Origin of the sequence: Virgibacillus oceani (genome assembly GCF_014638995.1) — a bacterium.
Classification (GTDB): domain Bacteria; phylum Bacillota; class Bacilli; order Bacillales; family Amphibacillaceae; genus Virgibacillus_E; species Virgibacillus_E oceani.
Window position 1 is genome coordinate 44,203 of record NZ_BMFR01000002.1, and the last position, 57,671, is coordinate 101,873.

Annotated in this window: 63 protein-coding genes, 1 pseudogene and 3 riboswitches (1 of these 67 running past the window's edge); of the genes and pseudogenes, 15 read left to right on the plus strand and 49 right to left on the minus strand. The window is 37.1% G+C overall.

The genetic code is table 11. The features are described 5' to 3' along the window. Positions 1–207: 207 nt before the first annotated feature. From spsC to IEV74_RS03725, 3 genes are all read right to left on the minus strand, one after another. On the minus strand, positions 208–915 hold the full coding sequence (gene spsC / locus IEV74_RS03715) for a stationary phase survival protein SpsC (RefSeq protein WP_308418973.1): 708 nt from the start codon (positions 913–915) through the stop codon (positions 208–210). A gap of 73 nt (positions 916–988) precedes the next feature. Next, entirely contained in the window at positions 989–1,300 is a 312-nt protein-coding gene (locus IEV74_RS03720; RefSeq protein WP_188454007.1) for a YuiB family protein, read from the minus strand. 99 nt (positions 1,301–1,399) lie between these two features. Continuing rightward, complete coding sequence (locus tag IEV74_RS03725) at positions 1,400–2,617, minus strand: NAD(P)/FAD-dependent oxidoreductase (RefSeq protein WP_188454008.1); 1,218 nt, start codon at positions 2,615–2,617, stop codon at positions 1,400–1,402. Positions 2,618–2,917: 300 nt separating this feature from the next. Between IEV74_RS03725 and IEV74_RS03730 the strand changes: the two genes are divergently transcribed. After that, entirely contained in the window at positions 2,918–3,907 is a 990-nt protein-coding gene (locus IEV74_RS03730; protein WP_188454009.1) for an NAD(P)/FAD-dependent oxidoreductase, read from the plus strand. A gap of 119 nt (positions 3,908–4,026) precedes the next feature. Here the strand turns inward: IEV74_RS03730 and IEV74_RS03735 are convergent, their stop codons facing one another. The 3 genes from IEV74_RS03735 to IEV74_RS03745 all read right to left on the minus strand — a co-directional run bounded on the left by IEV74_RS03735 (position 4,027) and on the right by IEV74_RS03745 (position 5,644). Next, positions 4,027–4,383 carry a HesB/IscA family protein gene (locus IEV74_RS03735; protein ID WP_188454010.1) on the minus strand — a complete coding sequence of 119 codons (357 nt, stop codon included), beginning with the start codon at positions 4,381–4,383 and terminating at the stop codon, positions 4,027–4,029. Between the two features lie 69 nt (positions 4,384–4,452). After that, positions 4,453–5,304 carry a diaminopimelate epimerase gene (gene dapF / locus IEV74_RS03740; RefSeq protein WP_188454011.1) on the minus strand — a complete coding sequence of 284 codons (852 nt, stop codon included), beginning with the start codon at positions 5,302–5,304 and terminating at the stop codon, positions 4,453–4,455. A 16-nt stretch (positions 5,305–5,320) separates the two neighbouring features. Next, positions 5,321–5,644, minus strand: a complete 324-nt coding sequence (locus IEV74_RS03745; RefSeq protein WP_188454012.1) for a YuzD family protein — start codon at positions 5,642–5,644, stop codon at positions 5,321–5,323. 158 nt (positions 5,645–5,802) lie between these two features. Here IEV74_RS03745 and IEV74_RS03750 point away from each other — a divergent pair, with 158 nt between their 5' ends. Next, positions 5,803–6,027, plus strand: a complete 225-nt coding sequence (locus IEV74_RS03750) for a NifU family protein (RefSeq protein ID WP_099160010.1) — start codon at positions 5,803–5,805, stop codon at positions 6,025–6,027. A gap of 77 nt (positions 6,028–6,104) precedes the next feature. Here IEV74_RS03750 and IEV74_RS03755 read toward each other — a convergent pair whose 3' ends face one another. Together IEV74_RS03755 and IEV74_RS03760 are read right to left on the minus strand one after the other, a co-directional pair. Next, entirely contained in the window at positions 6,105–7,067 is a 963-nt protein-coding gene (locus tag IEV74_RS03755; protein ID WP_188454013.1) for a 2-hydroxyacid dehydrogenase, read from the minus strand. A 12-nt stretch (positions 7,068–7,079) separates the two neighbouring features. Beyond that, positions 7,080–8,054, minus strand: coding sequence for a YutH/CotS family kinase-like spore coat protein (locus tag IEV74_RS03760; RefSeq protein WP_229683050.1), 975 nt, complete (start codon positions 8,052–8,054; stop codon positions 7,080–7,082). 96 nt (positions 8,055–8,150) lie between these two features. Here IEV74_RS03760 and IEV74_RS03765 point away from each other — a divergent pair, with 96 nt between their 5' ends. Continuing rightward, positions 8,151–8,663 carry a phosphatidylglycerophosphatase A family protein gene (locus tag IEV74_RS03765; protein ID WP_188454014.1) on the plus strand — a complete coding sequence of 171 codons (513 nt, stop codon included), beginning with the start codon at positions 8,151–8,153 and terminating at the stop codon, positions 8,661–8,663. A gap of 119 nt (positions 8,664–8,782) precedes the next feature. Here the strand turns inward: IEV74_RS03765 and nucF are convergent, their stop codons facing one another. Both nucF and IEV74_RS03775 read right to left on the minus strand, forming a co-directional pair. Further along, on the minus strand, positions 8,783–9,556 hold the full coding sequence (gene nucF, locus IEV74_RS03770) for a 5' nucleotidase NucF (RefSeq protein ID WP_188454015.1): 774 nt from the start codon (positions 9,554–9,556) through the stop codon (positions 8,783–8,785). A gap of 23 nt (positions 9,557–9,579) precedes the next feature. Beyond that, positions 9,580–10,017: a DUF86 domain-containing protein gene (locus IEV74_RS03775; RefSeq protein WP_188454016.1), complete on the minus strand. Its 438-nt coding sequence runs from the start codon at positions 10,015–10,017 to the stop codon at positions 9,580–9,582. 105 nt (positions 10,018–10,122) lie between these two features. Between IEV74_RS03775 and IEV74_RS03780 the strand changes: the two genes are divergently transcribed. Continuing rightward, positions 10,123–10,377: an SAV0927 family protein gene (locus IEV74_RS03780; RefSeq protein WP_188454017.1), complete on the plus strand. Its 255-nt coding sequence runs from the start codon at positions 10,123–10,125 to the stop codon at positions 10,375–10,377. 94 nt (positions 10,378–10,471) lie between these two features. Then, positions 10,472–10,756 (plus strand): hypothetical protein, encoded by a 285-nt coding sequence (locus tag IEV74_RS03785; RefSeq protein ID WP_188454018.1) that lies wholly within the window; start codon positions 10,472–10,474, stop codon positions 10,754–10,756. Positions 10,757–10,805: 49 nt separating this feature from the next. On the opposite strand, the gene IEV74_RS03790 is transcribed toward IEV74_RS03785, so the two are convergent. Next, on the minus strand, positions 10,806–11,081 hold the full coding sequence (locus tag IEV74_RS03790) for a YutD family protein (protein ID WP_188454290.1): 276 nt from the start codon (positions 11,079–11,081) through the stop codon (positions 10,806–10,808). A gap of 155 nt (positions 11,082–11,236) precedes the next feature. Between IEV74_RS03790 and IEV74_RS03795 the strand changes: the two genes are divergently transcribed. Further along, positions 11,237–11,803, plus strand: coding sequence for a YhcN/YlaJ family sporulation lipoprotein (locus IEV74_RS03795; protein ID WP_229683051.1), 567 nt, complete (start codon positions 11,237–11,239; stop codon positions 11,801–11,803). Between the two features lie 260 nt (positions 11,804–12,063). Next, positions 12,064–12,981 (plus strand): M23 family metallopeptidase, encoded by a 918-nt coding sequence (locus IEV74_RS03800; protein ID WP_188454292.1) that lies wholly within the window; start codon positions 12,064–12,066, stop codon positions 12,979–12,981. Between the two features lie 42 nt (positions 12,982–13,023). Here the strand turns inward: IEV74_RS03800 and IEV74_RS03805 are convergent, their stop codons facing one another. The 23 genes from IEV74_RS03805 to IEV74_RS03920 form a co-directional block, all read right to left on the minus strand. Continuing rightward, positions 13,024–13,137, minus strand: a complete 114-nt coding sequence (locus IEV74_RS03805) for a methionine/alanine import family NSS transporter small subunit (RefSeq protein WP_188454019.1) — start codon at positions 13,135–13,137, stop codon at positions 13,024–13,026. Beyond that, positions 13,137–14,669 carry a sodium-dependent transporter gene (locus tag IEV74_RS03810; RefSeq protein WP_188454020.1) on the minus strand — a complete coding sequence of 511 codons (1,533 nt, stop codon included), beginning with the start codon at positions 14,667–14,669 and terminating at the stop codon, positions 13,137–13,139. The genes IEV74_RS03805 and IEV74_RS03810 overlap by 1 nt, the downstream gene beginning before the upstream one ends. A gap of 213 nt (positions 14,670–14,882) precedes the next feature. Next, entirely contained in the window at positions 14,883–16,433 is a 1,551-nt protein-coding gene (locus IEV74_RS03815) for a Na+/H+ antiporter NhaC family protein (RefSeq protein ID WP_188454021.1), read from the minus strand. 168 nt (positions 16,434–16,601) lie between these two features. Then, a riboswitch (Lysine riboswitch) is annotated at positions 16,602–16,779 on the minus strand. A 45-nt stretch (positions 16,780–16,824) separates the two neighbouring features. Continuing rightward, a complete protein-coding gene (gene yunB / locus IEV74_RS03825; RefSeq protein ID WP_229683053.1) occupies positions 16,825–17,565 on the minus strand; it encodes a sporulation protein YunB in 741 nt (246 codons plus the stop codon). 101 nt (positions 17,566–17,666) lie between these two features. After that, positions 17,667–18,752, minus strand: a complete 1,086-nt coding sequence (locus tag IEV74_RS03830) for an HD-GYP domain-containing protein (RefSeq protein WP_188454024.1) — start codon at positions 18,750–18,752, stop codon at positions 17,667–17,669. Positions 18,753–18,917: 165 nt separating this feature from the next. Then, positions 18,918–19,220, minus strand: coding sequence for a YunC family protein (locus IEV74_RS03835; RefSeq protein ID WP_188454025.1), 303 nt, complete (start codon positions 19,218–19,220; stop codon positions 18,918–18,920). Positions 19,221–19,295: 75 nt separating this feature from the next. Then, positions 19,296–20,705, minus strand: a complete 1,410-nt coding sequence (locus IEV74_RS03840; RefSeq protein WP_308418969.1) for a bifunctional metallophosphatase/5'-nucleotidase — start codon at positions 20,703–20,705, stop codon at positions 19,296–19,298. 10 nt (positions 20,706–20,715) lie between these two features. Next, a complete protein-coding gene (locus tag IEV74_RS03845) occupies positions 20,716–21,537 on the minus strand; it encodes a sulfite exporter TauE/SafE family protein (RefSeq protein WP_188454027.1) in 822 nt (273 codons plus the stop codon). 297 nt (positions 21,538–21,834) lie between these two features. Continuing rightward, on the minus strand, positions 21,835–23,232 hold the full coding sequence (gene sufB / locus IEV74_RS03850) for a Fe-S cluster assembly protein SufB (protein ID WP_099159994.1): 1,398 nt from the start codon (positions 23,230–23,232) through the stop codon (positions 21,835–21,837). A gap of 41 nt (positions 23,233–23,273) precedes the next feature. Then, positions 23,274–23,708, minus strand: coding sequence for a Fe-S cluster assembly sulfur transfer protein SufU (sufU, locus tag IEV74_RS03855; RefSeq protein WP_188454028.1), 435 nt, complete (start codon positions 23,706–23,708; stop codon positions 23,274–23,276). After that, on the minus strand, positions 23,698–24,918 hold the full coding sequence (locus IEV74_RS03860; RefSeq protein ID WP_188454029.1) for a cysteine desulfurase: 1,221 nt from the start codon (positions 24,916–24,918) through the stop codon (positions 23,698–23,700). The genes sufU and IEV74_RS03860 overlap by 11 nt, the downstream gene beginning before the upstream one ends. After that, positions 24,918–26,225, minus strand: coding sequence for a Fe-S cluster assembly protein SufD (gene sufD / locus IEV74_RS03865; protein WP_188454030.1), 1,308 nt, complete (start codon positions 26,223–26,225; stop codon positions 24,918–24,920). Before sufD ends, IEV74_RS03860 begins: the two co-directional genes overlap by 1 nt. Positions 26,226–26,241: 16 nt before the next feature. Further along, positions 26,242–27,027, minus strand: coding sequence for a Fe-S cluster assembly ATPase SufC (sufC, locus tag IEV74_RS03870; RefSeq protein WP_188454031.1), 786 nt, complete (start codon positions 27,025–27,027; stop codon positions 26,242–26,244). A 263-nt stretch (positions 27,028–27,290) separates the two neighbouring features. Beyond that, positions 27,291–27,461, minus strand: coding sequence for a YuzK family famiily protein (locus IEV74_RS03875; RefSeq protein ID WP_188454032.1), 171 nt, complete (start codon positions 27,459–27,461; stop codon positions 27,291–27,293). A 212-nt stretch (positions 27,462–27,673) separates the two neighbouring features. Continuing rightward, complete coding sequence (locus tag IEV74_RS03880; protein ID WP_188454033.1) at positions 27,674–28,507, minus strand: MetQ/NlpA family ABC transporter substrate-binding protein; 834 nt, start codon at positions 28,505–28,507, stop codon at positions 27,674–27,676. Between the two features lie 21 nt (positions 28,508–28,528). Then, positions 28,529–29,197, minus strand: coding sequence for a methionine ABC transporter permease (locus IEV74_RS03885; protein ID WP_188454034.1), 669 nt, complete (start codon positions 29,195–29,197; stop codon positions 28,529–28,531). Then, positions 29,187–30,215: a methionine ABC transporter ATP-binding protein gene (locus IEV74_RS03890; protein ID WP_188454035.1), complete on the minus strand. Its 1,029-nt coding sequence runs from the start codon at positions 30,213–30,215 to the stop codon at positions 29,187–29,189. The genes IEV74_RS03885 and IEV74_RS03890 overlap by 11 nt, the downstream gene beginning before the upstream one ends. Positions 30,216–30,328: 113 nt before the next feature. After that, a riboswitch (SAM riboswitch) is annotated at positions 30,329–30,441 on the minus strand. Positions 30,442–30,537: 96 nt separating this feature from the next. Then, positions 30,538–30,849, minus strand: coding sequence for a thioredoxin family protein (locus tag IEV74_RS03895; RefSeq protein ID WP_188454036.1), 312 nt, complete (start codon positions 30,847–30,849; stop codon positions 30,538–30,540). A 10-nt stretch (positions 30,850–30,859) separates the two neighbouring features. Next, the gene (locus tag IEV74_RS03900) at positions 30,860–31,216 is read right to left on the minus strand and encodes a toprim domain-containing protein (RefSeq protein ID WP_188454037.1); all 357 of its coding nucleotides are present in this window, start codon (positions 31,214–31,216) and stop codon (positions 30,860–30,862) included. A gap of 257 nt (positions 31,217–31,473) precedes the next feature. Continuing rightward, positions 31,474–31,857 carry a glycine cleavage system protein GcvH gene (gene gcvH / locus IEV74_RS03905; RefSeq protein ID WP_188454038.1) on the minus strand — a complete coding sequence of 128 codons (384 nt, stop codon included), beginning with the start codon at positions 31,855–31,857 and terminating at the stop codon, positions 31,474–31,476. 70 nt (positions 31,858–31,927) lie between these two features. After that, positions 31,928–32,290 carry an arsenate reductase family protein gene (locus IEV74_RS03910; RefSeq protein WP_188454039.1) on the minus strand — a complete coding sequence of 121 codons (363 nt, stop codon included), beginning with the start codon at positions 32,288–32,290 and terminating at the stop codon, positions 31,928–31,930. Between the two features lie 87 nt (positions 32,291–32,377). After that, entirely contained in the window at positions 32,378–33,082 is a 705-nt protein-coding gene (locus tag IEV74_RS03915; protein ID WP_188454040.1) for an ABC transporter ATP-binding protein, read from the minus strand. Positions 33,083–33,086: 4 nt separating this feature from the next. Next, on the minus strand, positions 33,087–35,888 hold the full coding sequence (locus IEV74_RS03920; protein WP_188454041.1) for an ABC transporter permease: 2,802 nt from the start codon (positions 35,886–35,888) through the stop codon (positions 33,087–33,089). A gap of 331 nt (positions 35,889–36,219) precedes the next feature. Here IEV74_RS03920 and IEV74_RS03925 point away from each other — a divergent pair, with 331 nt between their 5' ends. Beyond that, entirely contained in the window at positions 36,220–36,804 is a 585-nt protein-coding gene (locus IEV74_RS03925) for a Uma2 family endonuclease (protein ID WP_188454042.1), read from the plus strand. Between the two features lie 35 nt (positions 36,805–36,839). Here the strand turns inward: IEV74_RS03925 and IEV74_RS03930 are convergent, their stop codons facing one another. The 3 genes from IEV74_RS03930 to IEV74_RS03940 are packed head-to-tail and all read right to left on the minus strand — an operon-like array spanning position 36,840 to position 42,263. Further along, positions 36,840–38,624 carry an acyl-CoA dehydrogenase FadE gene (locus tag IEV74_RS03930; protein WP_188454043.1) on the minus strand — a complete coding sequence of 595 codons (1,785 nt, stop codon included), beginning with the start codon at positions 38,622–38,624 and terminating at the stop codon, positions 36,840–36,842. Between the two features lie 44 nt (positions 38,625–38,668). Beyond that, positions 38,669–39,844, minus strand: coding sequence for an acetyl-CoA C-acetyltransferase (locus IEV74_RS03935; RefSeq protein ID WP_188454044.1), 1,176 nt, complete (start codon positions 39,842–39,844; stop codon positions 38,669–38,671). Positions 39,845–39,863: 19 nt separating this feature from the next. Next, positions 39,864–42,263, minus strand: coding sequence for a 3-hydroxyacyl-CoA dehydrogenase/enoyl-CoA hydratase family protein (locus tag IEV74_RS03940; RefSeq protein ID WP_188454045.1), 2,400 nt, complete (start codon positions 42,261–42,263; stop codon positions 39,864–39,866). 367 nt (positions 42,264–42,630) lie between these two features. Here IEV74_RS03940 and IEV74_RS03945 point away from each other — a divergent pair, with 367 nt between their 5' ends. The 6 genes from IEV74_RS03945 to crcB are packed head-to-tail and all read left to right on the plus strand — an operon-like array spanning position 42,631 to position 46,351. After that, positions 42,631–43,560 (plus strand): metal ABC transporter solute-binding protein, Zn/Mn family, encoded by a 930-nt coding sequence (locus IEV74_RS03945; RefSeq protein WP_188454046.1) that lies wholly within the window; start codon positions 42,631–42,633, stop codon positions 43,558–43,560. A 17-nt stretch (positions 43,561–43,577) separates the two neighbouring features. Beyond that, positions 43,578–44,333, plus strand: a complete 756-nt coding sequence (locus IEV74_RS03950; RefSeq protein ID WP_188454047.1) for a metal ABC transporter ATP-binding protein — start codon at positions 43,578–43,580, stop codon at positions 44,331–44,333. A gap of 17 nt (positions 44,334–44,350) precedes the next feature. Then, positions 44,351–45,205: a metal ABC transporter permease gene (locus IEV74_RS03955; protein ID WP_188454048.1), complete on the plus strand. Its 855-nt coding sequence runs from the start codon at positions 44,351–44,353 to the stop codon at positions 45,203–45,205. Continuing rightward, on the plus strand, positions 45,202–45,615 hold the full coding sequence (locus IEV74_RS03960) for a Fur family transcriptional regulator (RefSeq protein WP_188454049.1): 414 nt from the start codon (positions 45,202–45,204) through the stop codon (positions 45,613–45,615). Before IEV74_RS03955 ends, IEV74_RS03960 begins: the two co-directional genes overlap by 4 nt. Then, complete coding sequence (locus IEV74_RS03965; RefSeq protein ID WP_229683054.1) at positions 45,600–46,007, plus strand: fluoride efflux transporter FluC; 408 nt, start codon at positions 45,600–45,602, stop codon at positions 46,005–46,007. Before IEV74_RS03960 ends, IEV74_RS03965 begins: the two co-directional genes overlap by 16 nt. Beyond that, complete coding sequence (gene crcB / locus IEV74_RS03970) at positions 46,004–46,351, plus strand: fluoride efflux transporter CrcB (RefSeq protein WP_188454050.1); 348 nt, start codon at positions 46,004–46,006, stop codon at positions 46,349–46,351. The genes IEV74_RS03965 and crcB overlap by 4 nt, the downstream gene beginning before the upstream one ends. 40 nt (positions 46,352–46,391) lie before the next feature. Here crcB and IEV74_RS03975 read toward each other — a convergent pair whose 3' ends face one another. From IEV74_RS03975 to IEV74_RS04005, 7 genes are all read right to left on the minus strand, one after another. Then, on the minus strand, positions 46,392–47,192 hold the full coding sequence (locus IEV74_RS03975) for a VLRF1 family aeRF1-type release factor (RefSeq protein ID WP_188454051.1): 801 nt from the start codon (positions 47,190–47,192) through the stop codon (positions 46,392–46,394). 68 nt (positions 47,193–47,260) lie between these two features. Beyond that, on the minus strand, positions 47,261–47,575 hold the full coding sequence (locus IEV74_RS03980) for a DMT family transporter (RefSeq protein WP_188454052.1): 315 nt from the start codon (positions 47,573–47,575) through the stop codon (positions 47,261–47,263). Further along, entirely contained in the window at positions 47,575–47,916 is a 342-nt protein-coding gene (locus IEV74_RS03985) for a DMT family transporter (RefSeq protein ID WP_188454053.1), read from the minus strand. The genes IEV74_RS03980 and IEV74_RS03985 overlap by 1 nt, the downstream gene beginning before the upstream one ends. Positions 47,917–47,973: 57 nt before the next feature. Further along, a riboswitch (guanidine-I (ykkC/yxkD leader) is annotated at positions 47,974–48,066 on the minus strand. 40 nt (positions 48,067–48,106) lie between these two features. Beyond that, positions 48,107–49,294 carry a hypothetical protein gene (locus IEV74_RS03990; protein ID WP_188454054.1) on the minus strand — a complete coding sequence of 396 codons (1,188 nt, stop codon included), beginning with the start codon at positions 49,292–49,294 and terminating at the stop codon, positions 48,107–48,109. After that, complete coding sequence (locus IEV74_RS03995; RefSeq protein WP_188454055.1) at positions 49,284–50,495, minus strand: DUF58 domain-containing protein; 1,212 nt, start codon at positions 50,493–50,495, stop codon at positions 49,284–49,286. The genes IEV74_RS03990 and IEV74_RS03995 overlap by 11 nt, the downstream gene beginning before the upstream one ends. After that, positions 50,492–51,436, minus strand: a complete 945-nt coding sequence (locus IEV74_RS04000) for an AAA family ATPase (RefSeq protein WP_188454056.1) — start codon at positions 51,434–51,436, stop codon at positions 50,492–50,494. Before IEV74_RS04000 ends, IEV74_RS03995 begins: the two co-directional genes overlap by 4 nt. A 141-nt stretch (positions 51,437–51,577) precedes the next feature. After that, positions 51,578–52,864 (minus strand): hemolysin family protein, encoded by a 1,287-nt coding sequence (locus tag IEV74_RS04005; RefSeq protein ID WP_188454057.1) that lies wholly within the window; start codon positions 52,862–52,864, stop codon positions 51,578–51,580. A gap of 364 nt (positions 52,865–53,228) precedes the next feature. Here IEV74_RS04005 and IEV74_RS04010 point away from each other — a divergent pair, with 364 nt between their 5' ends. Then, positions 53,229–53,813, plus strand: coding sequence for a YitT family protein (locus IEV74_RS04010; protein ID WP_188454058.1), 585 nt, complete (start codon positions 53,229–53,231; stop codon positions 53,811–53,813). 86 nt (positions 53,814–53,899) lie between these two features. On the opposite strand, the pseudogene IEV74_RS04015 reads toward IEV74_RS04010, so the two are convergent. The 5 genes and pseudogenes from IEV74_RS04015 to IEV74_RS04035 all read right to left on the minus strand — a co-directional run. Then, positions 53,900–54,081 (minus strand): annotated as a pseudogene (locus tag IEV74_RS04015) (BCCT family transporter); the annotation flags it as partial. A gap of 320 nt (positions 54,082–54,401) precedes the next feature. Continuing rightward, entirely contained in the window at positions 54,402–54,989 is a 588-nt protein-coding gene (locus IEV74_RS04020; protein WP_188454060.1) for a nitroreductase family protein, read from the minus strand. A gap of 371 nt (positions 54,990–55,360) precedes the next feature. Continuing rightward, entirely contained in the window at positions 55,361–56,536 is a 1,176-nt protein-coding gene (locus IEV74_RS04025; RefSeq protein WP_188454061.1) for a C40 family peptidase, read from the minus strand. Between the two features lie 324 nt (positions 56,537–56,860). Beyond that, on the minus strand, positions 56,861–57,493 hold the full coding sequence (locus tag IEV74_RS04030) for a response regulator transcription factor (RefSeq protein WP_188454062.1): 633 nt from the start codon (positions 57,491–57,493) through the stop codon (positions 56,861–56,863). Next, positions 57,486–57,671, minus strand: partial view of a sensor histidine kinase gene (locus IEV74_RS04035; RefSeq protein WP_188454063.1) — the 3' portion only. 858 nt of this gene lie beyond the right edge of the window; only the last 186 of its 1,044 coding nucleotides appear in the window; its start codon lies beyond the right edge, outside the window; the stop codon is at positions 57,486–57,488. Before IEV74_RS04035 ends, IEV74_RS04030 begins: the two co-directional genes overlap by 8 nt.

The window sequence follows — 57,671 nt, forward strand, 5'->3', positions numbered from 1 at the left end:
GTATGAGGGTAAATGATTTTTCTATTTCGTTCTACTCATCATTGCAATGAGATTATAATGCACTACATATGATATTGTCGGTTATTTTATAATATTCCCAAGCTAGTTTTAATTTATCGGAATATGAATTATTCCTTACGTCGCAGTTTACGTCTTATTTGTAAAAAAACCTTTCATTAAAAAAGACAGACTATAAAGTCCGTCTTTTTAACTCTTCGTTATCTGTTCTCTAAATACTTGCAATGCCTCATTCTCATTTAACTCTTTCAGTCGATCCTCTGTTAATTTTCCATTGCCTATTTCGATAATGTGCACTTCGACTTTTCTTTTGCCCCATTCAGAATAAACGTCTTCTACTGTTTCATAATACAAATCAATCTTGTTTCCATTAATAGCTGCACCCTTGTCCGCTACAACACCAAAACCATAATCAGGGATCCATAGAATTGTTCCAATTGGATAAACATTTAAATCAGCTGCAATAGTAGAGTATAAGTCTCTTGTTACCTTGACACCAGAATAGGTAATTCCATATTGTGGATGGTTTGGTGTTTTACCAGTGGATTCCACCCCCGCTGTATACCCTGTAGCCAGTACTGTATCCACTTTCGCACTTGGATACTGCATGGTTACTGCCTCTGCTAGCGATTGGGGTCCATCTATTTGCTCACTTGAAATATATCTTTTCGGCTTTTCTTTGAAGTTAAGTGTCTTTTCTTTCAGGGTAATGGTTTTTCCCATAAATGAACCCTGGGATACTTCCGCTACTGCCTTGTTTGACCCTTGTTCGATCCATACCTTCATATCCGCTATCGTAACATTGGAAATAGCGGTCACAGTAGTGTAAAATGCACCTAAAAACAACAGTAACATTCCAGTTCTTCTCAAAAATTTAATTTTTTTCAATGATAACACCTCTCTGGATGTCATCATTTCCAATCTATTAACTTTTTATTCATATAAAATCTAGAATCTATTGAAATCGCAATTAGAACATTTGATAGCCACTCTTACGCAGAAGCTTGATAACGTAGCCAGATACAATTGTTCCAACAAGACCTGAACCTAAAATTACGATGTCCGCTATTCCTAAATTAACAAATTTATTGATCATAATTGATATCGATTCAGCTGGATCCTTAAAATAGCGCGTTGTCGACATATCATCCACAATCATTATTACTACAATTGGATATATGTACGACATTAACCACGTTTTTCTTAGCAGCATATTCAATATAAATGCAAGTCCAAAAAATATAACAAAAAACAATAATATTTCAACAACAAATTGAATCAACGCTGTGTCCCCCTTAAACTAATCATACAGAGTACATTTTATCTTAAAACATAAAAAAAGCAAAGGCGTTAGAGTTGCCTTTGCTTTTTTTGTCAAATATTAATAGAAAATATTAAATTTACCTTTTTTCAATAGAAGTCCTAATCCACCGAGTTTAAGTAAATAACGATTATCAATTACTTTCTTCATTACAGTAGCTTTCCAGCCGAACAACTTACGATCATTTAAAACAACACCTATTGCATCAGTATGTCCAAGGGATGCTACAGTACCAAGAATTTTTGCCTCAAAGCCTTCTAATTCATGTCCTTCTGCTAACGCTTTAACATTATGCGCAACTGTATACGATTCCTGAATAGCAATCTGTGCAGTCGGCGGGTATGGTCTGCCATTTTCAGGATTCATGATTAATGCACAATCACCAATTACAAAAATGTCATCATAACCAGGTGCACGCATATCATTTCTTACTTCTACTTTTCCTCTATTTGTTTCAATTCCTGACTTTTCAACAATAGAATTAGCGCGTACTCCAGCAGCCCAGACAGTTGTAAGCGTTGGAACTTCAACTTGTTTACCGTCTTTCTCATAAACAATACTGTCCGGTTTACAATCTTTTAACATTGCACCAGTAACAAATTCTACCCCACGCGATTCTAATGAATTCATTGCATATTCAACAAGCTGTGGATCAAAACCTGGTAATACAGTTGGAGCACCTTCTACATTGATAATGCGAACAAGGCTCTTATCTATATCGTATTCCTTACAAAGTTCCGGAATACGGTTTGCCAATTCTCCAACAAATTCAATACCTGTGAATCCGCCTCCGCCAACAACAATGTTTAGGCGTGCTTGATTCTTCTCTTTCTCATTATGATACATTGCAAAATTATACTCTATGTGTTCTCTGATTAATCGTGAACTATTTATATCACCTATTGTAAATGCGTTTTCAATTAATCCCGGAATACCAAAGGTTGCTGCCTCAAATCCAAGGCCAATAACTAAAATATCATATGAAAGCTCACTATTTTCAAGCTTAACTTTTTTTTCATCTGGTTTAATCGCAGTTACTGTATCTTGAACAAAATTTATTTTGCTCATATTTACTACGTCTTTAATAGGTATACGTGTACGATCATGATGTAATGTACCTGCTGCATTCTCATGTAACCATGTTGTCTGGTAATGGTAATCGTTCTTATTAACGAGAGTAATGTTCGCGTCATTCACTCCCATTGACTTCTGTAGCTTTACAGTTGTCATTATTCCCCCGTAACCTGCACCAAGAATTACAATGTTCGGCTTTTTCATCTCTCATCACTTCCATCTTTATAATTTACCTTTGTGACATTTTTCACGTAATTAAGCATAAAAAAAAGACATAAAGACGATATAATTTTGTCACAAAAATGTAATATAATTTCTAAAGATTATCTTAGACCTTTTTACGACAATTTTCAACCCTTTATTACACATTTATAATATTGAAAATTGTCGTTATAATAGCTGCATTTTAGATTACATAATGTTCAATAGTACACATAGCATATTTCTTTATGATAAACTCATTTTGTCGTACTATGGGACTTAGACGGAATGGAGGAAATCTTAATGACTGAAAATATATATGATGTAACTATTATTGGTGCGGGTCCGGTTGGCCTGTTTACTGCATTTTACGGTGGGATGCGTCAAGCAAGTGTAAAAATAATTGAAAGTTTGCCACATACGGGGGGGCAATTAACAGCCCTATACCCTGAAAAAGATATATATGATATTGCCGGTTTTCCTAAAGTTCGCGCACAGGAACTGGTAGATAATTTGGTGGAACAGGCAAATTTATTTGACCCCGCAATTGTATTGGGGCAAGCAATAGAAACAGTTGAGAGATTAGATGACGGCACATTTAAACTTACCTCTGACAAAGAAGTTCATTATACAAAGACAATCATTATTACTGCTGGAAATGGAGCGTTTCAGCCACGCCGTTTAAATGTGGGTGATAGTGAACAATATGAAGGTGTAAATTTACATTACCATGTTAAGGATATGAATCAATATAAGGATCAAAATGTTATGCTGCTGGGTGGGGGCGATTCCGCTGTTGATTGGGCACTAATGCTTGAACCAATTGCCAAGAAAGTTACCTTGGTCCACCGGCGGGATAAATTTAGAGCACACGAGCACAGTGTTGAGAAACTTATGGCATCTAACATTGATGTGTTAACACCATTTGTTCCTGTTAATATTGAAGGTACAAATAAAATTGACAAAGTAGTATTGGAAGAGGTTAAAGGTGACCGAAAAATAGAATTAGAAGTAGATTCTGTTTTGTGTAATTATGGCTTTATTTCTTCTCTCGGTCCAATTAAGGATTGGGGATTGGAAATTGAAAAAAATAGCATTGTAGTTAATTCCAAAATGGAAACGAACATCAAAGGCATTTATGCAGCCGGAGATATTTGTACATATCCGGGAAAAGTTAAACTTATTGCAACTGGATTTGGCGAAGGACCAACTGCCATCAATAATGCTAAACAATACATTGATCCAAAAGCAAGAATACAACCGAAGCATTCGACTAGTATGGAACTACTCTAGTGCAAACAAAAGCAGGCCTTAAGCCTGCTTTTTTGCTGGTCAATTTTTTATGTAACAAATCAAGCCATACAAATATAACTTAAAAAGCCAGGACACCTACCAGCGCCCTAGCCATAAATTTAACAATTCTCAGGGGTTCCTTCACGTTCCTTCGCTTTAAACGAAGACCCGCATCCACATGAAACGATTGCATTTGGATTTTCAATTGCAAATCCGCCACCCATCATGTTCTGTTTAAAATCAATTGTTGTTCCCTCGATAATAGGAATGTCTTGTTTAAAGATCACAACTGGAATACCATTTATAGTGTCTACCATATCTAATTCAGCATTTACATCATAGTCAAATCCAAGTGAATACGATAATCCACTGCATCCACCGCCTTTTATCCCAAAACGCAAGCGAGCATTTTCAGATTCTTCCTTCATCATATCCTTTATCTGATCAACAGCATTATCTGTTAAAGTTAAAACCATACATATTCCTCCTTATTTATGATGGATTATATATCTAGTATACAAACACAAAAATTATAGTTCAAATGATTAATTTAAATAATAGAATCCGGAAGCAATAATTTCTGCTTTCCCCTTCATCCATACTGATCCATTCGAATCCCATGTAATCATTAAATCTCCGCCGCTTAAATGAACACAAATTTTACTATCTCTCATCATATATCCATTTAAAATCGCTGCCACAACTGCAGCACATGCACCAGTTCCACAGGCCTCTGTTACGCCGGATCCGCGCTCCCACACCCGGAAATTCATCTCTGTTTCCGAAACAATTTCAACAAATTCGACATTTACACCTTCTGGAAATCGTTCATCCTTTGCAATAACTGGACCAAGTTCATATAATGGTGCTTCCTCTATCGATTCAACAAAAAATATCGCATGTGGATTCCCCATTGATACAGCAGTTATGAATAATTCTGTGTCATTGACTAAAAATGATTCGGCAACAACTTTACCTGCATCACCTCGCATTGGTATATCGGAACGCATTAACCAGGGCATGCCCATATTAATCGTTATATCCTTTACTTCACCTTCAATAACATGAACTTCTGCGTCAACAATAGTTGCTTTTGTTTCGATGCGAAAAGTATCACGTTGGACAATCCCTTGCTCATACACGTACTTTGCAACACACCGTAATCCATTGCCGCAATTTTTCCCTTCCGATCCATCTTTATTAAAAATGCGCATTCCAACATCCACTTGCTTGCTCGGATGAATTACTATCAAGCCATCAGCCCCGATTCCAGTATGTACATCCGATACTTTTCTCGCTAATCTTGGCAGCATTTCTTCTGTAATTTCATATTGGAATAAATCAAGATAAATATAATTATTGCCTAATCCGTGCATTTTCGTAAAAGGTATCTTCATCCTAATTCCTCATTTCCTATGACCTTAGTGCAATTCCATTTTTATCTAGTGCTTGGTAAATTGTTTTTAATCTTGGAATCCCTTCTGCAACCATTTCTTCATTAACAATAACGATTGGATAAAACAGATCCTCTTCAAAAATACGATTAACAAACTGTCTATGTTTCCTCATTTCCTGTGTCTGATTTATATCAATATATTCATATTCGATTCCATCGTCTTCATACTTCCTGCCTATCGCTGCTTGCAGCCATTCAAAAGTATCTTTAGAACCCGGTGCCCCCACACAGCTAGCACAAATTTGTTCTGCCCCATAAATAGTAATTATAACTTTCTTCATCCCCAAGTTACCTCCAAAATTGTAGTTACTTTTATTTTACAAAATCTTTATTTAAAGATAAAATAAAAGTAATCATTGAATTTCAAAACTGTAATTTTCGAATAGATTTTTTTTGATATTCATCTTATAATGTTAAATAGGAAAGGAGAAGATGGATAATGCAAGAACAAGTTCAGGAAGTGTTAAACAAATTACGCCCATTTTTACTTCGTGATGGTGGAGATGTGGAGTTAATAGATGTTGATGAAAATGGCATTGTACTTCTTCGTCTCATGGGTGCTTGCGGAAACTGCCCAAGCTCAACAATTACTTTAAAAGCTGGTATCGAACGTGCGTTAATGGCTGAAGTGCCGGGAGTTAAAGAAATCGAACAAGTATTTTAATAAAATATATGACCGGCAGACATTACTTCAATAATGTCTGCCTTTTTCTTTACTTCAGTAATTATCTCTTGTTCAATTTACACAGGTGTCTTCGGTTCTTCACCATTGAACAAAAGCAAAATGTTCTCTAGGCATAATTCAAGCATTCTTACCCTTGTTTCAATACTCGCAGAACCAATATGCGGTAAACATACTACATTATCTAATTCAAGCAATGGATGATCTGCACGGATTGGTTCCTTCTCAAAAACGTCTAAGCCCGCTGCCGCTATTTCATTCGACTCCAATGCATGATATAAGGCGGTCTCATCCACCACTTGACCTCTGGACACATTTATAAATATAGCTCGGGACTTCATTTTTTGAAATGAAGTCCTATCAAACATATGTTTCGTTTCATTAGTTAACGGCACTAGCGAAACGATGAAATCTGACCTTTCCAGCAACTTATCAAAATCAGTATAAATAGCCTGCAGTTCTTGTTCCGCTTCCAAATTTCTCGAACGATTATGGTATAAAACTTCCATATCAAAACCTTTTGCACGTTTTGCTACTGCCTTTCCAATTCTCCCCATACCTACTATTCCGATCGTTTTATGATGTATGTCTGAACCAGCTAACAAAAATGGTGACCAATGCTCCCATTTGTCTTTTTTAATAAAATTGACTCCCTCCACAATTTTTCTTGCAGCAGCCATTAACAAGGCAAACGTCAAATCTGCAGTAGTATTTGTTAACACGTCAGGCGTATTGGTCACCGTAATCCCTTTATCCCGTGCTGTGTTTACATCAATATTATCGTAGCCAACCGCCATGTTTGCTACGATCTTTAAGTTGACGGCACTTTCCAATAGTTCACGATCAATGGTTTCCGTTAACAGGCATAACAGAGCATCTGCCTGCTCCATCTCTTTTATTAAACGATCTCTTGGAACTGGCTCTTCTGCCTCTTCCCACATCCGAAATTCAAACAATTCACGAAAAGGTTCCACAATCTCATTTGGTATTTTTCTTGTAATATACACTAGTGGCTTGTTCACGCTATCACCTCATTATAACCAGTGTAACACAGGAATTTGTAATGATTCATAATCCACACCAGCAATTTCAAAAAAATTTGCCAGCCGCCTTTCGTAAATCGTTTGTTGTTCAAGGATCTCGGCCATTTCCCTGTAACTTTGTTCAATATTTTGATAGGAATAACAGCGTTCAATTTGATCAAATAAATGGATTGGAAATAGTAATCTGGCATATAATAAGCGCCAGCTGAAAACGGACAGAGGCTGTACTGATTGGTATTGATGAACAAAAGCTGCTGCTTCATTACTCGCTTTTTCACCGTCATCCAATAATTTATACCGAATATATTCGGCTATATCTCTAGCTGGATGATCATATACTAAATCGTCGAACCATAGCACTGGTTTTATCATATTATCATTGTACCGTCTAAATGAAATGGTACCTTGGTCGCCCTCATGGAAACGATTATCTTGTTCACTTTCCTGTACATACTGAATTGCGTTTTCGCTTATGCCGATAATATATGGAAGTATATCCATCATGAATCGATCAAATTGGGATGAATTTTCCTTAGCGCTTTTCACAATATTTGATTCATAGGCCGTCAATTTATTGATCCATAGTTCCTTCCATTGTCCATAGCTTGATATTTCCTGGGGTTCATAACGATACATTGAACCCATTTTGTGAAACTTTCCAAGCAGCATTCCATGTGACATTTGTTCCCGTTCTTGTCTAAGCTGAAATCGTAATACCATATAATAATCGTCTTGGTAATTTGAAAACCATTCACCATGAACATTGGGAATTGGAATTGCTGTTTGCCTTATGTTTTGTTCTGTTAAATAATAAGCAAGTGCCGCCTGTTCCATTTGAATAACTTCCCTGTTATCAGCTAAAATGGTAAAATAGTAATATTCATTGTTTTTGAAACATTCTTTTCCATCAAGCATGACGCTATCATCAACATGGATATCATAATATACAGCAAGCAAATCCTTCAAAACGATCTCCTCCTGAAAGCCATTTACACTATTGTATGAGAGTTATCGATATATCTTACCTACAACTGGAAATTATAAAAGAAAGGTGATAGAAATATGGATAAAATAACGAAACAAAGTGAATTAGAAGTAAAAGCAAGAGAATTATTAACGGAGCGCGGAGTGACATTAGATGATATTGCAGAATTAGTATATTACCTGCAATCAAAATATCACGATAATCTGACTATGGAGGAATGTTTGCATAACGTTGATCGTGTATTGACAAAAAGAGAGGTACAAAATGCTGTATTAACTGGTATTCAACTTGACATGCTTGCGGAAGAAAAGAAATTAGTTCAACCACTGCAAACAACGATTGAAACAGATGAAAGCCTGTACGGAGTCGATGAAATCATCGCGTTATCTATTGTAAATGTTTACGGATCAATTGGATTTACCAACTATGGATACATTGACAAACAAAAGCCTGGAATTCTTAAAAAGCTAAATGATAAATCAACAGGCGAATGCCATACATTTCTTGATGACATTGTTGGAGCAATCGCCGCTGCTGCTTCAAGCAGACTTGCACATGGCTCAGCAGATGATAAACAACTAGACGATTAAAAAGAGACTGCGAAATAAATTAAGTTGGAAACGAATCGATTTAAGTATAAACCGCACAAAATCAAAATTGTTACATTGATTTCATGCGGTTTATTTTTTTATAGGGAATGTTCCAGCAGCTACTTTATATTGTGTATCCAATCCTTTAAATTGTGAACAAAATAGGTGGGTTTATGCTTTAGTTTGGGATAGTCTTCATAGGGTGTTACACCTGTAAATACCATCAATGTATCCACGCCCGTGTTTATCCCTGCCAATATATCCGTATTGTAATTATCCCCTACCATCAATATTTTTTCTTTATCCAGTCCCAATGTGTTCATAGCTTCATCCATAATAATCGTTTCAGGCTTCCCGACAAAGGTAGGTTCAATTCCGGTACTGACCGTAATTGCAGAGGTTATTGCCCCATTACCCGGTACCAGCCCACGTTCTGTTGGAATTGCAATATCGCCATTTGTAGAAATAAATTCTGCTCCATTCCGAATCGCTAGACAAGCAGTTGCAAGTTTTTCATAATTAACATCACGATCAATCCCAATTACAACATAGTCACAATTTTCCTCCGTTACAATCAGGCCTTCTTTTTCCAACGCATCAGCTAATCCTTTTTCACCAATCATATAACATTTTGCATTTTCTTTATTATGCTTAATGTATTTAGCTGTTGCCATACTTGAAGTAAATACATGATCAGGTGTTGATATTATCTCCATTTTATTAAGCTTTTCGGAAATTTGAGATTGTGTTTTTGATGAATTATTCGTTAAAAACATATATGGTATATTTTTTTTATGTAAGGCAGCTACAAACTCTGCTGCAGCATCAATTCGTTCATTTCCCAAATACATTGTTCCGTCAAGGTCTATAAGATAGCCATCATATCTTTTCAATCTATTACCCTCATTTCCTTTGTTCATTCATTTGAAAAGGCGTTCGCTACACCAAGCTCATTATTCAAATATGAACGGATACGGTTACCGAATGCATCAAGGACATGTCTATTTTCTATAATAGTTTGCTTCAATAATGTATGGTCAATTTCCAAATATTCTTTAACAACATTTTTACGCAAATGCAGAATTGATTTATAGCTTTCCTCATCCTCTTTCGGTAGTACCTTTTCGTCAATTAGGATGTCAATAATATCATCAAAGCTCCCGGGATCCCTCATAATAAAACCATCTATCATCATATTTCCAACATCTAGCATTGATTCAATTAACATCTGCGTTATGCGTTCAAGACCTAGTTTCTCCATATAAGAATCCAAACTGCTATTTCCCAATTCCTGCAGTAAACCTTCCATATATAAAAGCGTTTGCTCAATTTTACTACGGTCAACAAAATACATATAGAACCCTCCTATTTTCTTCTATATGTAAATATATCACAATTTAAATGAATCAATAAACAAAACGTGATATAGTGTAAAAAACAATAGAAAAGAGGAATAAACATGCCTCATGAATTTCTTCAAGATAGAACTGTTACTAAAGAAGTCCGTTATGTAAGTGTCATGGGAAATTTTAAACGATACGATTTTGCCTTTGTTGAAGAAGGAACCAAAAAGCTTGTCATTGATTTACATAAAAATCGCTTTGCAGCTTTGGATAAAGATGAAATTGAAAAGGATGGAAAGATTGAACATATTTTTCATGTAACGGAAATAGAAGCAGATGAGCTAAGGGGTATTTTACGCGAAATCCTTTAGTTCTTTAGATAATTTCGATTAGGAAAATCCAACAATTGGTATGATATTTTCTTATCGTTTAGCGAATGCTAATGACTAAGAAAGGATGAGCCTAATGGGTAAAAAAGACAAAAAAGAATACTCTAATTTCTCCAATGTAAATAATATGAACAATAATTTAATCCCGGAGGAGTTTCCTGAAGGTCCAATGGGGTCGCCAATAAACGACGATGAACCGGTTGAGGGTAAATCGACACCATGGAAAGAGCATCAGCGCAGACAAAGCGCCTTTGTATATCCGTATAAGGAGCTTCATGAAGATTTGCCTCGTCAAACTCCTGGTGCACATCCAATTCACGACGAACCAGATGATGTTAATCCACAGCAAGAAGAACAATAAATAGTACAGAGGTCAGAACCCGTTTATATTCCCTTTCTGACCTCTACCTTCACCTATCAATTTTTCTTAAAACAAAATATGCACAGCCGAAATTACAATACTCATATAAATAGTCATCCAATGCACTAATTTTTGTGTCAAAGGCTGCTTTCGGGTTTTGATCATCATAAAAGCCCTTTAATCGAAGCTGTTCATAACCCCAATCCCCAACAATAAAGTCATATTTTGATAAAATATCTGAGTAGCGATCGTTTAAAACGCTTTCCTGAAAAGCGTTTTTTACGTTTTCTATAATTTCATAATTCTTTCCTTGTACTTCGATCAAATCATCACCCCGCTTAAACTGATTATAGTTTATCATATAAAACCCGTATACAACCAGAAATTTTAATATATATACCATAATTTCATCTGCATTAATCTGAAAGGTATTCGCACACTAAGAAAAGGGGCAACTATCTAAAAGGAGGTAAAAAACAATTGAAGGTTTTTCTATCGCTCGCTTTTGCAATGGTAGTAATTTCAGGTTGTGGCAATACGGAAAATGCTACCGATGAACGAGATCAAATTTCCGATGAACTTGATCCTGCACAGGAACTTCAATCTCCTGCCGATCAAGAGCAAAATAACAGACTTGGCTATGTACGATACACAAAAGACCAGTTAAACAATGATGGCGAAAAGAATCATACAGCACAAATTGACCGCAGAGAAATGGCTAACATGATTACACGAATAATTTTGCGTAATGATGGATTTGATGAGGTTGCAACACTTGTTACAGATGAGGAAGTGCTTATAGCATACCAGAAAAATGACGAATTAGAGGATAAACGTGCAGCAGATATAGCGAAACGTTCTGCAATGTCGGCTACACCAAGGTTTTACCATGTATATGTCTCTGATAACGTAACGTTAATGAACGATATCCATAGTCTGCACAACTCAACTTCACAAAATAAGAATTACGATAACACCATCGAACAAATCATTAATGAAATGGAAAAGGAAGGGTTAAATCAAACTAGCAACAATAATAACCAATAGTAAAATAATGGATAAAAATAAAAGTGAAAATTAATTAATTTTTATAATCCATGTAAATTTAACCGCATAAAATCAAGGTTTTAATATTGATTTCATGCGGTTTGCTCATTTTATAAGGTATTTATTTGAACCTCTTTTGCATACGATTTCCAATTGTTTTTTTTATAAATAAGGACAAATTAAGGAAGAACACTTAAAAGAGGGTGAAAATGTAAATGATATATAAACGCTTTTATTTTATACTTATACCTTTACTGTTTATGTGCTTTTGTATAAGTTCTCCAATACACGCAAAAGAAGAATCTATTTTTAAACAGAGGATGGCATTATACAAAAAAACTGAAGCACTTACATCCATTCCATGGTATTATATTGCGGCTATCGATCAATATGAACGAAATAGTCAAAAGGAACCGTTAAATGAAAAAGTAATCTCTGTTACAATAGACGATAACTTGTGGTATGGCCTTGGGAACAGTGCGATGATTAAAGATGAAACGGTCATCGAATTTTTCCATGGTATCGGTAAAGACGGAAATGGCGACAATAAGGCTGATCCCAATAATGGTGAAGACACCTTGTTTACAATAGGGAATTGGATTTTGCATTACGGGCCTACTAAGGATGATATTAAAATTGCGCTCTGGAATTATTACAAACGGGACTTAACGGTGCAAAGTATTATGAGTACGGCAAAGGTATTTAAAAAGTTTCAGAAGCTTGAATTAAAGGATCGTGAATTCCCGGTGTCAACTAAGCATAATTATAGCTACAACAATACATGGGGTGACAGACGGGGTTTTGGCGGCTTACGAATACATGAGGGCACAGATATTTTTGCCAGCTACGGAACACCCGTTAAATCAACAACATATGGTGTGGTAGAAATGAAAGGCTGGAATTTGTATGGTGGCTGGCGTTTGGGAATACGGGACATTAATAATATTTATCACTACTATGGTCATTTAAATGGATACGAAGATGATCTTAAGGTAGGACAAGTCGTTAAACCGGGAGATATACTAGGCAGTGTCGGCTCAAGTGGTTATGGACCTCCAGGAACTTCAGGTAAATTCCCTCCACACTTGCATTATGGGATGTATAAAGACAATGGATACAGTGAATGGTCATTCGATCCTTATCCTTATTTAAAGAGATGGGAGCGCATGACTAAATAAAAACAAGAGCCTTTTAAATTAAAGGCTCTTGTTAACAATAAATTAATTGGTATTCGAAGCTTTACCTTTTTTCACAGCGTTCACAATACTAGCTATGAGACCTCCCCAAAGAATTACCATACCAAGGATCATAACAAAGATTGCACTACCACTCATTATTTTACCTCCCTTGATTCATTTTCAATCTGTTCACTATTTGATGATTTCCATTTTGTAAATGAAATCAGTATACCTACAATGATAACTGCAATTGCCACTATCCATCCCACACTAAAAATAAATGAATCCGGATAGTTGCCATAGTTTCCATTGTCGGTAGGGAACTCTTTTAATAAGTTTTGTTTAAATAAACCATACATAGTATATCCTAATACAATCGGTGTAATAACACTTAAGCTAATTGTCCACCAGGAACCAAGTCTTATATCAGAAATATCATTTGCATGTGATTTGAATTGACCAAGTTTTCTAAAGAACCATGCTATTACAATAACCTCGACTAATCCAACAAACGCAATACCAAATTGGTTAATAAAATAGTCTACTGTATCAAGGAAATTTAATCCTCCTCGTGTAGCAAACAGTAATGAAATAATTGCTGCTAATCCACCACCATACAGTACCGCTTTGTTTCTGGAAATTTTAAATTTATCAACTAAACCTGCAACATAAGTTTCCGTAATTGAGATTAACGATGTCAATCCCGCCAGTACTAATGAAGCGAAAAACAGAAACCCAAATAATTCGTTAAGTGCCGGGAACTGGTTGATAATTTGCGGAAATACTACAAATGCTAATCCCACACCTCCAGCAACTACTTCATCAACCGCTACACCTTGTTGTGTCGCCATAAATCCAAGTACCGCAAATACGCCAATACCACATAATAACTCAAAGCCGGAGTTTGCAAATCCTGTTATAAAAGCATTGTTTGTAATATCTGATTTTTTCGGTAAATAACTGGAATACGTAATCATAATTGCAAAGGCGATTGATAAACTAAAAAATATCTGTCCATATGCAGCTACCCATACATCCGGATTCAAAATATTACTAAAATCAGGTGTGAAAAATGCATCTAAACCTTCAAGGGCACCTGGCAATGTTACTGCCCGAATAACAATTATAAGGAATATAATTACTAATGCAGGTATAAATATACGGTTGGCAACTTCAATACCCTTTTTAACACCTTTAAATAGTATACCTAAAACCGCTATCCATACAATGATTAATGGAATAAATACGCCAGGAACTAATCCTCCTAATTCTCCTGGTGCTGCCAGATTCAAATAATCATTAAACAAAAACGATTCTGTATCATCGCCCCAATTTAAATTAAATGAGAACACTGAATAAGAAATTGCCCAGGCAATAATGACAGAATAATAAGTTGAGATGACAAATGCAATTAATACTTGCCACCAGCCAATCCATTCTGACTTTTTACTGATTTTTCTATAGGTTAATGGTGCAGAACCACGATACTTGTGCCCCATTGTAAATTCCAAAATCAGTATTGGAATACCAGCTGTTAATAATGCAAAAAGATACGGAATGAAGAATGCTCCTCCGCCATTTTCATAAGCTACTGCCGGGAATCTCCAGATATTCCCTAATCCAATTGCGGATCCTACAGCAGCCATGATAAAACCTGCTCTTGTCCCCCACTGTGACCGAGTTTCCATTTTCTTGACCTCCCCTAGTTTTCCTTATTACTTAATAATATGATTCTCAGTAATAAGGAATGTTATAAATGTTTATTTTTTTCTGATATTTATGCTTGTATTATAACGGTACTTTTAGACTATGTCAAAACATTATTTTACTTTTCAGTATTATTTTTTTATTAATTAAAAAATCCTTCCATTTTTCTATAGAATGGAAGGATTTTGACTGCTTCAGTTATTTACTTTTGTTTTCGATAAAAATTGAATTAGCAATCCTAGTGCAATAATTACAATTATAGAGACTACAAATGCCAGCCATACTTGGGTTGTCCACCCTACTATAAGAAATCCAATACTTGATGCAACAGCAGCCAAGATTGCAAGTGGCAATTGCGTTACAACGTGATCAATATGATTTGCACCTGCACCTGTAGATGACAAAATGGTTGTATCTGAAATTGGCGAACAGTGATCACCGAATACCGAACCCGCTAAAACTGCAGCAAGAGATGGCAGGAGCATATCCATATCTGTAACAACGGTTACTTGCGCAGCTATTGGAAGCATAATGCCAAAGGTCCCCCAAGAAGTCCCTGTTGCCAGTGCCATTAGTCCTGCAATTATAAAGAATAAAAATGGTAATAATGCCGGACTTATTGATGCATCATTTACTAATTGCGCTAAATAATTCCCTGTTTCGAGTGTTTCAATAATAGATCCAATCATCCACGCCAGCAACAAGATATAGATTGCTGGCAGCATCGTTTTAATGCCTTCATAGAAAACCTTTAATCCATTCGCTTTCGGCTGTTTCTGCAGTAAATGAAAAATCAGTGCAGCTAATACTGATAATACACCACCAACGAATAAGGACTTGTTTACATTTGTATTAGCGAATATCGTCAACAGCGTTGCTTGTTCACTTGCCTGGATACCGGTAACAACCATAGCCGAAATAGTACCAATAACTAACACAACGATTGGGACGATTAAGTGGTAAATACTGCCGCTTTTGTGTGACTCAAATGACTCCTGCAAATCTCCGGGAACTTTTTGATTAGGGTTAACAACCTCTCCTGTTTCTATTGCATGTGTTTCATGCTTTCTCATTGGTCCAAAATCCATTTTCAAATATGCCACAAGGAACACAAGAACGAGTGCCGTGATTGCATAAAAGTTTAATGGAATCATTCTTATGAATGCCTCTAATGGCTGATAATCTGTCACCCCATTCGCTGCAAACAGACTTCCCAATAGCCCAATAATGTACGCTCCCCAACTGGAGATTGGAGAAATAACCGTTACGGGTGCTGACGTTGAATCAATAAAATATGCCAACTTTGCACGAGATACTTTATGACGGTCTGTAAGTGGTCTGGCGATTTGTCCAACTGCAAGCGCGTTAAAGTAATCATCGATAAATATAATAATTCCAAGAACCGCAGTCATAACCTGGGCACCAGTTCTCGTTTTCACACGCTTAATCATCATTTCGCCAAACGCTCTGCTGCCGCCAGTTGCTTGTAAAAAGGCTGCCATGATTCCAAGTAATAATAGAAAAGATAATAATAAAATATTTCCGGTATTCAGTGAACCATCTGTATAAAAGATCTGATAAAAGATTGTCCAAATTTCCTGAACTGAATCAGCAATCTGAAAATCATGTATGAATAACGCCCCGACAATGATACCTATTCCGAGCGATAGCAGAACTTTCCTTGTAAGTAAAACCAAAATTAACATAAGTAGTGCTGGGATTAGTGAATAAATTGTTCCTTCCATTGATGCTACCTCCAACTTTTATTCTATGGAGTGCATGGGAATTCTGAAAAAATAAGAGGAAATGAAGTTTTTTGTTGTAATTTGGAAGATATTCCCTTCCACAAAACGCAAAAAAGCAATGATAGAAAATAACCTACCATTGCTTCACAATATACGTTATCCTCCATTTCGATCAGTAGTTCTCCATGCAATTCCGTAATGCATGACAGTATATCTCTTATTAAAAGATATACCAGCAATAATAAGTTTGACCCATATTATGCTTCGGCAAACAATCCTTTCATCAATAATCATCGTTGTCATTCTCCTATTGACTACTAATATCATTCGCGCCTCTACCTCACCGATCTGATAAGGTTAAATATTTAATTGATGGATTAAATGTACCAAATTATTCACCCTTTTTCAAGTCTTTTTTGGGAATAGCTATATCAATACCCCCATTTCCGCTACCACCATAGAATTCAGGAACATCACCCATTATTAATTTTTTATCAATATAAATTTCCGTGTCAACTGTAGTTACGTCTGATGTAAATGGAACAATGATTTGCACATCAGCCTCAATCTCTAGCCAAAGTGTAATAACGACATTATTTATTCCAACTGATTCCTCCACATGAACTATATTTGTTCTCACAGCCCCTGCAAGTTGCAGATTAACTGGTACTTTTGGCCCTAGGTTTGCGAGAATCGTATTTCCTGTTGCTTGCCCAATAGGAATTTCTATTACTGTAGGATCCTTTTCAGAGAGATTATCTGTTGAATTGCTATAATTTCCTGGTACCTGATCAGAGCTTTCACTATCACTAGTAGGAGGTAACATTCCCCTGTTCATATATTTAAAAAACTCTTCCACTTTATCAGTTGATACTCGATTTATTTCACTGACAACGGAAGAATTCCATCCGACTATGGTAACGTCTCCTTCAGTTTCCATCCTTGTAATATCTTCAAAATTATAATCCTCCGCAAACCGTACAGCTGAATTTATTGCTCGCGTTGCAAATTCTGTTGTCTTCACTTCAGCAGCTTCCATTAATGCCGGTTTAATTCCTCTATTAATAATTTCAATACTTACCCAAGTCATTAGAAAAAACAATATCATCGTTATCACTAAAATATTCTTCACTGGAGGTGGAGATCCTTTTTTTCTAAACACTGTTCGCCTTCTCACCATATGTAAAAAACCCCCTTAAAACAGCATATGCTTGTTTTAAAAAGGTTAGAATTCTAATCTATATGGCAAGATGTAATCATCACATTAACTGCTTTCGATAAATCACATTCATACGGTTCTGTTACCATATTGTTATTTTCACTAATAATCCGGATAACAGGCCGATCGCATAAGCCTTTATTCTGTCTTACAACAATACCTTCCCGGTTATCACTCAACCCTACTGTCAGCCCCTTAGGATAGACGGCAACACTCTTTTTAAACGCCTGTACCATTTCCTTTTCAAATAAATTAACTGCGCCAGCGTACAAAATTTCCAATCCCTCATGCGGAAGCATTGCATCACGATATACACGATTACTTGTGACTGCATCAAATACATCTGCAATACTGATTAGTTTTGCATATTTATGAATAGCATTGCCAGCAAGACCCCTTGGATAACCAGAACCATCTAATCGTTCATGATGCTGATATGCACAATGAGCAATGACTAAAGGAGTATTAGTGTTTTTACGTAAAAAGTCAAATCCCAATTGTGTATGACTTTTAACGATTTCAAATTCTTCATCTGAAAGCTTATTAGGCTTCTTTAAAATCTCCTGATCCAGAAAAATTTTACCTATATCATGCAGCATAGCACCTAGTCCAATCTCTGACAGCTCTTTATGTGAAAGCTGCATTTCAGTACCAATTGCAAGCGAATAAATGGTAACGTTTAGTGAATGCTGAAAAATATAATCATCTGTAACAAAAATGTCCGCAAGCAAGGAAAGTGATTCCTCATTTTCCACGATCTCATTTATGATTCTTTCAATCACGGATGTAAGCTGATTTCCTTTTTTTTCCAATAAATAAGACCTGTCATATAATCCTGTATTTTTAATTTCAAAAAAAATATCTTTTATCGCATGTGTCGCTTCTTTACGTAATTTCTCGGAAAGTGCAGATTCTATCTTGATATCTCCCGTTAAATCATCTTCTATGTATATATACGTAATTCCCTGGTTTAAGAGGCGATTAAGCATTTTTTCGGTTAATAAAAGACCCTTTTTTATTAATACCTGGCCATTATCATTGTATATGGTTTGTGCAAGTATTGTTCCAGGCTTCGCTGATTTGGTACTAATAAGTCTCATAATTTTCCCCTTACTATCTATCTTTCAACAAAATTTATCTAATTTCGACAAAACACTCCATAGAAATAGTACCAAAGTTTAATGGGAAATGCTATAAAAAACTTAATTTTCATTCTTATAATAAATTTTCATATAAAAAATGCCTCCCTTACCGGAAGACATACATTATGATATTTTAATCAGGGCATCTTTTCCAATCATTCCAACTTCCCAGCCGAATGCTTTCGATGCATCTGTTATTTTTTGTAATGGTGCATGTAATAATTCGTCAATCGTTTTTACACCAACTGCCCTGGCAGCAATGACGTCCCGATCTTTTAACTTGTCATTTAGCAGATCAACATCTAAAGCACCACACATAATGTAACCAATTTCATTTGAAATCATCAACAAGTTTGTTTTCGGAAGTTCTACCGTAATGGCAGTAAAGAACATTCCTTCCACCTCTAACGGATTTACAGTGATCATCTTTGTTAATGGCCTCCTCCTTAATGCACATTATATGTGTATTCAAGAGACTTGGACATTGTCACCATATAGAGGTCAGTCATCGGATTGAGAAAAATCATTACGCAGTGTATACGCTAATAAATCGCGTAAAAACTCAGGTAAAAAGTATTTCTTTGTTTCCGATTTAGCTATTTCAGGCAAAAGCCGCCCAAACGTGAATGTGTCGGCTGTAGCAACCGTGTATGTCCTTGATTGATCTAATTGTTTTCCATTAAATGTAACTTTTTTAATTGATTCATGACCATCCTGGTGAACTTCTGTTTCAATTTTCAATCCTGAAAATGTCATTCGCCCAATCACCTCACCACGAAAACCAAATCCTTTTAGCTTTAATTCCATTAATTCTTTTGTATAGGAGGCGCGAATGACCTCAAGTAACTCATCACCATTTAGTTCAACGACACAAGGATTAATTGGGTGCGGACAAATCCGATGAATATCTTTGTAAGAAATATCACCTGCCTCTAATTGATCAAGTAAAACACCGGAGTTAAGCATGGCACAATCAGCATTCGTCCACTTTTTCATAGTATCTGTCAGTTTTAGCATTATCTCCGTATCTTGAAACCACTTTACTTCAACCTTATTTTCAAGATGTGCGATTCGTTGTCCCAGCATATGATTTGCTTTAACGGTTAGTTCCCGAAGTGTCTTCTCCGTTTCTGGGTCTCTCGCCAGGTGCGTAATATCTGTAGTGTATGCCTCTTTATGAATTAATTTTTTCTTTGTATGGTCCCACGTTAAAATTACTTCCCCCACAAAGGCACAATGTTTACCCGCTGCTGTAATGATTGCATTATTAACATACTCACCTGTCCGTAATAAATGATGTGTGTGCCCGCCAATAATGACATCAATATCTTGAAACCTTCTGGCAATCTCCTGGTCTTCGCTAATGCCTAAATGGGATAGTACGATGATAATATCTACAGATTGCTTTAGTTTTTGAATCTGTTTTTTAAGTGTTTTATAGGGATCAGAAACATGCCAATCAAGCAGCTCGTAATAAGCATTAAAAGGCGCCGTCAGTCCGATAACACCAATTTCAATACCGTTAAACGACTGAATGGTTACGGCAGGATTTAACCATTCAGGTTCTGCTTGTGAGGTACTATGTAAATTTGCACAGACTACTTGAAAATCTGCTGCATCATACAACTGATGCAGATCCTCATGGGACATCGTAATCCCTTCATTATTCCCGATTGTTGCAAGATCATAGCCAGCATGATTCATTAGTTCCACATTTGCTTTTCCCATAAACGCTTCTGCAATTGGATGGACACGATCAATATGGTCCCCAACATCTACCACCCAGCAGGAAGTGTTTTCAGCTGTCTTTCTAGCCTTGTTATCCTTTAAATAACCTGCTACTCTTGACCATTGTGAAAAGTTACTATGCAAATCATTTGTATAATAAAAATGCAGCTTCTCAAGCATCATTCAAGTCCCCTTACGATAAACCTTCTATAATTAATCGAAGTCCAATAATAACAAGTAAAATGCGTAATATCCACTCTAAAGTTTTCCCTTTTAACAGCTGATTTGTCCTAGCACCAAGCTTGCCTCCTATCCATGCACCTGGAATGAAAAAGAAAACATATTCCCATGAAATGTGCCCTAAAGCAATATGTGTACCGGCACTGATTGTACTAATAAACAAAATCATAAACATGGACGTAGCGGTGGCAATGTGTGCAGGCATTCCAAACAATATAATCATGGCCGGCACCATAATTGATCCACCGCCAAGACCAAATAAACCAGAGATAACACCAACGATTAACGAAAGAATAAATGCCGATGCAAATGATACGGTGTATTGATACGTTTCCTTGCCTATCTGGAATGTTCTTATAGTTCTATGATTGCTAATTGATTCCTTTGATGGAGGTGCTTTTCTTTTTAATAAGAAAAGCATAGAAATTACAACCATCACAATCCCAAAATACAGGGAAAAGTCATCTGTATCGATGAACTGATTTAACCACGATCCAAGAATACCCCCTGGAATACTGCCAGCTAGAAATAATAGTCCGGTTTTGTAATCAACACGCCCTTCTTTAAAATAAGTAGTAGTAGAAGATAATGCGGTAAAAATCATAACCACTAGCGATATGCCAACAATTGTTTGTGGTGTTGCCCAACTGAATGCATCTGATAACTGGTGCAAAAATATAAGACTTGGAATTAAAATAACACCGCCGCCAAGACCAATTAAACTTCCGACAAACGCTGTTATGATACCGATAAAAACACAAATTATGTAAACCAACTTTAAATCTCCTCAGGATCTATGCTATTGTTCTGTCTACGTTAATACTAGCATTGATTTAGATAGATTCCTATTTAAATACCTTTTAGCCAAGAAGGGTCAAAAATAAACGAATGATTAAAATCCTTTTTATTGCAACGGCTGATACATATAACAGAAAAAATAGAAGAAGGCGAACTCAAAAAGTTCGCCTTCTAAACTAAAAGGAAAATTTGAATCGGTACGAAAACGGCACGAGCTCTTTTCCTTACTTCATAAATAGCTTACAAACATTGTTGCATCAACGTTTTTAGCGTATTATCCAATGCTACCTTCCATCTCAAACTTGATCAGACGGTTCATTTCTACTGCATATTCCATTGGCAGTTCTTTTGTAAATGGTTCAATAAAGCCCATTACGATCATTTCAGTGGCTTCTTCTTCAGTAAGACCTCTACTCATTAAGTAGAATAATTGCTCTTCTGATACTTTCGAAACCTTCGCCTCATGCTCCAACGAAATATTATTATTGTATACCTCATTGTATGGAATGGTGTCAGAAGTGGATTCATTATCCATGATTAGTGTGTCACATTCAATGTTAGAACGCGCACCGTCAGCTTTACGACCAAAGTGAACCATACCTCGATACGATACTTTACCGCCTTGTTTTGAAATTGACTTCGAAACAATAGTAGACGATGTGTTTGGCGCTAAGTGATGCATTTTTGCTCCAGCATCCTGCAGCTGACCTTTACCCGCGATAGCAATGGATAATGTATTACCACGTGCCCCTTCACCTCTTAGAAGTACTGCAGGGTATTTCATAGTCAGTTTCGAACCAATGTTACCATCAATCCATTCCATTGTTGCGTTAGCGTCACATGTTGCACGTTTTGTAACTAGGTTATACACATTGTTTGCCCAGTTTTGAATGGTTGTATAACGGCAATATCCATCTTTTTTAACAAAGATCTCAACGACCGCACTGTGCAATGAATTCGTTGTATAAACTGGAGCTGTACACCCCTCAACATAATGAACAGATGCACCTTCATCAACAATTATCAACGTACGCTCGAACTGTCCCATGTTTTCCGAATTAATACGGAAATATGCTTGTAATGGTGTTGTTGCTTTTACACCTTTAGGAACATAGATGAATGATCCACCAGACCATACAGCGGAATTTAATGCAGCAAATTTGTTGTCAGTTGCCGGTATAACCTTACCGAAGTACTCTTTGAAAAGTTCTTCATTTTCTTTAAGGGCTGTATCAGTATCTTTAAATACAATGCCCATTTCTTCCAAATCTTCCTTTAAGCTGTGGTAAACAACTTCAGATTCATACTGAGCTGATACACCAGCCAAATATTTTTGCTCCGCTTCCGGGATACCCAATTTATCGAATGTTTGCTTGATTTCATCAGGTACTTCATCCCATGTTTTACCTTGTCGTTCCGATGGTTTAACATAATAAACTATTTCATCAAAATTCAATTCAGAAAGATCTCCACCCCATTGCGGCATTGGACGAGAGTAAAAATGTTCCAATGCTTTCAAACGATAATCGAGCATCCACTGAGGTTCTTCTTTCATTCTTGAAATTTCTTTCACGATTTCCGGAGTTAATCCTTTTCCAGAACGGAAAACGGAAACGTCTTTATCATGAAAGCCATATTTGTATTCTTCCATTTCTGGCATATTCTTCGCCATCTAAAAAACCTCCTTTAGGTATTTGGGCCAAATGGCTGCCGTTACTGTTCTTTAACACCTTTTTCTAGTGCTTTCCATGCAAGTGTTGCACATTTAATTCGTGCTGGAAACTGGGAAACACCTTGCAAAGCTGCTATATCTCCAAAATCCAGTTCATCCGTATCAATCTCTTCACCAAGCATCATCTTGGAAAACATTGTTGACATTGTTAGTGCATCATTTATCTGTTTGCCTTTAATCGCCTGTGTCATCATGGACGCAGACGACATGCTGATCGAACAGCCCTCTCCATCGAACTTAGCGTCAGTAACAACACCATCCTCGACCTTCATCTGCAGCTGAATTCGGTCACCGCATGTTGGATTGTTCATATCTACAGTTAGTGCATCTCCGTCTACTGCTCCACGATTTCTTGGATTTTTATAGTGATCCATTATTACCTGTCTGTACAGTGTATCTAGGTTACTAAAAGACATCACCAAAATACTCCTTCGTCTTCAAGAGTCCATCGACTAGGACGTCGATATCCTCCTCCGTGTTGTATAAATAAAAGCTTGCTCTAGCTGTTGCTGTAACATTTAACCATTTCATTAATGGCTGGGCACAATGATGACCGGCACGAACAGCAATCCCTTCAGCATCAAGTGCTGTAGCAGTATCATGCGGATGTACATCGTCTAAATTGAACGTAACAAGCGCTGCACGTTCTTCAGGGCCGTATATTGAAATGCCGTCTATTGTTCTTAGTTTCTCTAGTGCATATGCGGCAAGCTTGTGCTCATGATCCGCTATATTTTCCATTCCAACATCGTTCAGAAAATCTATAGCGGCTCCAAGTCCAATTGCACCCGCAATAATTGGTGTACCACCTTCGAATTTCCAAGGTAGCTCTTTCCATGTTGAATCATACAAATTCACAAAATCAATCATCTCGCCACCAAATTCTACAGGCTCCATTGATTCCAGATGCTGTCTTTTACCATATAAAACCCCAATGCCTGTCGGGGCGCACATTTTATGACCCGAAAACGCATAGAAGTCACAATCAATATCCTGAACGTCAACTTTCATATGTGGTGCTCCCTGCGCACCGTCAATCAGAATGACTGCTCCATGTTCATGTGCTATTTTGGCAACTTCTTTTACAGGGTTTACTGTTCCAAGTACATTTGAAACATGTGCTATTGCTACTAACTTTGTATTTTCTGTAATTGTTTCATGAACATCTTTTAAACTGATTGTACCATCTTCCTGTAATGGCAAGTATTTCAATTGTGCACCAGTTGCTTTTGCAGCCTGCTGCCACGGAATAATGTTACTGTGATGCTCCATTGGTGTAATTACAATTTCATCGCCAGCTTTTAAATTGCTGCGTGCATAACTGTATGCAACAGTGTTGATCGATGTTGTGGTACCACGTGTAAAAATGACTTCTGCCGTACTGCTTGCATTAATAAAGCGACGAACCTTTTCACGTGCTCCTTCATACTTGTCAGTGGCCCTCGTGCCTAATGTATGCACACCGCGATGCACATTTGAGTTATCATGCCGGTAATAGGCATCCACAGCCTCGATCACTGGTAATGGCTTTTGAGAAGTTGCTGATGAATCAAGATATACTAAGGGATGTCCATTCACTTCCTGATTTAAAATCGGAAACAATTGCCGTATGGCTTTTACATCCATTAGTAAACCTTCCTTTCAATCACTTGTGTCAATTGCTCTTTAACTGATTCAATTGGCAATTGACTTACTACTGGTGCCAAGAAGCCATGAATAATTAAACGTTCAGCTTCTTTCTGCGTAATTCCGCGGCTCATTAAATAGTACAATTGCAATGGATCAACACGTCCAACTGATGCAGCATGACCCGCTGTTACATCATCTTCATCAATCAACAGAATCGGGTTAGCATCCCCGCGCGCTTTTTCACTAAGCATTAATACGCGTGATTCCTGCTCAGCGTTTGATTTAGAAGCACCATGTTCAATTTTTCCAATTCCATTAAAAATTGTTGAGGCACTGTCTTTCATTACCCCGTGCTGTAAAATATACCCTTCCGATTGTTTGCCGAAATGAACAATTTTCGCTGTAAAGTTTTGTGTTTGTTTACCGCGTCCAACCGAGACTGCCTTTGCATTTGAATTGGAGTTATCTCCAACTAGATGTGTCACATTTTCGGAAACTGTGTTGCCATCATTCATTTGACCAAGCGCCCAATCGATCGAAGCATCACGATATGCAACACCGCGACGATTAATATAGGTTGTTGTTCCTTCAGCGAAATTATCAACCGCTCCAAAGGAAATTTTAGCATTGTTATGTGCAACTACTTCTGTAACAATGTTAGCTACTGTCTGCTTTTCATTATTATTTGAAATATAGTTTTCTACATATGTTAATGAACTATTATCATCAGCTACAACTAATACATGGTTAAACATTGCCAACTCTGGGTCTTCCTGCCAGAAAATAACTTGTAAAGGTACTTCCAATTGAACATTTTTCGGAACATATACGAAAACACCGCCATTCATCAGCGCTGCGTGCAATGCTGTTAAACGATGTTCGTCAACTGATACAGCGTCCTTCATGTAATAGCGTTTCACTAAATCCTCATGCTCATTTAAAGCCGTAAAGATATCTGTGAAAATAACACCCTTATCTTTAAGTTCATTACTCAAAGAAGCATAAGCAACGGAATGATTTCGTTGAATTAAAAGGTTTTCAGATTTGTTTTCTTTATCTAGAAAGTCTTGAATTTCAACTGGTAAATTATCTAATGATGATATCTTTTCGCCCTGTGCTGAATGTTTAAAATGGCTAAAATTCCATTTACCGATTTTGGTTTTATCTGGCTTAGGCATTTCAAGCGTATCAGCTAGTTCTAAAGCTTTAAGGCGTAAGACCTGCATCCATTCTGGTTCACTTCTGTCTTGTGAGAACTGATTTATATAATCTTTATCGTATGGCAGCTTTGTTTCAACAGTCATATTACCCCTCCTAACTTTACGCGTTTTGCTCTATTGTTTCGTCTTCAATACCTAATTCTTCTTTAATCCAGTCATACCCTTCCGCTTCTAAACGCTGTGCAAGCTCAGGTCCGCCAGATTTCACAACACGGCCTTGCATCATTACATGTACAACATCTGGTGTAATGTAATTTAATAGTCGTTGATAATGCGTAATGATTAAGCAGCCGAAGTTTTCATCACGTAGTTTATTAATTCCTTTAGATACAACTTTTAATGCATCAATATCAAGTCCTGAGTCAATTTCGTCCAAAATAGCAATTTCAGGTTTAATCATCATTAATTGAAGAATTTCATTACGTTTTTTCTCCCCGCCTGAAAAACCTTCATTTAAGTAGCGTTGCGCCATGTTCTTATCAATTTCAAGATAATCTAACGCACTATCCATTTCTTTAATAAATTTCATTAATGGAATTTCGTCACCTTCTTCGCGACGGGCATTAATGGAAGAACGCAAAAAGTCTGATGTTGTTACACCACTAATTTCACTTGGGTATTGCATGCCAAGAAACAGTCCAGCACGGGCACGTTCATCAACTTCCATTTCCAGAACGTCTTCCCCATCAAGAAGTACACTGCCTTCTGTTACTTCATATTTAGGATGCCCCATAATTGCTGATGCAAGCGTTGACTTACCTGTTCCGTTCGGTCCCATTACCGCGTGGAATTCGCCACCCTTTATCGTAAGGTTTACACCTTTTAATATTTCTTTATCCTCAATAGAAACATGAAGATTTTTTATTTCTAGTGTTGATCCTGCCATGTCGATACCTCCAAATACTAGTTATATTAGTTGTTTTATTTCAAATGGACTTAACATCCATTCTCAATTTATTCTCATTACAATCTTAAATCATTTCCAATTTATAATCAACTTTTTTGGGCTGATAAATGTCACGTTTTTCAAGGGCTAATAATAGTTTAACATAAGATTAAAATTCGAGTTTCTTCTATATTATAAGAACGTGGGGACAGACACCATAAAAATGCTGGTACCCAATTGGATACCAGCGACTATCAAATATATTACTTATGCAGTTGACTATCAATTTCAGCGACGATGTGTTTACATTGTTCATATTCTTGCTGCCGTCTTTTTTCTACAACAATGCGTTTGTCTAATTTCCGGCCATATTCCCGGTAACCAATACCATGTGATTGCTGCATTGCTTTTTCCATCTCCGGCGTGTAATTCATTCGTATTCCACTATGAATAGTGAATCATCCTTTCGATTTAATTACAATAATAAGATTAACACATGGACGATTCCCATTTCAAAACGCAAATAAACGTTGAATTACGTATACAGCAGGAAAATACTTATTGGAGAAACAATAGCCATCTCAACTAATAATATCTTGCTTTTTTCACTCAAATACTCGCATATGCTCAAGATTTGCAAAAACGGTTACGCTTCATCGCCCCCAACTGGAACAACGGCACCATCAAATTCTTCAATAATGAAGTCTTGAATTTCCTTCGAATGCAATACATCAACCAATGTATTCAACGCTTCATTATCTTTGTCTTCAGATCGAACGGCGATTACATTCACATATGGCGATTCTTCACCCTCTATAAATAGAGCATCTTCTAATGGATTTAATTCTGCCCCAATCGCATAGTTCGTATTAATCGCAACCAACGCGTTTTCCTCTGAATAATATAATTCCGGTAATAGCGCTGCATCTACATCTGCTGAGAATTTTAGGTTTTTTGGATTTTCAATAATATCATCAACAGTAGCATCAACCTTATCTATACTTTCATCTAATTTGATTAGACCTTCTCTTTCAAATAAAGCCAACACTCGCCCATGATCTGCAACAGAACGGCTTAAGATAACTTCTGTTCCATCATTTATATCGTCAATACTCTTGATATTTTTTGAATAAACACCCATTGGCTCAATATGGATCCCGCCAATATGTGTAAAATCATAACCGATTTCTTTAATTTGTGTCTCTAAATAAGGAATGTGCTGAAAGTAATTTGCATCCAATGTACCACTTTCCAGGTCGTCATTTGGTAAAACATAGTCTTGATACTCTTCAATATTTAGTGTAATTCCTTTTTCTTCAAGAATTGGTTTTGCTTGTTCTAAAATTTGTGCATGTGGTGTACTAGATGCACCAACCGTAATTTCTTTTGTATCACCAGAACCATTGCCCTCATCTGACCCTCCACACGCTGCTAAAACCAATACAAGTAAAAATGAAACAAATACTAAAAGCTTTTTCATCATAAATCTCCCCTTTTAATTTTATCTTTTATCTAATCTATTGGAAATATAATCTCCAATAAATTGGAAAATAAATACAATAACAACAATGAATACAGTACAAACAAATACAACATCAAATTCCCGTCGCTGGAAACCGTAAAAATATGCATAATCTCCTAGGCCACCTGCTCCAATGACACCAGCCATTGCGGTATAACCTATTAAAGAAATTGCGGTAACTGTGATCCCAGAAATAAGTGCTGGCATCGATTCCGGCAGCAACACACGGAAAATGATTGTTTTCGTTTTTGCTCCCATTGCTTTTGCCGCTTCAACAACACCTTTATCCACTTCCTTTAAGGCTATCTCAACTAATCTGCCATAAAACGGTGCGGCACCAATAATTAAAGCGGGTAAGGCAGCATTCGGTCCCCTGATTGTCCCAATTAAGAAATCGGTAAATGGGAATAATAATAAGATCAAAATGATAAATGGTATTGCCCGGAATATATTTACAATTGCAGCCACGATCATATTAATAAACTTATTTTGCCAAATTCCATCTTTAGCTGTGAGATATAAAAGCAACCCGAGAAGGATTCCAATAATAAATGTTCCTGCTAATGCTAATAAGGTCATGTAAAACGTTTCATAGGTTGCCATCCAAAAGTCCTGAACATCAAGGTTTGGAAATAATTTAGTTAGCATCACGGATCACCTCCACTTCAACTGAGGTCTTCGTGATGAAATCAATCGCATTATCAATTTCTCCTGCCTCGCCATCAATTTGCACAAATAACGTTCCATATGCGCCAGCCTGTGTTTGCGTAATTTTTCCTTGTAAAATATTTATATCAATTTCGTATTTCTTAGCAACTTCGCTAATTAACGCCTGGTTTGTCGTTTCACCAATGAAATGAAGCCGAATAAGTTTTCCGCGATCATACGTATTGATTAAATGATTCACGCCCTCATCTTCATCATTAGTCCCCATAACCTGCTCAACAAATTTTTTCGTTACTTGCTGCTTAGGTCGTAAAAATACATCCAGTACATCACCTTGTTCAACGATCCTTCCATTCTCCATTACCGCTACTTGTTTGCATATTTTACGAATGACGTGCATTTCGTGTGTAATCAGGATAATGGTTAACCCTAGTTTTTGATTGATATCAACTAATAAATCTAAAATCGAATTCGTTGTTTCCGGATCCAATGCAGATGTCGCTTCATCGCAAAGCAATACTTTTGGATTGTTTGCTAATGCGCGCGCTATTCCGACTCGCTGTTTTTGCCCACCGCTAAGCTGCGAAGGGTAAGCATTTTCTCTTTCTGTAAGTCCGACTAAGTCAATTAATTCCCGGACTCTTTTGTCACGTTCCGCCTTTGGTACGCCAGCTATTTCAAGTGGAAACGCGATATTATCCTTCACGGTTCGCGACCATAGTAAATTAAAGTGCTGAAAAATCATTCCTATTTCCTGTCTTGCCAATCGAAGCTGGTTTGAATTTAAAGAGGTTATTTCCTGTTCATCAATAACTATTCGCCCGAAAGAAGGCTCCTCCAAACGATTTAACAATCTTACAAATGTACTTTTGCCTGCACCGCTATATCCGATAACACCGAAAATATCGCCTTCTTTTATTTCAAGTGTCAAATCGTCAACAGCCGTAATTTGCCGTTTATTTGATGTGAAAATTTTACTTAAACCTTCAATCGAAATCACTGATAATCCTCCTAATAAAGTGAAACTTCAATACTTAATATGCCCTAAAAATACAAAAAACGCCTTTCTGCAAGAGAACAGAAAGACGTAAATAGTTAAGCAGTCTTTACGTTCTCTCATCTGTCAAAGATAATACTTTGCAGGAATTGGCACCTTTCAAACAAAAACACATTTGAAGGTTGCCGCGGTTTCATAGGGCCAGTCCCTCCACCGCTCAAGATAAGAGATAAGTACTATTAAATTTAATTTTGATAATCTAGATATTAGCACTCCTATTTTTTGGTGTCAATATAAAAAATAATAATCCACCAATTCATACTATTTAGTCTTTGAACAGCTCAGGTGTATATTTCAATAAATAGTTATAAATATTAGGAATCGATTTGAATGCATAAATCCTTTCTTTGATTTCATTACCAGCTTTAATCATTAAACACGGTACACTTTCTACTTTGTTATCATGCATAAAATCAGGGTGCAACGATGCATTCATTTCATAAAATATTTCTTGATTATGCACGGACTCAATTTTATCCAGCATGGACCTTGCCAAACTGCACGTACCACAAAATGGGGTATAAATATATAGTAAATAACTTTCCTGTTCTAAAGTTTCATTTGTTATTACCTGCAAAAATATCACCCTAAACTAAAAATATCGGATTAACCGAAATGCACTTACTTAACAATGCAGTTGCGAGTATCTGTTCAGGAGTTGTTGCTACTTCCCGGTATTCACTGCTTACGTAAATATGTTCAGCATGTGGAAGCTCCCGTGCCAATTGCTTTCGCAGCTTCATCCCTGATTGATCCTCATCAACTAAAATATATACATCCTTATTATCCAGATCATATGTCTCCAAAAGCTCATCAAACCGTTCCACTGCAAACGTACCATTTGTACAGATAATCTCAACATCATCCGTGATAACTTTTTTGATTTGCTTTTTGTCTGTTAATCCTTCAACAATAATGACTTTGTCTGAATCATGCGTAAACATCACATGCACTCCCTATCAGCTTGGATCCTTCCTAAATAAAAACTAACTAACTGAATAAAATGTCCATGATATATACTGGATGATACTATTAATTCATCATTTTGTATTATAACATACACACGAATTGTTCTATTAGTTTATGCATGTAACGCTTTTTAAGTACGCAAAGAAGGAGAGGGAATTATGCTTCCTCTCCTTAAACATTAACACGGTATCCTTCTATTGGATGCATGTCATACTAAATTAATCAAATTAGATTAATCTTCTTTCGTAACCTCTTCATATTTTTCAGCAGATAACAATTCATCAAACTCTGAATCATTTGATGGTTCAACTACAATCATCCATGCATTTTCATATGGTGATTCGTTAACAAATTCAGGGCTGTCTTCTAATTCTTCATTTACTTCAACAACTTTTCCACTGATTGGAGCATATAATTCCGAAACAGTCTTAACCGATTCAACACTTCCGAAAGGCTCGTCCGCTTCGATGTCGTCTCCTACTTCCGGAAGCTCAACAAATACAATATCTCCAAGTTCAGATTGTGCGAAATCTGTAATACCGATACGTACTTTATCGCCTTCTTTTTTTACCCATTCATGTTCTTCTGAATATAATAAGTCTTTTGGTAAGCTCATTGAAATCCCTCCGTTAATTCATTGCAATAATACTATACAAGGTAATTGCCTTTATTTCTAGTATTTCATCTTATTTTCTTAGCCAATTTTCGTTGAATGTTTCTTCTTTAAATCCGACCGTAACTTTCTGTCCGTCTGTTACGATTGGACGCTTGATCAACATACCATCAGAAGAAAGTATCATTGCCATCTCTTCAGTCGTCGCATTGCTAATTTTATCCTTAATATTTTGTTCACGATACTTTTTACCACTCGTATTGAAGAACTTTTTAGCAGGTAAATCGCTTTTTTCTATTAAATCCAGTAGTTTTTCCTTTGAAGGTGGCTCTTCCACAATATGTATACTTGTATAGTCGACCTTATTATCATCCAACCATTTCTTTGCTTTCTTACACGTACCGCAATTTGGATACCAGTAAAATGTTAATGCCATATGCAGACCTCCTAGTCCAGTTGATTAGACTTATTATAGCAAAACTATTGGTATTAGGTCGACCTGTATGGAGTGAAACCCTGGAGACTATTTATAAAGAGGCTCCCAAATCGATGTATTTGCATTTAATACACGCCCATCCTGCATATCAATCACTCTTTCCGCCTTTTCAGCTAGCTTTTGATCATGGGTTACAAAAATGACACCACAGCCTTTTTCCTTGTTCAGCTTTTGAATAAGTTCAAAGATTGTGTCCCCAGTTTCTGTATCGAGGTTTCCAGTGGGCTCATCTGCTAACAACCAATCCGGTTCATGGACAAGTGCACGAGCAATTGCAACACGCTGCTGCTGCCCACCAGATAACTGTGAAGGAAGCGAATTGAATTTATCCTTAAGCCCTACCTGTGTTAGAACTTCCTTCGCTCGGTCCGTTTTATGATAAGGTACTTTTCTAGCAAACAATGGAGTCATCACGTTTTCCAAAGCTGTTAACGTTGGTAAAAGATGAAACTGCTGAAAAACAAACCCTATATGTTCAAAGCGAAAATCAGCAATCTCTTTTTTCTTCATTTTTGACATTTTCTTACCATCGTATAAAATTTCACCAGTTGTTGGTTTGTCGAGGGTTCCGATTAGGCTTAATAATGTTGATTTACCAGACCCGGACGGACCAACCATTGCAATAAATTCTCCTTTGTGAAACATTAGATCTATATCCTGTACGGCATGTGTTGCTACACCGTCACCCTCGTATGATTTGTTGACGTCTTTGCATCGTATGGTTTTAACCATGTAACTACTCCTCCTTAAGACTATCCATTTCTCCCGTAGCAGGAACAATTTCTTTATCCGGAGTGGAAGGCGTGTTAGTTGATCCAGTAGTATTTGGAACCAGAGTTAACATGATCGTAATTACCCCTGCCAGGAAAATAATCATAACGGCTGCCATCGCGACTTTCAGACGTTTTTCAATCTTCTGTTTGTTGGAATACTGTCCGCCGACACCTTGGGAAGGTGAGACTCGAACCGCACGTGCAGTTGGTAATATAGCGCCAAGAATTCCCGCTATGATTGGTACGACTCCTGTTACAAGCATAAACCCTAAATGTTCAAGCGGGAATTCCTGATACATCCCCCAAACGATACTAAGTGAAATAGAAAGACCAAGAACACCTGCTATGATCCCACTAAAAATTCCTTCTAGTAAGATCAACCATCGGATACTTTCATCCTGCCAACCAATTGCCTTTAACAATGCAATTTCGGAACTTCGCTCTGAAACGTTCTGCCACATAATTTCAGCTGTAGTTAAAATTGCAATCAATAAGGAAACACCCATAGCCAGATAATGACTAGGTCCCACTTCCAATGATACATACTGTCCAAGCCATGTTGTGTACATAACGCCTTGTAGACGAAATGTAATAAAAATAAAGAACGACAACAAACTTGTTGGAAGTGCAATGGCAATAATGGATAACGAACTCCGCTTCATTTTACCTAGCAAATAACTTACTGCGAGTGAAATTACACCTTTCGTTCTCCATAACCTGTGGGATGACCTTGTAATCTCACCAGTACGCATTGTTTCATATGGTGCTATTCGCCTGGCTAAAAACGCGGGAATAATTGACCCTAATCCATAGATAGATAAACCAAATAAGCCGATAAGTAAAACACGTAACATAGATGTATCTGTTCCCTGCGCAACATGCACCAGCCCTAACATTAACCATGCAATAAGTGCAGTAAAAGAACCAAGTAAAAGAGCTTCAACAACAATCATTTTTGAAAGCTGACTCGGACGCCAGCCAACAGCTAATAATACCGCAAACTCCTTTCTGCGTGCTAATAATGAAACAATGTTAGAAGCAAAAACATAGACTACTGCAACCCCAATAACACTGGCAATAACTCCGGAAAAACCAACTTTTGTTTCATTAAAAATCGTAAATGTACTACCAATTTTCACCCATGGTTGCTCAAACCAGCCTAACTCTTCTTCTCCATTCACAGCCGGAATGTGGGTCAGTGTTGGCTGTGGGGACGACCCTAACGTGATATCTGTAATCAATCCTGTTTTTGTTTCTATTTCGTTAGCTGCCTTTTCTAACACCGCTTGGCTTTGTTCACTGACATCTGTAACACCTTCAACTTTAATCCGAATTGCAGAAATTGGTTTATCCCCTAAAATTTCTGCAGCAGCATCAATCGTTGTTAACATGCTTGGTGATTTTGTCAAAAAACTAAAAGATTCGTCGACCGGCTTTAATTTCACCGGCGGATTGACTGGCTGTTCTTCCGCGTCCAGTACAAGGTTAGCAGATGCTGGTCGATATGTTTCCATTGGCAGCTCTGTTAAAGGATCCAACGAAATATTCAACTTACCAGGATCGAAAAAGCCGATCCAGTATGGTGTGATTCTAGGTAATTTTGCAAAATCCTGACTGAATAATTTAATAGGTCGATATGTTTCGTCACGAAGAGCATCTTCTCCATCACTCTTTACTATGTAAGGCTCTACCTCATAAGCGTATGGCCATCTATCAAAGAAAGGGCTTGTGACCGTGTTATATGTTAAAGGACTTGGCTTTTCCCGTAACAAAAGTGTGGATTCAACTTCACTTATTTCTGTCAATGGTTCCTTACTCGTCAGGTCTATTCCTGTTATAGATTCAATGAACTGTTCATATAGTTCCTGTGAATTAATCGAATAAACATTTTTTTCGACAGTTGGGATTGTTTCTAAAAAATCCTCTCCACCATTTTCTTTTATTTTATCCAATGTTTCCTGTGCTGTATCAAAGTCAAAAGGTAAATCTAATCTTGCTATTTCGTATTCATACGTTTTATCAACATACTCTTTATTTGTCATAAGAATTGGTAATCTTGTCGTTTTCCAAGGAGTTTCACCCGAACCGGTAATTGAGGAGCTTTCGTCATTTTCACGAAAATACCTGCTATCTCCCAAATCAATCACAGCTTCATCAAGCCCAACAAGCCTAGCCTCTGCTTCCGGATCAATTGCCGCCAGAAGCACATTAACTCCTGCACTTAACTTCCCACCACCAGGAAGCAGACCGAGTTTCTTTTGTATTTCTATGCCAACCGTTTTTATGTCGATTCCACCACCAATGGGATAAAAATAGTGCGATTTACGTTTTTGCACTTTTGGACCTGTATCGGTCGTTATTGTAAAGGTTTTCTTGTATATCCCATCATAGGTATGTTGTATTGTTTTATGGTCTACTATATACATTGTGTAGCCGATCATCGAAATTGGAGCTGCAACATCTACATTTGTAACATCTTTAATGGTTTCATATTGTTCTAGAGTAATGCCTCCAGTTAGGCCACTTAAATAGTTTGGTTCTAATAACCCTTTTTCTTCTGTAACACTTCGTGAATCAGGCGGGCGAACAACAATGTGATACGAAGCATTCCACCTTTTTTGCAAGCTGTCCACAACGGTCCCTTTATTAGATTGAGATAACCCTACAAGGTAACTTAATCCAGAACTGACGATTAGAGCACCGATCAAAAGTAATAGAAACCGCTCTTTATGACGCCACCAATTTTTCCAAATGAATCGGATCATTTTAATTCCCCCAAACACTACAGACAGTTATATCCAAAATATGGGATATGGTAAATTACTTAAACCTCATATGTATGATTCTAATAAAGGATTACATAAAAAATATCTAATTTTAGAAAGTTCTAGATACATTAATACTACATAATGATTTTTATTGTGTAAACTAAATATTGTAATTTTTGCGAAATTTACGTGTGAGCTATAACAACATGGTATTTAATCAACTTTTGTTTACTAAAGATTTACCATATTCACTGCTGATTAAAAAAGTTACATTTTTGAAAATATGCTATAATTATTTCTATAATAGAAGCGGATAGGAGGAATTGAAATGAGCGAAAATAGCAGCAATGACAAGTTAAAGGAAAGTGGTCTGACATACGAAGATTACGCATCAATTAATGATGGTAATTACTATGAATTAGCAGGTGGTCAATTGGAATTAATGAGCCCTGTTCCATCTACTGTTCATCAGTTGATTAGTTTTGAAATGCAAACACATTTTGCACATAGTTGTAAATCAAACTATATTATTTTAGGTGCCCCAATAGACGTTATTTTATCTAGTTCTGAAGTACGTCAGCCTGATCTTATTCTTGTACACCGAAATCGTATAAACATATTAAGCAAACGAGGGATAGAAGGAGCACCGGATCTTGTGGTAGAAATCCTTTCACTTTCATCATTAAAACGAGATAAAATTGATAAGCTAAAAACATACGCCCATTATCAAATTCCCGAATATTGGATAGTAGAACCTACTAGCGGAATATTGGAGGAATATATCTTACAAGGTAATAAATATGAGCTTTTCAACGTATTCCAAGGAGATGAACTTGTTAATTCCCCGAACATTCCCTGTGTATCCTTCACCATGGCAGACATTATGGACAATATCCCGGATATTAAAGATTAACCCCCCTACCGCATGGCAACAGGGGGTTTTTGACTTTACACGAAATACTTCTCTTCCACAATAATCTTAGCCGCAATTTCACGCTTCTTAGCAATTACATTTGTTGGCGTATGACGGGTTAACTTACGTAAGGATGACAGCATCATACGTAATGTGTCACCGGATTCTACCGCAATTAATGTTTCTTTAGCATCCGCTTCAATACGGTTGAATGCTTCTTGTACGTATACTTGGGTATAAAGAAGCTTTTGTTTGTTCTTTTCTTCACCAGATTTAGAAATTGCTTTTTCCGTACGAAGAATTGCTGCTTCCATGTTATATACTTCCGCAGTCATATCAGCAAGATTTACAAGAATTTCTTGCTCGTTTTCCAGCTTCTGCATAAATTTTTGTGCAGCTAGACCGGCACCAAGCAGAACCATTTTCTTCGCATTTTTCAACAGATATTTTTCTTGTGCCAACGCCTCATCACCTGGTTCTTCAGGCATCATCATCATAAGCTCTTCCTGTAAACCTTGTGCTTTTTGAAGAAGTGGCAATTCACCTTTCATTGCTTTTTTCAGCAATGTTCCCGGCACGATCAAACGGTTAATTTCGTTTGTCCCTTCAAAAATCCGGTTAATACGGGAATCACGATACATTCTTGCCACTTCATATTCTTCCATGAAACCATATCCACCATGAAGTTGTACCGCTTCATCTGCCACATAATCAAGACATTCCGTAGCAGTATATTTATTCATCGAGCACTCAATTTGATATTCAGCGATAGCACGCGCTATTTCACGACCATCCTTCAATTGTTCATCCGTTAAAGCTCCCATGCGCTGTTCAAATAGTCCAACCGTGCGATAAACGGCGCTTTCATTTGCATATGTTCTTGCGGCCATGGTAGCTAATTTTTCTTGTGTTAAGGAGAAGCTGGAAATAGATGTACCAAATTGTTTACGCTCTTTAACATATTTTGTTGCAACTTCAATACCGCGTTTTGAACCGCCAACGCCGCCAATTGCCAATTTATAACGCCCAACATTAAGAATGTTAAATGCAATAATATGTCCTCGACCTTTTTCACCTAGAAGGTTTTCAACTGGAACCTCAGCGTCCTCTAAAATTAATGTTCTGGTAGATGAGCTTTTAATTCCCATTTTGTGTTCTTCAGGACCTGTAGATACACCCGGGAATTCTCGTTCAACAATAAATGCCGAGAAATGTTCTCCATCTATTTTGGCATAGACAATGAAAACATCTGCAAAAGCGGAGTTCGTAATCCACTGCTTCTCACCATTTAATATATAGTGTGTTCCTGCATCGTTTAGTTTAGCTGTTGTTTTTGCGCCTAACGCGTCTGATCCTGAACCAGGCTCTGTTAATGCATAAGCAGCCAGCAGTTCACCTGTTGCAAGCTTTGGCAGATACTTTTCCTTTTGCTCATTATTGCCGAAAAATACAATCGGCAGTGAACCAATACCAACATGTGCCCCATGTGTTACTGAAAATCCACCGGCACGAGAAAACTTTTCGGTTATTAACGAAGAACTGATTTTGTCTAATGCAAGACCGCCATATTCTTCTGGAACGTCTGCACCTAACAGGCCAAGTTCACCTGCCTTTTTCAATAGATCGACAGAATGTTCAAATTCATGATTCTCTAGTTTTTCAACCTTTGGTAATACTTCCTTTTCCACAAAATCTTCGGTAGTTTTTGCGATCATATGATGTTCATCTGTAAAGTCTTCTGGTGTAATAACATCATCGCCTGTTAAATCCTCGATTAAAAATGCTCCACCCTTAAATAGCTTTTCTTTTGTTTCGCTCATATTAATCGTTCCTCTCTAATACAAATATGATTTTCAAAACTAGCTTACAATAGTTCAAATACTCCAGCTGCTCCCATACCGCCGCCAATACACATCGTAACAACACCATATTGGACATTACGACGTTTCATTTCATGGATAAGGCTTAATGTTAATTTTGTACCTGTCATGCCAAGTGGATGACCTAATGCAATTGCCCCGCCATTAACATTTACAATAGCTGGATCTAAATCAAGTGCCTGAATAACGCGTACAGACTGTGATGCAAATGCTTCGTTTAATTCAAATAAGCCGATATCTGATAACTCCAGCCCCGCAATTTTCAGTGCTTTTGGTATTGCCTCTACAGGACCTACACCCATAATCTCCGGTTCCACACCAGCAACTGCAAACGAACAGAATTTAACAAGCGGGGTTAATCCTTCTGCTTGTGCTTTTTCACGATCCATTAAAAGTACTGTTGCAGCCCCGTCACTCATTTGTGAAGAGTTGCCCGCTGTTACTGATCCTTTTACATTAAATGCCGGGCGAAGCTTTGCTAAAATATCTGCAGTTGTGCCTGGACGTACCCCTTCATCCATTTCAAACATGAATTTTTTCTCTTCAATTTTGTTATTTTTACCAACAACTCTTTCAGTAACTTCAACTGGAACAATCTCATCGTTAAACTTACCTTCCTTAAGTGCCTTGGAAGCACGATCATGACTTTGGACAGCAAATGCATCTTGGTCTGCCCGTGAAATGCCAAAACGATTAGCAACTTCTTCGGCGGTGTGCCCCATGCCCATGTAATATCCCGGTGCATCCTGGACAAGTTTTGTATTTGGCTTAATTACGTGGCCACCCATCGGGATTAAGCTCATCGATTCTGTTCCGCCGGCAATCATCGTATCGCTCGCCCCGATCATAATTCGTTCAGCCGCAAAAGCAATACTTTGTAAACCTGATGAACAATAACGATTAATTGTTACACCCGGTACGGTATTTTTCAGGCCAGCTAGCCCCGCAATATTACGTGCCATATTCATCCCTTGCTCCGCTTCAGGCATTGCACATCCGATAATGACATCATCAATGTTTCCATCATAGTTTCCCGCGCGCTTTAAAGTTTCTTTTATCGTTAATGCCGCTAAATCATCTGGTCTTGTATTAGCGAGTGATCCTTTACTCGCTTTTCCTACAGGGGTTCTTGCACCCGCAACAATTACTGCTTCCTTCACCTTTCTTCCCCCTCTTCAATTAGTTACGCAGTGGTTTTCCTTTTAAAAGCATGTGCTGCATACGCTGTTGTGTCTTTGGTTCACCTATTAAACTCAAGAATGCTTCACGCTCTAGATCCAACATTAACTGTTCATCAATTAACGTACCTTCTTTAATTCGTCCGCCGGATAATACATAAGCTAGTTTCTCAGCAATTTTCACATCATGATCCGATGCATAGCCACTTAATTGTAGTGATTTCGCACCGAGTAACATTGCTGCATAACCGGAATCACCGACAACTGGAATCTGTTCACGTTTTGGAGCTCGGTAACCTGCTTTAGCAAGTGCTAGCACCCTCTCTTTTGCATCACTTAACAAATGATCAGGATTTACACTTATACCATCGCTACTATTTAAATAACCATTTTCTCGTGCCTCCGCTGCTGAGGTAGAAACTTTTGCGGTAGCAACTTTTTCAAACACATCATTTGCTACTTTTGACAGGTCAAAATCAACACCCTTAGGCATGTTCCTTAGCTGTTTCAAGTAAAGCTCCTTCGTTCCACCGCCACCGGGGATGAGACCAACACCGAATTCAACAAGTCCCATGTATGTTTCAGCTGAAGCTTGAATCGCCGCTGCTGGTAAGGATACTTCTGCTCCACCGCCAAGTGTCATATTAAATGGTGCAGTAACAACCGGTTTCTCGGAATATTTGATGTTCATCGCCATGTTCTGAAATTGACGCACGACCATATCCAATTCAAAGAAGTTATCATCTTGCGCTTCCATTAGCATCATTGCGAGATTAGCACCAACACAGAAGTTCTTGCCCTGATTTCCAATAACAAGCCCCTCATAGTTTTTGCTTACTTCATCAAGTGTAAAATTAACCATTTGAATAATATCAAGTCCGATTGCATTGCTTTGTGAATGGAACTCAAGTCCTGCTACACCATCACCTAAATCTATCAAACTAGCACCCGTATTCTTTTTAATGACCCCATTAACATCTTTTAAACGTTTTAAATTAATCTCTTTTTTATTAAAACTTTGCTGCTTATACGCACCATTATCATAGTAATAAACATTACCATTCTCCGTTTTATAAAAGGATTCGTTGCCATCCTCCAGTAGTTTCTGGATCCATTGTGGTACTGTTTCCCCTTCCTCTTGCATCCGCTCAACTGATTTACGGAGACCGATTGCATCCCACGTTTCAAATGGACCAAATTCCCAGCCAAAGCCCCATTTCATTGCTTGATCAATGGAAACAATATCGTCCGCAATTTCACCAGCAAGATCAGCCGAATACGTTAACACCGGTTTAAGAATCGACCATACAAGATCTCCTGCTTTGTCCCCTTTAGCCGATACAAGCGCTTTCAATTTACGGCGTGTTCCTTTTTCCTGTTTTGCCATTTCGGTAGCTGCAGTCTTTAGTTTTTTCCGATCCTCGTATTCTAGTGTTTTCGGATTCAATTCATAGATCGTGCTGCCATTTTTATCTTTTTTCTTCAGGAAAAATCCTTGCCCGCTTTTAGCCCCAAGCCAGCCGTTTTCCTGCATCTTTAAAATAAAATCGGGTACATCAAAAATTTCTTTTTCGGTGCCTCCAACTTGGTCATAGACATTTTTAGCAACGTGAATGAACGTATCCAAACCAACAACGTCCAATGTACGGAAAGTTGCGCTTTTTGGACGGCCGATCATTGGACCGGTTACCGAATCCACTTCACCTACACTATAGCCCCCGTCAAGCATTTTTTGAACAGTGACAAGCAGGCCATATGTACCGATTCTATTAGCAATAAAATTCGGTGTATCTTTGGCCACAACAACACCTTTTCCAAGAACATTTTCGCCAAATGTTTTCATAAAAGATAATACATCCGGCTCTGTATCTTTCGTTGGAATTACCTCCAGCAGCTTTAAATAACGCGGCGGATTAAAAAAATGTGTCCCGAGAAAATGTTTGCGGAAATCCTCTGAGCAATCAGCAGCCATATCCTCCACTGAAATGCCGGATGTATTGGAACTGACAATTGTTCCTTCTTTACGATATTTATCAACATTTGCAAATACTTTTTTCTTAACATCCAAATTTTCAACAACAACTTCAATAATCCAATCAACATCGGCTAATTTTTCCATATCATCGTCCATATTACCAACCTCAATTAAATCAAGGCTTTTTTTCGTAGTAATTGGAGATGGTTTTTGTTTAAGCAGGGCTTTTTTGCTTTGTGCTGCCATACGATTGCGAACAGCACGTTCTTCAAGTGTTAAACCTTTCTTTTCTTCATCCTTTGTTAATTCCCTTGGTACAATATCGAGCATAATCGTTGGGATTCCAACGTTAGCCAAGTGGGCAGCAATTCCAGACCCCATAACCCCAGAGCCTAACACTGCGGCACGCTTGATTGTTCGTGTCATGATTTGTCCCCCTATCTTTACTTTGAATGAATACTCATTCATTTTACTGCGAAAAATAAAAGATAGTTCCCTATCCATCTAATCTTATTATAAATTAAATTCAGACATTTCGCAATACAAATGGAAGAAAAATTTTAACCTACTTTAAGGTGGATTAGTTTTGAAGTGGATAGAAATAAAAGTCTTTTCACTGTTTATGCCACCCTTCAACAATCTTTCTTTTATATAATAACGAAAGTACGCATACATTTGGTAGCAGAATCATGAACTTTGAAAGAAATTTGAACATATTCGTAATCATTACTGTTTACAAATCGTAATCATTACGGTATTATAATTTAGGATTAACATTTGGGAGGATCATATATTGAAAAAAGCAGCATTATTATTTTTATCCGTACTATTAACAATCATTATTACCGGCTGCAGTTCTTCTACTGAAGAGGACAAAGCTGGACTAACTGTCTATACATCTATTTATCCAATTCAATATATTACAGAACAAATTGGCGGTGATACGCTAACTGTAAAGTCTGTTTACCCACCGGGAGTAGATGCGCATACGTATGAACCAACTACGAAGGAAATGACATCTATCGCTTCTGGTGATGCATTTATTTACATGGGTGCAGGGATGGAAGGCTTTGCAGAAAGTGCTGCCGATGCATTAAGTTCAGAGAATGTTGAGCTAGTTGAGTTAGGTAAAAATGAAGAATTATTCCACACAGAAAATGACCACTCAGAGGAGCATGCTGATGACGGACATCATCACGGTGATCATGATCCACACATTTGGCTTGATCCATTGCGGATGATTGATATGGCGGAAATGATTAATAGCAAATTAATTGAATTAAATCCTGATAAATCAGAGCAATACACGAATAATCTCGCCACTTTAAAAGAAAGTCTATTAGCATTAGATAAGCAATATCAAGAAACACTGCAAAATAAGGATAACAATGAAATTCTTGTTTCCCATGCAGCATATGGGTACTGGGAAGAACGATATGGATTAGAACAAATTGCTATAAGCGGTCTAACTTCAAGTGATGAACCGTCACAGAAAGAATTAACACAAATAATCGATAAGGCAAAAGATCTTAATTTGGATTATGTAATTTTTGAGCAAAACGGTACAGATCGTGTTTCTAAAATTATTCAGGAACAAATAAACGCGAAAGCATTGTATATCCATAACCTTTCCGTGCTAACCGATAATGATATTAAAAATGAGGAAGATTACATGTCTTTAATGGAACATAACTTGAAAGTGCTCGATAAAGCTACCAAGTAAAATAGGAGGAGCATACCATGACTGAATCTGTTGTTACTATGAATAAGATACACTATGCATATGACAATAAACCCGTATTAAGTAATGTTAACTTTGAAATACCACGCGGAGCATTGATGGGATTGATTGGCCCTAATGGTGGCGGCAAAACTACCTTAATCAAGTTAATACTAGGATTATTAAAGCCCGATAATGGCTCTATTTCCCTTTTCGGACAACCTATTAATAAGTTTAAGGAATGGAATAAAATTGGTTTTGTTTCACAAAAATCCAACACGTTTAATAAAGGATTTCCCGCAACAGTATTTGAAGTAGTATCAATGGGATTGACAGCCAAAATTGGATATTTGAAATTTTTAACAAAACAACACAAAGAAATAATCTTGCAAGCGATTGAACAGGTAGGGATGAGTGATTATGCCCATCAAAATGTTGGAAACTTATCTGGCGGACAGCAGCAGCGGGTATTTATTGCCAGATCTTTAGTGAATGATCCGGAATTGCTTATTTTGGACGAGCCCACTGTTGGCGTTGATCATGAAAATGTACAGCGATTTTATGATTTATTAGAACGGCTAAATAATAAACGAAACATTACATTGCTGCTTGTTACACATGATACTGGAATTATTACGGAACACGCTACTGATATTGTATGTTTAAATAGAACATTGCATTTTCATGGGGATCCCAAGGAATACACATCTTTGACAGACCGGGACTTATCAAATTTTTATGGTCATCCGGTAAACGTTGTTTCACATGATCATTAGGTTGGAGGAAAACAGCTATGCTAGCAGATATTATAGAATATGATTTTCTTAGAAATACCTTTTTAACTGGTCTACTGATTGGTATAATTGCACCATTGCTTGGTACGTTTATCGTTGTAAGGCGATTGTCCCTTATCGCTGATGCGCTTTCCCATGTTACACTTGCTGGTATAGCATTCGGCTTACTGCTGGAGAAAAAATTTGCAGCAACAATAGTGACTCCATTGTATGGGGGGATGGCATTCTCTGTTATAGGTTCCATATTCATTGAAAAACTCAGAGGGGTTTATAAGGCATATGAAGAGCTTGCGATACCGATTATTTTATCCGGCGGGGTGGGACTCAGTCTTATTTTCATTTCTCTTGCAGACGGTTTTAACACAGAGCTTTTCAACTTTTTATTTGGTTCCGTATCAGCAGTCAGCCAAAAAGACTTTCTATCGATTTTAGGTATTTCAATTTTCGTTATTATTGTCATCTTTTTATTTTATAAGGAATTGTTTACATTATCTTTTGATGAAGAGCATGCAAGTGTTTCCGGAATACACGCAAAACGAATTCATTTCTTATTTATCATATTAACTGCATTGGTTATTGCTGCTTCTATCCGGATTGTCGGTGTATTACTCGTTTCAGCATTGATGACATTGCCTGTTGCCTCCGCGATGCGGTTAGCCAGAGGGTTTAAACAAACAATTATATTGTCTGTTATCTTTGGGGAGTTAGCTGTAGTCCTTGGATTATTTTCAGGTTATTATTTTAGCATACCTCCCGGAGGAACAATTGTACTTGTGTCTATAATTATTTTGCTGCTTTCCATTAGTGCAAAGCGATTTACTTTTAATTCAAAAAGAGAGAGGGAATCTGCGTGAATATGAATGAAGCTATCGATCTTTTGAAGAATAAAGGATATAAAACTACCGGAAAACGTAAAGACATTCTTACCTTTTTTGAGCAAGCTGATGGGTACCGAACAGCCAAAGACCTTATTCAGCATTTAGAATCGACTTATGAAGGTATAAGCTTTGATACGGTATACCGTAATTTGCATTTGTATAATGAATTAGGAATTTTAGAAACAACTGAATTAAATGGGGAAAAACACTTTCGAATGAAATGTACACACCACCATCACCATCATTTCATCTGCAAGGATTGCGGCAAAACAAAGGAAATCGATGTGTGTCCAATGGAAGAAGTGACAAAGAGGTTAGCAAATTATGATATTGAAGGGCACAAGTTTGAAATTTACGGAGTATGTCCAGCATGTCAAACCGTGTGAGTAATCTCCATTCCATTAAACTTTATATTGCAGTAGGTATTGGTGGGATAATTGGAGCTGTTGGCAGGTATAGTATTTCGCTTTTGTTTCAGCCTAACGTTAACTTTCCATATGCAACGTTGATAGTGAATTTGATTGGTTGCTATTTATTAAGCTTTGTATTGAACAAAGGATTGATAAAGCAAAGACTATCACCCGAGATGTTCGCTGCACTTGGGACCGGCACGATTGGGGCGTTCACAACTTTCTCGACCTTTGCCGTTGAGACAATCGAGTTATGGACAAGGAACAGTTACCTATCCATTCTATATGTAGTAATTAGTATTTTCGGTGGACTAGGATTTTGTTTTCTTGGCTATATGTCTGCTAAGGAAAGAGTGGTCCAGTCATGAGTTTTCTTTTCGTAGCTATTGGGGGATTTTTCGGGAGTATGCTCCGTTTTTATATTTCAATCAAAGCTAATAAACACCTTATCGGTACATGGATTGCTAATATTACCGGTTCAATTCTATTAGGTATAACGGTGCATTTTCACATGATTGATCAATTATCAGAGACATTCTGGCAACTAATTGGTGTTGGATTTTGTGGTGCCTATACGACTTTTTCCACATTTGGGAATGAAACACTATCACTTATTTTAGAGAAAAGATACAGTGTCGCTGCTGGATATATCGCCAGTTCATTCATTGTTTCTTTACTTTTCGTTTACCTTTTTTTGGTTATTATGCAATAGAGAGAGCTGAACAGCATAATTCAACTCCCTCTATGATAGATTATGCAAATACTTCTGTTAACACACTTGATTCTGTATGATCCAGCATATTCTTCTGAATGATATCATCGACAGTTTTGTTCATTAGCGCCTCCAGATCACGTGATGCATCCGATTCGCCTACTACATAAATTTTTTCCCATTCGTGATCTTTTGCCAGCTTGTCCAGTTTTGCTGCAATATTTTTGTACCATCTATGCTTGTTCGCTTCAAAACGGTCCTGGAAATCCTGTTGCATATTTTTGCCCCTTTTTCCCATGGAGTCCTCACCTTTATGCGTCCCAGCAAACAATCGCCATTTTTCGGTATTCATATCTAATTCATAATGTATGGAATCCTTTACCTCACCAAGCTCTGCCTCAATAACCTTAACATGATCCTGCTGTACGAGAATAACGCCCGTTTTTGGGAACGTTTCATAAAGTGTTTTTAGTTGTTCTAAGTCCGGTGTTTCCTGCCAGAAAAATTCTGTTTTCAAACGCATTTGAACTCGATCAGCAAACCAAACATCTTCTTTCGCAGTTGCAAACAGGACAATTCCTTTACGAAAGTTTTGTTCATTTCCTTTAACAAACTTTTCAGCTTTTTGCCTAACCTGCTGAAAATTTATTAATTCCTCTTTATTTTCATCTTTTTCCAGATACTGTTCAAAATTCCGCATCCCATTTTTAAAATGTATTTTCCATTCTCCGCCTTGCTGCTCGGGATCCGATGGGTCAGTATTCAAATACATGGTTAAAACCTTATTTGAATTTCCTTTTCTTACCTGCTCAAGCTTTTTTATTTCTTCATATAAATCCATCGATATCGGCTCCTTTTTTTACAATCTTAGTAATGTGTAGCCGATATTAACATGTACTAAACATGGGATTAGGAGATCAGCTTTAAACCAACAGCCGCACATAAAATCATGCTAATAAAAAGTATACGGCGCCAATCCTTTGATTCACCAAAAACAAACATTCCAAGAAGCGCACTTCCGACCGTTCCCATACCAGTCCATACTGCATATGCAGTACTCATTGGAAGTTTCTCCATAGCAATGGATAAAAATATAAAACTTAACAAAAACCCTCCAACTAATGTGCAAAAGGAACCAATGGATTTATTCTGATTTACCTGATTGATTCCCATTACACCAATAACTTCGCCGGCACCGGCAATTATTAGATAAATCCAGGCCATTATGCACCCTCTCCTTTATTGGAAGTTTCTTTCGTAATTGTTTTAAGACCAATTACTCCACACAATAACAATACAATTAACAGCACCTTGGTTAGGTTGAACGGTTCATTAAATACTGCTATTTCAAAAACAACTGTTCCTGCAGTTCCCATACCAGTAAACACTGCATAGGTCGTACCAACGGGAAGCTTTCGGGAAGCTGCAATTAACAAATGCATGCTCATGTATATCGCAATTGCAGTAAGGACCCACGTTCCCCAATTGTACGCATGTTTTAGCCCAATTACCCAGCCAATTTCAAATAAACCTGCAGCGAATACTAAATTCCAATTACGTTTCATTATAAACACCTCATTTTCATTAACATAAAAAGCCCGGGACGATATCTGAAAACGATATCCTCCCGGGCTTTTATCCCTCCGTGTACACATAACGTGCGTTTTCTCTCGGACCAGACCAATTTGCCTTGCGGAACCCTAGAAAACTTTTTATTATTGACTAGTATAAAAAGAGTTATGGGAAATGTCAAATCTATTTTTCTAACCTTTCTTCAACCTGCAGCAGCTGCTCTCTTAATGTATTTACTTCCTGATCACTTACATCCTTTTCCCCGTATCTAACCTTTTGATAGACTGTTAAATAATTATCAATTCCTAAACGTGCAAGCCAATCCTCAACCGTTTCAAATGGGCTTCTTCCATATCCATTTTTAAGTGCCTTTTTTTCAAAATTATAAACTAGTTTTCTTACTGGGTGACTTGGTTTTCTTTGTGCTGCAACTATTTTACTTATGAAACTCCTGTTATCTCTTTGTTTATCATCCAGATTTCCATAAACAATCGCATCACTTACATCTGCTTGATCCGCGATTCTAAATTTTTTGTTAAAAAATCTAATTGCCAATATAATAATAATGGCTGCGATAGTAAGAGATATTGTCCAATAAATGTATGGCATGATTTCCTCAATAAGTGAGGTGTTACTGCCCTGCTGCAGTTCGTTTAACTGTTTTTGCTGCTGTTCCATTGGTGTTTCACTGCCTGGAAGCTGTACCTTATTAAAATCCAAAAATTGAAAAACAAAGGCAACCTTACTTGCAGCCACCGCTGCTGCATAGCTTAACCCCTCACCGATTTTCAAGAATAAATTCCTGCCAGGATCAAATAGCAGGAAAATAAGAACGGATCCCATTGACAACATGAATCCAATGTAAAGCCATAGTTTGTTATCAAACCGTTTCCTCTCCTCCTTTTGTATAACAGTCAAATGACTGCTGATATACCCGACAATTAAAAATAAAAACTGTAAAAACGCATAAAGGATAATCTGATACTCATTGATTAAAAGCATTAGACCTGTTGCTAGTACCAGTGTTATTTTTATATAACCCATTTCCCGATTCAGAACAGTTTCATTTCGAATATTGATGAAACGCCATGCCAACGCAACTGAAAATACAATACCCATGAACAATGGATAGTCACTTGCATAGAAAATTACAATGAAAAATGGTGCTGAGATGATATACCACATATAGCTGTTGCTGATCTTAGTGAAAATCAAATATATCATGCAAATTCCACTAGCTATCACGAGAAAGCTTCCATATGGAACTAACTTAAAATGATAATACATAACAGGAAGACAGACTAAAAACAGGAGAATTGCTTCACTCATAAAATGATATGCATAAGTTATATTTGATTGTTTAGTTTGCATGGTTAATCACGTCCCTTACCAAACGTTTCAGACATGCTTCATCTTCCATTTGTTCTAATTGAAAAATATTCTTTTGTGTTTGCTTCCATTTGCCGATAATTTGATTCACTTCGTTCGGAATTTGCCCAATTAAAATAATTGTTTTTGGTTTATAAAACGTTTGCCCAACACGGTGAAGCATTTGATTAAGCGGAACAATCATAGATTGCGAACGAATACGCGCTAACATTTCCAGTGCATGAACGTAATGGGCTTTTCCTTCTCCTTCAGGCAAGTTCATATAAGGCGTACTCCCCGGCTTTCTAGCGTTAATAACCATTTCAAACGGATAGCCCTTTTTTGTTGCATATTGACATAGATAGGCGGTATACGACAATAATTTTTCCATGTCTTTATGAAGCATATTTAAACTGTGCTTTGTGCTTAGATTGACGATAAACAGATAGGACATATCAACTACCTTATCGTAAACATTAGTTTGTAGTTCCTGCGTTTTGGCAGAAGCCTTCCAATTAATTTGATGAAAAGGGTCACTATAACTGTAATCTCTTGTACCACGCGGGCTATGCACATCCTCAAATGGGGAAAAGTTCGTATGTTGTATACCTGGTGTGACATAAGAAATTGCCTCAATCCCTTTCACTTGAATCGGTTCAGGAAATACGACATATTCCAGTTGGTAGAACGGATTATATTTTAATGTTACAGAATCAAAATTAAATAAATGCGGAAATTTGTAATTAATATTTTTTATTTTTGACGTGCCACGCTGTTTAGCTTTGATTGGCAGTTGTACTGTAACCTTGCCTTTACCAACTACAGACAATGGCAGCGAAAACTGGTTCCAGTATTTACTCGATGATTCAACATATTTAGTTGCTTCAATAGACTGTTCTGTTTGAAATTGGAATTCTCCATTTAGAATGGGAAAAAAGGAACGGTTTTGAAATTCAAACGTCAACTCCAGTTCGTCACCGGGAAACATTCGTAACACCCGATGGCTATTTTCAAGATACAGTTTATCCCCAATCCGTTTATCATAAAATTTATTCAATAATAGATATGCAGTAAACAATCCAACTACAATAAACAGAATCGGTTTTTTAAATAAAAATCCAAGCACAACTAATACTACAATTGCAGCTAGTAAATAGTCATAGTTTTTGTCATTTGATATGCCAAATTCCTTTTGCCATATCATGCTTGATCTACTCCAACTTCAACAGGTACAGCTACATTTGATATAATTTCATTGACAATTTCTGCTGCTGTTGTCTTAATTGATCCTTCCATCGTTAATATCAAACGATGCTCAAACACATACGGAGATAATACCTTAATATCTTCTGGAGAAACATAATCTCTATCAAGAAGATACGCCCTTGCTTGTGCTGCTCGCATCAATGCTAGTGACCCACGTGGGCTAATTCCAAGTTCTATGTCTGTGTGAATACGTGATTGCTGAACAAGTGCGACTAAATAATCTGTTACAGCTTCAGATACTGTTATATGCTTGATATCCTCTTGCAGCATTCGTATATCTTGTACCGATAATGATGATGATACCGATTTATATGGATCGTTCGTTCGATATGTATGTAAAACACGCTTTTCCTCTTCACTTGATGGGTAACCCAAGTCAATTTTAAACAAAAATCGATCAAGTTGCGCCTCTGGTAATGGAAAGGTTCCATAATTGCTCTCCACAGGATTTTGTGTTGCAATAACTAGAAATGGTGCATCCACCTTTATTGTTTCTCCATCAATTGTTGACTGATGTTCTTCCATTACTTCCAAAAGGCTTGATTGTGTTTTTGGAGTTGCGCGGTTTATCTCATCCGCTAATAAAATATTTGCTGCAACTGGGCCTACTCGCAGCTCAAATTCCTGAGTCTTCGGATTAAAAAAACGAATTCCTGTTACATCACTTGGCAAAACATCCGGGGTAAATTGTACCCGGCTAAATTTCCCGTCGATAATTTTAGCAAAGCTTTTTGCTAGTTTTGTTTTACCAGTACCCGGAACACTTTCAAGCAGCACGTGTCCCTGAGAGAGCAATGCTATAAATAATAAATCGACAACTTCTTCTTTACCGAAAATAATACCATTCAAATCGGATTTTGCTTGTTTAATTTTATCCATATCTACCTAACAACCTTTCTCTCTATTTTGCTATAGTTTTTTGACTATTATCATTATTATTACATACTTATTGAGAACTAGAAAGGTTTCAAAAAAGACAAACCCAAACCGGATTTGCCTTTTTCATTAGTAAGAAAGTGCTTATGCATTTTTAATTATTTTAACTTTCTTGATCTGGTGTCCGTCAATTTCCTCAACAATAAATTGATATCCCTCATGTTCTGCGGTTGTTCCTTTTTTGGCATCAAGGTTGTTTGTAATGACCCAACCGCCAATTGTGTCAACATCCTCTTCCTCTAGGGCTGTATCCAGAAGTTCATTTATATCATCTAAGAGTACCTTTCCATCAACCATAGTGGTTGTGTCATTAACTTTTTCAATCATTGGTTGTTCATTAATGTCAAACTCATCACGGATATCTCCAACAATTTCTTCTAAAATATCTTCAACAGTTAATAAACCAGCAGTTCCACCATATTCATCAATGACAATCGCCATATGAATCCGTTCTTTCTGCATTTTGATTAGAACCTGTTTTATCGGTGTCGCCTCTGACACATATATGATCGGTCTAATAAATTTTTCAATAGACTCATGGCCGTTTTCGATATGCCCCGTAAAAATTTCCTTAAGATTCACTAAGCCAATAATATGATCCTTATCTCCATCCGCTACAGGGTACCTTGTATACTGACCTTCTCGGATAACATCTACGTTATCATGAAAGCTATCCTCTTTAAAAAAACAGATCATTTCCGTTCGGGGTGTCATAATTTCTTTTGCTAAACGGTCATCAAACTCAAAAATGTTATTAACATAAGTCATTTCCGATTGATTAATTTCTCCGCTCTTATAGCTTTCCGAAAGGATTAATCGTAATTCTTCCTCGGAGTGTGCTACCTCATGTTCTTTCATAGGTTTAAATCCAAAAAGCTGAATTAAAAGTCTTGCCGAACCATTTAATGCCCAAATAAATGGGTACATAACTTTGTGGAACAGCATCAACGGTCTGCCCAGCCACAATGTAATTGCTTCTGCTCTCTGAATGGCAACTGTTTTCGGTGCTAATTCACCTACAACAACATGGAGAAAAGTTATAAGAATAAACGCGATCGCTACCGATATAGCATGGGAAACCGCAGAATTAATATCCAGTTTATCAAATATTGGTTCTAAAAGACTGGCAACGGCCGGTTCACCAAGCCATCCTATCCCCAATGCTGTTACCGTTATTCCCAATTGACAAGCAGATAAATAAGCATCTAAATTATCAATTAACTTCCTAGCATGAACTGCATTTTTATTTCCTTCTTCAATTAAATGGTCAATACGTGTTGTTCGAACCTTAACAATCGCAAATTCGGTTGCCACAAAGAAAGCTGTTAAAAAAATCAATATGGCAACCATAAGTAAATTAACTATTTCCAATTAATACCTCGTATCTTAAGAAACGAGGATTTCACCTCCTGATTATTAAAAAATACCGCGCAAATATTTTGTTAATATACTTATACCTCTTTAAAAATCACACGATCTAAACGTAAATGATTCAAAAAAAGGTTAGTATAAGAGACTTGGTTCATCACCTTCTCCCTTACTGGCATATTAACTGTATTTTCTATTACCTTCCCATCTGAATCACCTACTTTCTATAGAGAATTATATGATACTTATACTATCTAGTCTACTTATATCATTTACATTTTTGAACAATGCAAGGATAAATTTCTCGTTTTTCGCATATCTATTCATATATAAGCATTTGGACAAGTCGAGTAGGTGAATAGTTCGTATGATCCAAAAAATATTATCTGTATTTATCGGAAGTACATTTGTAGCAGTTGGAATTAATTTATTTCTGATCCCAAATCATTTACTAGATGGAGGTATTATCGGACTAGGGTTGATTGCCAAATATACTTTGGGGTTAAAACCCGGTTTAACTATAATTATTTTAAGTCTTCCATTGTATTTGATTGCATGGTTTCTTTATCGTACCTATTTTTACAATGGACTCCATGGACTTTTATTTTCTTCACTTCTTATAGACTACTTCCACCCTTTATCCCACATACAAACTGCACCAATTCTAATCAGTTCAGTAGCTGGCGGTTTTTTAATCGGTACCGGTATTGGGATAATGATGGTAGCAAACATTAGTACAGGGGGCACAGATCTTTTAGCATTAATGCTATCTAAAGTAACTTCCCTAAATGTAGGAATATATATTCTTCTTATCGATAGTATGGTGATTTCTTTTGGATGGCTCGTAATTCAAGAGGCAACGGTAACTTATTCCGCCATCTTGGTATTGATGGTTGGATTAACCACTTATTGCATTACCAGTTATTTTAAAACGGACGGGAAAAGCAGCTGAATGCACAGCTGCTTTTCAGAAGAATCATTTATCTTTTTTTGTGGATGGTTCATTCCTTATCATTCTAATAAACTGAGCTACGATAAGTAGAAAATTGTCCAATCACGGACCCATGTATCACCGGAATATGGTGTTAACCTTAGACTATATTGAACAAAATTTGTAAAATAATCTCCTAATCCTAGAACAAACGAATCTAATATAAAAACAGTTGGACCAGAAAGAAAACAAAAACGAGCAATAAAAGACATAGCCCAAGATTTAGATGTACTGTGGAACATTTGTAATATACCCGTAATTTATTGCGCTAAACTTTATTTTCAATACTTAGTAAAATTTTATACCTATTTGTCTTAAACCAGTACAATGCAAATCGGAAGGCGTAGTATTTACGGTCTGCGAGAGCAAAGAGCGTCCAAAATGATGCAAAATCACCACAAGCACTTACGTAGTAGTTTACGGATAATTAACAGTAAAAATTTCGAATACCCAAAAAAATATCCGAACTTATACAAATTCTATTTTAAGAATTCATAGTTCGGATTTCTTTTTGACTAAAATACATATGTCCCAGCAACTTTTTAATAATTATTTCTCTTGAAATGTACCTTCAAACATAAACGCTCCCACTTCATTACGGTCAGATGGCTTCTCGCGTTCTTGATATTGTTCGAGCAATAAATCTTTTTCCCCCTGATATCCCAAAGCAATTATTGCATGGATATCATAGTTCTCAGGGATATTTAATACCTTTTTTGCTTTTTCATGATCAAATCCACCCATTGCATGTGAAACAAGTCCTTTACGTGCCGCTTCTAATGCTAGGTAGCCCCAGGCAGCTCCTGTGTCAAACGCATGTGAAGGATTATGTCCACCAGTGAATGTTGAATCGGTTTTGGAAACAACTGCCACTAAAACCGGAGCTTTCTCACACCAAGCAATGTTTCCTTCATATATAAAGGAAAGAAACTTTTTACGTTCCTCCTCGTTCTGTGCAGTGATAAATCTCCATGGCTGAATGTTTGCCGCAGACGGTGCCCAGCGTGCGGCTTCAAAAACACTGTAAAGAATATCTTTAGGTACTTCTTTGTTCATAAAAGCTCTAGGTGACCAGCGCTTGACATAGATTGGATCGATATCATGTGCTGCCTTACGAAACTCTTTTACTTCAAACATTGATGACTGCCTCCTTATCTCTATATGATTTGCGAGAAAAAAGTTCCGTAGCTATTATACTAGTTAAACTTACTTTTTAAAACCCTTTTACCATTTGTAATAGATAATATTAAGTTTACAAACTCAGAAGACGTAATCACCAAAGAGATAGAAAAACTATACCTTCAATATGTCATCCCGTATAAATGGAAAGATTCAGGAGAGATGCCCGGCGGGAAAGTATGAATAAACAGCTTTACCGGAAAGCGTAGTATATACGGGCAGCGGTGATAGGGAGAAGCATCACAAAATGTCTATATCCATTAACGGATACTAAAATTCATAAAAGAAACCGTATAACTTCAATTAAGAAGTCATACGGTTTCACTATATTATCTTACACGTCTAACATGTCCTGCAAAATGATTTTTCCAATAACCGCTTGTCATGTCAGCAACTGCTAATCCGGTTGAGTTTTGTGAACCGATAAACTTACCGCCGCCAACGTAGATACCGACATGTCCGTTAGTCTTGTATGTGTTAAAGAAAACTAAATCACCTGGTTGAATATTACTGTAAGAAACCTTTGAACCAGTATACTGTAATCCTGCAGTGCTGGATGGAATTGAGATTCCTGCTTGTGCAAATGCCCATGATACGAAACCTGAACAATCAAATCCACTTGGTGATCCTCCACCCCAAACATATGGTACGCCCAGATATTTATATCCTGCATTAATTGCTGTACTTAAACTTCCGCTGCTTGCCTTTGCTGGGGCTTTACTGCTTAATTGTGTCAGCTTGCCGCCATCTGAAGATTTGCTAGCTGCAACACTTCTATTAACTTCTGCCTGAATAGCCGCCAAATTACTATCTTTAACCTTCAGCTCTGCCTTTAAATCTTTCAAATCTTGCACTTTATCTTTTAATTCTTCTTTTTTCTTTTCATTTTGTTTGCGTTGTTCAACAATTAAAGACTGCATTCCTTCAAGTTCAACCTTCATGTCTTTAAGTCCATTAAGCTTCTTCTTTACTTTATCTTGTTTTTCTTCCAATTCTGCCTTAGCTTCTTCCTGCTGTTTCATCAAATCTGTATCAGAATCGGCAATTTTTGAAACTGCAGATACACGGCTGATAAAATCACCGAAATCCTTCGAGCCGAAGATTACTTCTAAATAGCTGATGTCACCGCCACTTTGCTGATAGGAAACAATACGATTTCGTAATATCTCATAGCGCTTTTCAATTTCCGCTTCAAGTTTTACTATCTCTTTTTCTAGTTTATCCACTTCTTTTTTAGTAGAAGCAATTTTATCTTTTGTTTCTTTCATTTGCTTTTCATTTTCTGCTAGTGCATCATCTACTTGATTAATTTGCTTTTCAAGATCTTTAAGGTCGACTAGTGCGTCTGCAATTTTTGCTTCTGCATCTGATAAATCAGCTTTGATTTCCGAACGTTCATCACTAATTTGTGAAGCAGATCTTTCTGCATATGCTGTACCTGTTAAAAATGTACTAGACAAACCAACCACCGCTATTGTGGTTATTACGACTGATTTCTTCAACATTTTCTCCCCGCTTCCCCATTACACGCCACAAATCTATATGTATATTTTCATTTCAGACGTGTTTATTTTTTATGTAAAATTAATTCTATGTAATCTAGTAAACTATCTTAGGTAATTAGTAGTATAACATCATAAAATGACAATTATGTAATATGAATATTACAATTATGTTTCAAAGGCAACAATTTTTTACATTCATGTCGAAATATCCCTAGTTCTGAAATTATGCCATGAAGAAATGCCCGCTTCTACAGGCTATACAATCTTGTTATATAATTTTCCGCTAAAAAACAGTGTTTAATCTATACGATTAAACACTGTTTTTTAGCGGACTAAATCATGTTTAAATGCGTAAATAACAGCTTGAGTGCGGTCTTGTACTTCTAATTTTCCTAGTATATTACTCACATGTACCTTAACCGTTTTCAATGCAATAAACAGTTGATCAGCAATTTCCTGATTTGTTCTTCCTTCAGTAATAAGCAGCAGGATTTCCATTTCCCTGTCTGTTAATTGACTGTGCAGCTCCTCGTCCGGCTTTCTCCGCATCCGTGTCATTATCTTCCCTGTAACTTCGGGCTCTAAAATCGATTGTCCCTGGTAGGTAGAACGGATTGCTTTGGCAATTTCACCCGCTTTTGATGTCTTTAACATATAACTAGTTGCCCCGGCCTCCAGTGCTGGATATACCTTCTCATCGTCGAGAAAGCTTGTAACGATAATTATTTTTGCTTCTGGCCATTTTTCAATAATTCGTCTTGTTGCCTCAATACCATCCATTTCTTTCATTACAAGATCCATTAAAATAATATCAGGTTTCAATTCCAGCGCCTTTTGTACTGCCTCACTGCCATCATCCGCTTCAGCTACAACCTCAATATCGGATTGGGCAGAAAGATACGCCGAGACACCGATTCGTACCATTTCATGATCGTCTGCAAACAATACCTTAATCATTACGCTCATCCTCTTTATTTATTCGTGGTACCTTGACCTCTAGCTGGGTTCCTTGGTCTGGTAAGCTGATAATCTTAAACGTTCCACCAACCTCATAGGCACGTTCGCGCATATTTTGAAGTCCATATGAACTCGCACGAGCTTGTTCTACATTAAACCCTATGCCATTATCGGCTAC

Coding starts and splice junctions, on each gene's coding strand:
- IEV74_RS03780 (WP_188454017.1), top strand. CDS start 10,123: ATGCCTCATGAATTTCTTCAAGATAGAACTGTTACTAAAGAAGTCCGT.
- IEV74_RS03730 (WP_188454009.1), top strand. CDS start 2,918: ATGACTGAAAATATATATGATGTAACTATTATTGGTGCGGGTCCGGTT.
- sufB (WP_099159994.1), bottom strand. CDS start 23,232: ATGGCGAAGAATATGCCAGAAATGGAAGAATACAAATATGGCTTTCAT.
- IEV74_RS03975 (WP_188454051.1), bottom strand. CDS start 47,192: ATGGATTTATATGAAGAAATAAAAAAGCTTGAGCAGGTAAGAAAAGGA.
- IEV74_RS03840 (WP_308418969.1), bottom strand. CDS start 20,705: ATGATGCTTGAGAAGCTGCATTTTTATTATACAAATGATTTGCATAGT.
- IEV74_RS03925 (WP_188454042.1), top strand. CDS start 36,220: ATGAGCGAAAATAGCAGCAATGACAAGTTAAAGGAAAGTGGTCTGACA.
- IEV74_RS03985 (WP_188454053.1), bottom strand. CDS start 47,916: ATGAAACGTAATTGGAATTTAGTATTCGCTGCAGGTTTATTTGAAATT.
- crcB (WP_188454050.1), top strand. CDS start 46,004: ATGAGTTTTCTTTTCGTAGCTATTGGGGGATTTTTCGGGAGTATGCTC.
- dapF (WP_188454011.1), bottom strand. CDS start 5,304: ATGAAGATACCTTTTACGAAAATGCACGGATTAGGCAATAATTATATT.
- IEV74_RS03990 (WP_188454054.1), bottom strand. CDS start 49,294: ATGCAAACTAAACAATCAAATATAACTTATGCATATCATTTTATGAGT.
- IEV74_RS03930 (WP_188454043.1), bottom strand. CDS start 38,624: ATGAGCGAAACAAAAGAAAAGCTATTTAAGGGTGGAGCATTTTTAATC.
- IEV74_RS03940 (WP_188454045.1), bottom strand. CDS start 42,263: ATGACACGAACAATCAAGCGTGCCGCAGTGTTAGGCTCTGGGGTTATG.
- IEV74_RS03860 (WP_188454029.1), bottom strand. CDS start 24,918: ATGGATGTAAAAGCCATACGGCAATTGTTTCCGATTTTAAATCAGGAA.
- IEV74_RS03900 (WP_188454037.1), bottom strand. CDS start 31,216: ATGTTTACGCATGATTCAGACAAAGTCATTATTGTTGAAGGATTAACA.
- IEV74_RS03765 (WP_188454014.1), top strand. CDS start 8,151: ATGGATAAAATAACGAAACAAAGTGAATTAGAAGTAAAAGCAAGAGAA.
- IEV74_RS04000 (WP_188454056.1), bottom strand. CDS start 51,436: ATGGATAAAATTAAACAAGCAAAATCCGATTTGAATGGTATTATTTTC.
- IEV74_RS03880 (WP_188454033.1), bottom strand. CDS start 28,507: ATGAAAAAGCTTTTAGTATTTGTTTCATTTTTACTTGTATTGGTTTTA.
- IEV74_RS03810 (WP_188454020.1), bottom strand. CDS start 14,669: ATGGAAACTCGGTCACAGTGGGGGACAAGAGCAGGTTTTATCATGGCT.
- IEV74_RS03775 (WP_188454016.1), bottom strand. CDS start 10,017: ATGTATTTTGTTGACCGTAGTAAAATTGAGCAAACGCTTTTATATATG.
- sufD (WP_188454030.1), bottom strand. CDS start 26,225: ATGACTGTTGAAACAAAGCTGCCATACGATAAAGATTATATAAATCAG.
- gcvH (WP_188454038.1), bottom strand. CDS start 31,857: ATGAGCTTACCAAAAGACTTATTATATTCAGAAGAACATGAATGGGTA.
- IEV74_RS03910 (WP_188454039.1), bottom strand. CDS start 32,290: ATGGCATTAACATTTTACTGGTATCCAAATTGCGGTACGTGTAAGAAA.
- IEV74_RS03950 (WP_188454047.1), top strand. CDS start 43,578: ATGACTGAATCTGTTGTTACTATGAATAAGATACACTATGCATATGAC.
- IEV74_RS03805 (WP_188454019.1), bottom strand. CDS start 13,137: ATGAGTGGTAGTGCAATCTTTGTTATGATCCTTGGTATGGTAATTCTT.
- IEV74_RS03835 (WP_188454025.1), bottom strand. CDS start 19,220: ATGATCACTGTAAATCCGTTAGAGGTGGAAGGAATGTTCTTTACTGCC.
- IEV74_RS03830 (WP_188454024.1), bottom strand. CDS start 18,752: ATGAGACTTATTAGTACCAAATCAGCGAAGCCTGGAACAATACTTGCA.
- IEV74_RS03785 (WP_188454018.1), top strand. CDS start 10,472: ATGGGTAAAAAAGACAAAAAAGAATACTCTAATTTCTCCAATGTAAAT.
- IEV74_RS04010 (WP_188454058.1), top strand. CDS start 53,229: ATGATCCAAAAAATATTATCTGTATTTATCGGAAGTACATTTGTAGCA.
- IEV74_RS03750 (WP_099160010.1), top strand. CDS start 5,803: ATGCAAGAACAAGTTCAGGAAGTGTTAAACAAATTACGCCCATTTTTA.
- IEV74_RS03815 (WP_188454021.1), bottom strand. CDS start 16,433: ATGGAAGGAACAATTTATTCACTAATCCCAGCACTACTTATGTTAATT.
- sufC (WP_188454031.1), bottom strand. CDS start 27,027: ATGGCAGGATCAACACTAGAAATAAAAAATCTTCATGTTTCTATTGAG.
- IEV74_RS03745 (WP_188454012.1), bottom strand. CDS start 5,644: ATGAAGAAAGTTATAATTACTATTTATGGGGCAGAACAAATTTGTGCT.
- IEV74_RS04025 (WP_188454061.1), bottom strand. CDS start 56,536: ATGTTGAAGAAATCAGTCGTAATAACCACAATAGCGGTGGTTGGTTTG.
- sufU (WP_188454028.1), bottom strand. CDS start 23,708: ATGTCTTTTAGTAACCTAGATACACTGTACAGACAGGTAATAATGGAT.
- IEV74_RS03915 (WP_188454040.1), bottom strand. CDS start 33,082: ATGGTTAAAACCATACGATGCAAAGACGTCAACAAATCATACGAGGGT.
- IEV74_RS03965 (WP_229683054.1), top strand. CDS start 45,600: ATGTCAAACCGTGTGAGTAATCTCCATTCCATTAAACTTTATATTGCA.
- IEV74_RS03725 (WP_188454008.1), bottom strand. CDS start 2,617: ATGAAAAAGCCGAACATTGTAATTCTTGGTGCAGGTTACGGGGGAATA.
- IEV74_RS03735 (WP_188454010.1), bottom strand. CDS start 4,383: ATGGTTTTAACTTTAACAGATAATGCTGTTGATCAGATAAAGGATATG.
- IEV74_RS03995 (WP_188454055.1), bottom strand. CDS start 50,495: ATGATATGGCAAAAGGAATTTGGCATATCAAATGACAAAAACTATGAC.
- IEV74_RS03980 (WP_188454052.1), bottom strand. CDS start 47,575: ATGGCCTGGATTTATCTAATAATTGCCGGTGCCGGCGAAGTTATTGGT.
- IEV74_RS03920 (WP_188454041.1), bottom strand. CDS start 35,888: ATGATCCGATTCATTTGGAAAAATTGGTGGCGTCATAAAGAGCGGTTT.
- IEV74_RS04020 (WP_188454060.1), bottom strand. CDS start 54,989: ATGTTTGAAGTAAAAGAGTTTCGTAAGGCAGCACATGATATCGATCCA.
- IEV74_RS03885 (WP_188454034.1), bottom strand. CDS start 29,197: ATGCTAACTAAATTATTTCCAAACCTTGATGTTCAGGACTTTTGGATG.
- IEV74_RS03875 (WP_188454032.1), bottom strand. CDS start 27,461: ATGAATTACACGCCGGAGATGGAAAAAGCAATGCAGCAATCACATGGT.
- IEV74_RS03800 (WP_188454292.1), top strand. CDS start 12,064: ATGTGCTTTTGTATAAGTTCTCCAATACACGCAAAAGAAGAATCTATT.
- IEV74_RS04030 (WP_188454062.1), bottom strand. CDS start 57,493: ATGATTAAGGTATTGTTTGCAGACGATCATGAAATGGTACGAATCGGT.
- IEV74_RS03955 (WP_188454048.1), top strand. CDS start 44,351: ATGCTAGCAGATATTATAGAATATGATTTTCTTAGAAATACCTTTTTA.